The following is a 57,671-nucleotide window of genomic DNA, read 5'->3' on the forward strand; positions in this document are numbered from 1 at the left end:
CATGCTGGTGCTGGACTTGGTGTAGCCAATGGCCATGTCGCCGCATTGGTTGACGGCCAGGTCGGGGAAGATGCGGTATGCGCCGTTGCTGCCGTAAATGGCGGTCTGCACGAGGGTGGGGGTGGGGGTGGTGAGGTCCACTTCCGTCCAGCGGACGCAGTCCACGGTGCCGCCACCGGGGTTGCAACTGACGCTGTCGGTGATCCAGCCGGAGCCGTTGCGATACTCAAACTGGCGCATGCGCCAGTCGTTGGCGGTGATGGCCTGTCCACCCATTTGGGGGACGTCCACGGGATAGCCGCCGGCGCCGATGTTCAGGGTGGCGACCACGGTGGGGACGCCGCCGCTGAGGGGGTTGGGCCATTCCCAAATCCAGATGGTTTGGCCGTCGTAGTAGTCGGTGACGATGTAGTGGGTGTCGTCGGTGGGCCAGGTTCCCTGGGCGTAGCCGTGGAGGGTGAGGACCTGGGGTGTGCTACCATCGTAGCCGGTGCTGAAGGTGATGGGGGTCATGGGATTGCCGGCATACATCGCCGCCTTATCCAACGCCCAAACACGCCCTTCAAAGCCCTGGGGCACGCCGCCCTCGAACTGGTTGGAGCCGACGAAGATGGCGTTGTTGCCCACGCCGGTGTGCGGGTAGTCATGGAACGCGCCCATGATGTTTGCCGGCACGGCGTAGATGTACCACGCGCCGGTGGGGTCGCCGGTGGCGCTGACGGCGGCGCAGTAGTTGACGCCGTTGGCGTCGATGCCGATGACGAAGCGGTCCGCTTCTTCGTCATAGACGGCGGAGGGGTCGAACGTGCCGCCGCAACTGGGGTTGGCGCTGAAGAAGCTGTCCGTGGTCACGGGGCCATAGACGCTGTTGCCGGACTTGTCATAGATTTCCAGGGACAGGTTGACCACGGCGATGAGGTGGTTGGGACCGGCGGCCATTTCCGGGTCGGGGGGCACGACGCCGCCGCCGCCACAGCAATTGACGTAGTCGATGCTGTCGAAGCCAAGCAGGGGCGTGGGGCCGAAGCCTTCCTGGGCGATTTGCACGCTGTTGTTGGGCGCCATCTTCATGGCTTCCGCTTGCAGCCGGGCCGCGGCCGCCTCGCTGACGCGGGACTCGTTTTCGATGTCAATCTCGCCGCGCAGCCAGCGCTCATACTGGTTGTTCTCGACGTAGACGCCGATGGGCACGTCCAGCATGTTCACGGTGACGGGGGAGATGGGATCGTACTTTTCGGGTTGGGGGGGGTATTGGCTGATGTCGCGGTCGGCGTCGGGAGCCAGTTCGCGCAGCGCTTCCTGCCGCGCGACGGTTTCCTGCCCGGGACGAACCGCGTTGAAAATGGCAAAGATACCCAGCGCCAAAAGCAGCAAGGGTACGGCTATTCGGACGGCTTTTCTAGGTGTCATGTCTTCCTCCAACGATATGGGATGACGATGGAATCAACCAGGGAATGTCACTACTTAGCCCGTTGCTTGAATCGATCGAAGGCAACGTGGCCTTCGGCAAGCTCAGTTTTCGACAAGCTCAGTCTTCGAGAGGGTTAGTCGTTTCCATGGAACTACATCGCCAACTTGAGATTTGGGTATTTTGACTACGATGTAATACGGCGATCCGCCAAAGGAGCCGTGCAATGTGTAGGCGGAGACTGGCAACCGGTCGCATGGATAATTATGTGGCACGGATCCCAGCGCGCTTTTATTCTAACCAGTAAGGTGATCCGCGCCAATAGCCTATTGCGGCGATTTAGCAATGGGTGTGTTTCATTTTAGTTGACTGTTGCTTGCTGTAGGACAATTCGCTGAATTGTCCTCCGCCGTGAAGGGACAATTTAGGCAAATTGTCCTACGGCGCGGGCAGCCTGAGCAACCCATTTGAAACACACCCTTTAGGAAATCCCATTTTGGTGGCTGTCCGCTCATCAAAATGATTCCGCGCCGTCCCGCCCCTACGTCAAGATGGCTGCGTGGTGATTGGCGCGGAAAAGAAAAACGAGCAGCCCCAGGCGGCTGCTCGTTTTTGTTGATAGGAGGTGAGCGCCGAATGGCTCAGCGTCGCCGCGTGGTTTACTTGAACAATTCCTGGTTGACCATTGGCCAATCTCCTTCAGGAGCCAGCAGGATGTTTGCGGTCCAGACGCCGCGCGCGCCGGAGCCATCGGTGCAGGCGCGATAGCCGCCGACAACGCCGCCACCCTGGAAAGCCCCCACGGAGTAGGCGTTGCAGTTGGAGCCGTCGGTGTAGAGGAAGCGGATGCGGGCCGGATTCTGGTGGAAGCCCCACAGGCCGTTGTTGCCGGCATTGTCCATGAAGGTGCCGTCGTCATAGAATGAGAACGTCCCTGTGCCATTGTCGCCATTATTCATGGCATACTGGTAGGACATCTGCGCCAACAGGTTCGGGCCAGAGCAATTCGGGTAGGTGAAGGAGCCGATGTACGTGCCCCACTTGCCGGTGGAGGGGATGTTTTTGGAGTACTCGCCCAGGTACCAGAAAGTGGTGCCGTCGGGGTCAATGGTCATGCCGGTGTAGTCGCCCCAGCGACGCGGAGGGGAGTCGAAGGCGGTGTAGGCGATTTCGCCCGCTTTCAGTTGCGCTTCCGGTTGCAGCGTGCCCATGGGGTCGCCACTTTCGCGCCCGGTGTACCAGATGCTGGGGTACATGCTGGTGCTGGACTTGGTGTAGCCAATGGCCATGTCGCCGCACTGGTTGACGGCCAGGTCGGGGAAGATGCGATATTCGCCGTTGCTGCCGTACATGGCGGTCTGCACGAGGGTGGGGGTGGGGGTGGTGAGGTCTACTTCCGTCCAGCGGACGCAGTCCACGGTGCCGCCACCGGGGTTGCAGCTCACGCTGTCGGTGATCCAGCCGGAGCCGTTGCGATACTCAAACTGGCGCATGCGCCAGTCGTTGGCGGTGATGGCCTGTCCACCCATTTGGGGGACGTCCACGGGATAGCCGCCGGCGCCGATGTTCAGGGTGGCGACGACGGTGGGCGTGCCGCCGCTGAGGGGGTTGGGCCATTCCCAAATCCAGATGGTTTGGCCGTCGTAGTAGTCGGTGACGATGTAGTGGGTGTCGTCGGTGGGCCAGGTTCCCTGGGCGTAGCCGTGGAGGGTGAGGACCTGGGGCGTGCCGCCATCGTAGCCGGTGCTGAAGGTGATGGGGGTCATGGGATTGCCGGCATACATCGCCGCCTTATCCAACGCCCAAATACGTCCTTCAAAGCCCTGGGGCACGCCGCCGCCGAACTGGTTGGAGCCGACGAAGATGGCGTTGTTGCCCACGCCGGTGTGCGGGTAGTCATGGAACGCGCCCATGATGTTTGCCGGCACGGCGTAGATGTACCACGCGCCGGTGGGGTCGCCGGTGGCGCTGACGGCGGCGCAGTAGTTGACGCCGTTGGCGTCGATGCCGATGACGAAGCGGTCCGCCTCTTCGTCGTAGACGGCGGAGGGGTCGAACGTGCCACCGCAGCCGGGGTTGGCGCTGAAGAAGCTGTCCGTGGTCACGGGGCCATAGACGCTGTTGCCGGACTTGTCATAGATTTCCAGGGACAGGTTGACCACGGCGATGAGGTGGTTGGGACCGGCGGCCATTTCCGGGTCAGGGGGCACAACGCCGCCGCCGCCGCAGCAATTGGCGTAGTCGATGCTGTCGAAGCCAAGCAGGGGCGTGGGACCGAAGCCTTCCTGGGCGATTTGCACGCTGTTGTTGGGCGCCATCTTCATGGCTTCCGCCTGTAGCCGGGCCGCGGCCGCCTCGCTGACGCGGGACTCGTTTTCGATGTCAATCTCGCCGCGCAGCCAGCGCTCATACTGGTTGTTCTCGACGTAGACGCCGATGGGCACATCCAGCATGTTCACGGCGACGGGGGAGATGGGATCGTACTTTTCGGGTTGGGGGGGGTATTGGCTGATGTCGCGGTCGGCGTCGGGAGCCAGTTCGCGCAGCGCTTCTTGCCGCGCGACGGTTTCCTGCCCGGGACGAACCGCGTTGAGGATGAACAAGGCGCCGGCCACCAGCAACAGCAGGGGCAGGCCAATACGGGCAATTTTCTTAAACGACATCTAATTTTCTCCGATTTGGGGGAAATAACGTGGGTTCATTGGTGCCGCGTTGGGGGGTTTGCACGTCGCAGAACCCGGAGACATGAAAATAGGGCGTGAGGGGAACCATCGGGGAGGGGAGCGTCAACTTTGCCTGGGGAGCGGACGGATAATTCCAACCGTGAACGCCACAACATGATCTGTATTCTAAGTCGCTCTTTGGCGACGCGCAACAAAACCAGGTTATGCCGCTGCCGACCGCGCGTGGGCAATGGGCGTGCGCAATGTGCCGATGTTTTCGATTTCTACCTCCACGAGGTCGCCCGGTTGCAAGAATTCAGGCGGCGTGCGCGCGAAGCCGACGCCGCTGGGCGTGCCGGTGGCGATGATGTCGCCGGGCAGGAGGGTCATACCGCGTGAGAGGGTGGCGATGATGTGGGGGATGTCGAAGATCATCTGGCCGGTGTTCCCTTTTTGCTTTACCTGGCCGTTGACGCGGCATTCGATGTGAAGATGATGGGGGTCGGGCAGGGCGGCGGCGGTGACGATCCAGGGGCCAAGCGGGCAGGCGCCGTCCAGGCTTTTGCCTTTGAAGTATTGCTGGTGCTGGCGTTGCAGGTCGCGGGCGCTGAGGTCGTTGAGGCAGGTGTAGCCGAAGACGTGGGACATGGCCTGCGCGGGGGGGATGTTTTTGCCGCCGCGACCGATGATCACGGCCAGTTCCGCTTCCCAATCGATCTGCGTGGAGACCTGGGGATCGATGATGAAGGGGGTGTCCGGGTGGTTGATGGTGGTGGTGGCTTTGGTGAAGATGACGGGAAATGCCGGCACATGATCCCCCTGTCCCCACGCTGCCGCCGACTCACGCGCGTGCTCCGCGTAGTTGCGTCCCAGGCAGAAGATGTTGCGGCGCGGAAACGGCAGTGGGGCCAGCAGGCGGACCTCATGCAGTGGGCGCGCGCCCTCTTCTTGGGCCACCCATGCGGCAGCCTGCGCCATGCCCGCCGCGCCCGCCGCGATCAACGCATTCATGTCCGGCGCAATGGGGGCCAGATCAACCACGCCATCCGCCGCCGTGAGCGCGCCGATGCTGACGCGCCCGGCCCATTCATACGTCACAAGTCGCATACCGCCCTCCTGGGATTCGTGCAGAATTGGCTGGCTCTCCGGGAACTTGTGGCGTCATGTCCAAAACATAGGGCGGAGTGGAGACTGTCGTCGGAACCGTTCCGGCTGAAGCCTCCACTCCCCCCGAGACCCTAAAGAGTCAGTTAACTTTGTCGGAACCGTTCCGGCTGAAGCCTCCACTCCCCCCGAGACCCTAAAGAGTCAGTTAACTTTGGACTATCCAACAAGCAAAACCCTTCCAACGCATCCGTCATTTCCAATCTTAGATGCGGATGCGTCCCTACCGTCGGCCCACGATGCGGCCAATGCCGCGCCCGACCCAGATTTCCTCGCGGAACGTCTTGTTGCTGGCCGAGGCGACAAAATAGGTGACGCCCTGCACGGTGGGGCGCTGCTGCAATTCGTGCCAAAAATCAAGGTATTGCCGCCCTTTGATGTGCGTGGCCGTGCCCGCCTTGTTGTTGCTGGCTTCCGTCACCCAGATGGGCTTGAAGCGGAAGCGGCTGATGTAGTCGTCCAGCATGGTCAGCGTCTGGGACATGGGGAAGACGTTAGACCAGTACAGGTGGATGCCCAGGCCATCGGCGGCTTCGACGGCGGCGCGGCTGGCTTCCACAAACTGGATATGGTCTTGCTTCAAGTTGGTGACGGCACTGCCGGGGGAGAGGCCGGGATAGATGAAGCGGCGTCCGGGCAGGGCCAGGCGATATTTGCGTAGCAGTTCCAGCCACCATTGGGCGAAACTGGCGCCATCCTGCCATGCGCCGCCCAGACCTTCGGGCGTCAGGTTGGGTTCGTTGTGCAGTTCGATGACGACTTCTTTGCCGGCCAGATTGTCCAGGGCGCGGCGCGTGTCGCCGAGGGTGTCGTTGAGGAACTGGTCAGGGGAGATGGTGCGCCCGCCGAAGTCGAGGAAGGCGCGCACGATCCAGGTGGCGTCGGGGTGGGCCTGCGCCAGGCGGGCGATGCTGCTGCCGCTGTGGGCGGAAAGCACTTTGATGATGCCGGGGCGCATGGCGGTGAACTCGGCAAACTCGTTTTCGTGGAGGTCGCCCGGATCGGCACTGGCGTGCAGGCCTATGCGCGCCTGGCCGAGTGCCGGGGGATCGGGGTCAATGTCCACGGATGTGTCGGGGGGGCGGGTGGTGTCCGTGAGCAGCGGCGGGTGCTGGGGATCGAAGGGGGGTAGCAGGACCTGGTCGTCTACGCGCACGGGGGTGTATTCGCCTTGAGGCGGTCCGGTGATGATCATGCTGGCCGTGGCGGGGACGAGTCCGATGTTGGCGGCGTTGCGGCGGGGGGCGTTGCGGAGGTTGATGCCGTAGATGCCGGCAATTCCCCGGTTCCCCTCAATTGTCATAAACGCCGTGGCTGCCCAGCCCGGTGTGGTGTCCCGCACCGGCTGCGGCGGTGGGGGCGGTGGGGGCGCATCCGCGGGGAATGGTTGTGGCTGCTCAATTGCCGGCAGCGGACTGAGCAAATTGAGTACCTCCTCCTGCCGCACGACCACCGGCGTGTAAATCCCCTTCGTCAGACCTGCCAGCGTCACCGTGGCATTCCCCTTCACCAATCCCAACTTCTGGCTATTCTGGTCCGGGCGCTGGCGCAGGTTGAGGCCGAAGCGATGCGCCAACGCCTGGCGGCTGTTGCCGAAGGGCGTGAGGAATTCCGTAGCGACCCATCCCAGCAGTGCGCCTGCCGGCGGCGTCACGGGCTGCCCGGCAGGCACTTCTACCGGCGCGGCGGGCAGGTTCACGTCTCCCATGAAGTCGTCGCGCCGCACACGCACGGGCCGGTACTCTCCCTGGGCGCCGCCGAGGATGGTGACGGTGCTGCCGCCCTGGACGAGGCCGATGTTGGCGGCGGCGCGGTCGGGGGCCTGGCGCAGGTTGATGCCAAACTGCCCCACCACGGCCTGGCTGCCGCTCACGGTGAGGTAGCTGGCGAAGCCCCAGCCATCTACGGTAGCCACGGTTGGCGGCGGTGGGGGGGCGGGGGGCGGGGGCGGTGAGGTGATGCCGAGGACGGCCTGGGGGACGTTGACGGGAGTGTATTGGCCACGGTTGTCGCCGGTGATGATCAGGATTGTGCCGGCAGGAACCAGGCCCAACATTGGCGCACTCACACTCGGCTGGCCGCGCAAATTGATGCCGCCGGCAGTCACCTGCGCCAGATTATTGACGATCACCAGGCCATCCGTGTAGGCCCATCCCGCGCGGTAGGGGCCGGCCGGTTCCTGGAAGCCGATCAAGGGTAGCAGGAAGGGTGTGGGATCGATAATGTTGAAGGGCCAGTTGAGATATTGCGCGCCCGCCTGTTTTAAGGTGAGGTGCAGGTGGGAGCCAAAGCTGTTGCCCGTGTCGTTTGCCCGCCCCAGCACATCCCCCGCGCGCACTTCCTGCCCCAGGCTGACGAGCGCCTGTTGCAGGTGGGCGTAGGTGGTGAAATAGCCTTCGGCGTGGTCCACGACGACGTGGATGCCGTAGTTGTGGTCGCCGGGGTTGGTATGCACGCGGCTGACTTTGCCCGCGGCCACGGCGAAGATGCGGCTGCCCGTGGGGGCCATGATGTCCAGCCCCTCGTGGCCGGGCAGGCCAAACTGGGCGTAGTTCCGCGGATTGGCCCCGAAATACTGGTTAATGCTGCGATACTCCGTCGGCCATGCCTCAAAGCGAAATGCACACATGGGAACCGTCCTTTCTCAGTAATCGCTCAAAAACAACTTAGTGATTTGCAGACAGGTTCAATCTGTGAGATTGAACCTGTCTCCGTGAGGTTAATTCCGAAGGGTTACTTAGTGTTGAAATGCTCACCTCAGTATAAAACTGGTGTTGTTGGCGCGCAACCTTTCCCAAACCGGCTGCCGGATAAGTGTGTTGTGTGTTGAGGAGTCGCCCGTGTAAATCTGGAGAAGTGCTGCTCTTGATCGGTGGATTTAGCCTCGGCGGAACACCCGCTTTAGCCGCGTTCCGCGTTGGCTGCAAGTCCTTTAGTCAATTATTTGCCAGACGGCACACAATGTTTTACAATGTTTCATCAAAAGAAAGTGGAGGAAACATTGTAAATATGGAAGGCGGAACAAGATACATTACGATAAAAGACGCAGCAGATATGCTAGACGTAACACCAGCTACATTACGCAATTGGGACCGATCTGGCAAGCTGAAAGCTCTGCGCGATCCGCAAAACGGCTATCGGATCTATGATGTCAACAGTATTTCCGCGGTGTTGCGGAAAAAGGGGAGCGCGTATGAAGTTCCAGTACGTGATCCTCATTTTATCCAGTATTCTCAGCCAGCCTTGTTTCCAACAGATCAATTGATTGAGGATGACGGTACTGATGTTCGCTCTTTGCGTCTCCTTGTTAAACGATTAAGTCGTGCTTTTCGGGATTCAATGGGCGGTGGAATACTAGAGCGGTTTGAGGAGATTTCCAAAGTTATCTGGTGTAAATACTTTGATGAAACCCAAGCTGCGGCGTCTCCTTCCTATGGCTATCAATTTTATGTAGCCAGAACAGACTCAAATGACGAAGCCTACGCAAGGATAGCCAACTTGTATCAACAAGCAACCGAACAGAATCCAGCTTTGTTTTCAAACGGTTTGCGTCGTCTAAGTGATGACAAGGTAGCAATTGTAAAGTGTGTCGAGTTACTTCAGGATGTGCGATTACTGGACATTCCCTCGGACGTGAAAGGTATCATTTATGAGGAGCTGGTCCGCAACACGTTTGAGAAAGATGAACATCAACAATTTTTCACGCCACGCATTATTGTCGAATTTCTCGTAGCACTTGCAAATCCCCTTTATGGTTCGATCATCTGTGATCCTGCTTGCGGAAGCGGCGGATTTCTAATTGCGATCTTGACGTCTTTGCAAAGGCAGGCGGTTACGGCGGGGTGCGAACTACTAGGTTTTGAAATTGACAGGCGAATGGCCTGGATTGCCAAGCTCAACCTGCTGATGCACGGCGGTTCGGACGGAGGCGTACATTATTTGGGTAACGGCGGTTCGCTTTCATTTTCAAATGAGGTGAACGACATCGTTGAGCCAGATTCGATAGACTTAATTATCACAAATCCACCTTTTGGCAGTTCATACGCTGCGGCAAGTGATCTAACCCATTTCACACTAGGGAAAAACAAATCGTCTCGGAGGCGAGGCATTCTATTTGTTGAACGGTCCATTCGGTGGCTCAAGCCGGGCGGACGTTTAGCCGTTATTCTGGATGACAGTGTTCTCAATGGAAAGTCTAATGATGATGTTCGCACCTTTATCTTGCAGCACACGATAGTTGAAGCCGTGATTAGCCTGCCTGATGTGGCATTTATGCCTTATGCAACGGCCAAGACGTCCATTCTGCTCTTGCGCAAGAAAAGATCGCAGGAGGAAGAACAAACAAACATTTTTATGGCGGAAGTCAATCATATTGGAAAAAAGGCAAATGGCGACCCGCTTTACAGTCAAACTAGAGACTCGAATGGGAAGTTGATGTTGCTAAACGATTTACCAGATGTGCTAGAAGATTGGCAGCTATTCAAGATTGGTCGATTAGACCCTGTTTCTTCATCCCACAGTTTCGCGTGCAAACCCGATCTATTCCGAACTTCTGGTAAGCAAGGGATTCGACTCGATGTTCCGTTCCATCACCCTTCACGGAAATCGGCTGAAGAGATCTTGGGACGCTCAATTTATCCAACTCCTAAACTGGCTGAACTTGTCGTGTTACGAACAAACCAGACAATCCCGGCACAACAAGACCCTGATGAAATGTGGAATTATATTGGTTTAGCCAACATCCAGGCCGGCACAGGTGAATACTACGTATCGCAGGTAATCGGCGGCAAGATTAAGAGCAACGTTCGCCAGTTTCAACAAGGTGACATTTTGTTTTCACGCCTGCGTCCGGAATTGAGGAAGAGCGTCTTGATCACGGAAGAGGACGAGGGGTATGCTTCATCTGAGTGTCTTGTTCTAAGAACGCTCGCTTCAGCGTTACAGGACACCGATTTACAATCAAAAGTGCGAAAACTATCTCATAGCCCCATTTCGGAAGTAGAAGCTGAATATATTAGCTTCATGCTGCGTAGCGATTTGGTCTTTGGACAGCTCGTTTATCAAATTACGGGTGTAGGACGGCCAAGAGTGAGCAAAGCCGCTGTTCTCGGTGTGCGAATCCCCCTTCCACCTCTATCTATACAAAAGGAGATTGTTTCGGCTGCCAAGATGGCAAGACAGCATTATGAAGAATGTCGTCGGCGTAGTGAATTAGCCGTTCAAGAGGGCGAGCAGGCCTTGCGCTCCGCATACATTTTTGCTACTGAAAAACTATGTCCCCGCTAATTCAGGATTAGAATCGGTTGCGTGGCGATTTTTCGTCGATCAATGCGAGAAATTCGAGAAACCGCTTGACACTGTCTGATAGATCATTTGCATCTCTGCGAGAGTTGTGGATCAGCCGCCAGAACTTGCCATAGTTGCCGGGATCGGGAACGTACTCTTGTTTTCTGGGACTGAATACCAACACTTGTTCACCCTCAATCTTACCTCCAGTGATTTCAAGACGTCTGTCTCGCTCGTTGGCTAGATCTCCGGCGGGTAATACGATACTCGCAAAGATGTGCGGATACTCACCAATAATATCGCCTGAAACTTCATGATGTAGTGCAACCCACTGCCAACCAATGATGAGGAGTAGGTCTCGATCGGCATCTATCCAGGCCGTCGGTGTACCAAACCGCGCAGCTTGTTCGTCTGATTCGGCATCAACGGCTTTCATCTCTATGCGGAGAAGGGAAGTTAGCGTATCTTCACGTAGATAAAAGTCTGGATACTCGTGCGAAGTGGCAAACGTTAACAAGAATCGCTTTCCATATCTCTCTGACAGAATGGTGTGTATCTCCGTGCTGAGCGCGTATTCAAGCATCGTGCCAATTCTGGTTCGATAACTTGATAACTGACGACGGTCTGTTGGCAATGGCTCAACATCTCTTGGCTGTTTACTCAATCGCTTTGGGCTAAATCCATCGTTTATTCGAGAGACAGCGTCCGCTAACAAATCGGTCAAGTAGCTTGCAATTGCCATAATGTCCGGTGGGTATTCGGCTAATAGCTGATCAAGGCTATTCATGAAAGCGTATTCCTTTACTTGATGCCGGCATTACGATCCCCCCACAATCCCCCTGCGTTCACGAAGTTGCTGTTGGAGGGCGCGGGGCAGGGGGGGGGCCGGCACTGGACGGCCCATTGATGATGATAATTTTCCCCGGCTCAGGCGACTCCACGCCTTTCCGCATGATGAAATCTTCCTTATAACCTGAATCTCGCTTCGATGGACTCAATCCGGCCATCATCGGCAGGTCTTGCAGGAGAGCGAGAGGCTGCGCATGATGGTCAGCCATCAGCCTTTTCCGCCCAGGTGGCAATATAGGTCGGGCTGAATTTGTTTAGTGGCGTGGCCTCGTCATCCCAATAATCTTCGTACAAATCGCGCAGGATGAAACCGGCGGCGATTTGCCCGCCAATTTGCGCTTCCAGCGAATGGCTGAACTCCAGAGGACGCCCACTCTCCGCCAGAGCCGCCCGCCCGTCATCCGACAGGCTTTCTGGCTCCCGATACGGCAACGGAAACGTGACGACCAAATCCTCAGCCGTTTTTGCCGCGTCGTGGTCAAAGAGAAAGAAACCTGGATTCATGAAACCGGCGAGCAAGCGTCCGCCTGGCTGCAACACGCGGTAGCACGCGCGCCATACCGGTTTTACGTCGGGAACGAAGACGTTGGAGACGGGGTGAAAGATCAGGTCAAACGCGTTGGCCGCAAATGCGGACAGGTCGGCCATATCGCCCCGCAGGCAGCGAATGTTGAGGCCATCACGCGCGGCCACAAACTGGTCCTTTGCCAACTGCTCATCGGAAAGATCGTAGCTCACGACCTGCGCGCCCGCCGCCGCCAGCACGGGGGCCTGCTGCCCCCCGCCGGACGCCAGACAGAGGACGCGCTTGCCTTGCAGGTCGCCAAACCAGTGCCGGGGAACGGGGCGATTAGGCGTCAGAATCACCTCCCACCGTCCCGCCAGAGCCTCTTTTATGACTTCGGCGTCTACGGGACGCGCCCACGGGCTGCCTCCCCTGGATTCCCGATTCCACGCCTCTCGATTGTGCTGAAGGATGTTCATGATGTTCTGTTATCCTTCCGCCGCGCTTTAGACACCCATCCTGGCCCCGATTCCGTTCTTTGCCCCAGAAACATGCTTAATTGCGCCGCATGTTCCTGGACGTGCCGCATGTTGTAGAGCAACAATTCGGCAACGCTCATGTCCGGCCAATCTGATCTGACCTGTTGCGGGACGAATGGGTCTGTTAACGTTTCCAGCCGGGTCTGGCACTTGTCGCGCCCGTATTCCAGATAGGTTTGTAGTTCAAGTTTTGTAAACACCCGTTCCGGGAGCAAATCTGGCTCGAACTCGGAAAGCGTGAAAGGCGCGGGCGGCGCAAACCCTTCAGCGGCGTCAGACAAATAAAAGTCAAGCCAGAAGAGGGTATGGTAGCCAATGTACCAGAATTCGGCGAACTGCGGCGGGGATGTGTCGTAGAGGCGCGCTTGCCAGAGGTTGTCCGGGCAGGCGCGCAGGGCATTGTCCAGCATGTCAATGGCGGCCCCAAACTGTCGCCATATGCTTGTTTTCCAGGTCATTTCTATCATCAGTCATCCTTCGAGAATAATCTTCCCGGAAGCTTCGTCACGGATGATGGCCCTGGAGAGCAGCTTCCGGGAAGATGAGGCTGAATGGTTACGGTTCGTTCAGGTCCGTTTCATGACGACCATGGTCACGTCGTCGAACTGGGGCGTGCCGCCGGCGTGGTCGGTGATTCCCTGCGTGATGGCCTCGATAATGCCGGCAGCATCTCTCTCCCGCGCCCCCTTCACCGCCAAACATAGCCGCTCCGTTCCATACTCATCATAATCTTCATTCATCGCCTCCGTCACCCCATCTGTATAAAACACAACCACATCTCCCGGCGAGAGGCGCGTCTGTTTTTCCTTGATCTTCACCTCTTCCAACACGCCCAACGCCATCCCGGTGGGACTTAGCAGCATTTCTCGCCCGTCCTTCCGCAGCCACAAGGGCGGATTGTGCCCCGCATTGGCGTAGGTTAATGTTTCCGTGGGCGGATCCCAGACCGCATAAAAGACCGTCACAAACAGGTCCGTCTGCGTGTCATTAAACAGAAGCTCGTTGACCCGCTCCAGCGTTTCCGCCGGACTGACGCGATTGTGCGAAACCGCGCGCAAAATTGTGCGGCTCACGGCCATGAACAAGGCTGCCGGCATGCCCTTGTCCGCCACATCGGCAACGACGATGCCCCAACGCCCGTTGTTCAGGCGCATAAAGTCGTAGAAGTCGCCGCTGACATCCCGCGCCGCCTGCCAGTAGCTGGCAATCTGGCAGCCAGGGATCTCCGGGCTGCCGGGCGGGATAAGGCTGGCCTGGATGGCGTGAGCCACGCGCAGTTCTTGCGCCAGTTTGTCCCGCTCCGCCGCCTCCCGATAGAGCTGATCGTTGACCACGGCAATGGATGCTTGATGGGCAATGCCGGCAAGAATGCTCAAGCGACGTCCCGAAAGAGCGCGATGACCGGAGATGTAGCCATTGAGTGGCGGACCGACGACCAATGCCCCCACGAGGCGGTTACGCGCGTGCAGCGGGAACGCGGCAGCCGTTGATGACTTCAGAGCCGTTTGTAGCCACGGTGGCAGCGAGAGCGTGTAGTACGTAGCGGAGGGGCCGAATAGTCCTGACTCTTTGGCTTCCAGGGGGGCTATTTCCTTGCTGGGAATCTCGAAGGTCTCCAGCAGACCACGCGCCATGTCGCTCAGGCCGTGACTGGGACCGGCGTGGAACGCGGATTTTTCTTCGTCCCACACAAGCACGATGCAGGATTCCACACCAATGAGCATGGGCACGAAGCGAACAATCGTGGAGAGAATATCCTGCAAATCAATCAAGCTGTTGACGGCTTCCGCTACTTGCAGCAGCGCCGTGTTCACCCATGCTTCTTCCTGCTGCGCGATGCTCAATTGCGCGTTATCGATGGCCTGGGCCACCTGATTGCTAAAGTTCTGTAGCAGTTCCTGCGCGGCGCTGCGCCCTGGAGGCGGTTTGACGATCATCACGCCGCGCATCTCCGCTTTGGCCAGTAAGGGATAGAGCGTGAGCGGCGCGCACGCGGCCTGCCAGGGTGGGGCTTGCTCCGTCGTCAGCGATTCCATGCCCACGTGGACGGCATCGAGCGGGGGCCAATCGCCAACGGATAGCCGCATCTCCGCAAAGCGGGTGTGCGCTTCCGGATGGTCGGCATAAATGCGTCCCGGCGTGTAGGTCGCGTCGTCGCTGTCCCACAAGAGAATGGCGCACATGTCCACGCCCACGAGTAAGGTCGTCAGGCGCGTGATGCTGTCCAGCAGGTCGTCCAGGTCCTCACTGCGGCTGATGGCTTCCGCCATTTGCAATTGCGCCGTAGTCAGCCAGGCCTGTTCGCGCTGGCGGTTAAACTGGCGCGCTTTGTGGATGGCGATGGCGACCTGGGCTGCCAATGCTTCCAGCACGGTTTGCTCCTGGCCGGAAAAGGCGTTAAGGGTGGGGCTGTGTACGTCCAGCACGCCCAGAACTTCTTTGTCCACGATGAGGGGGATGACGATTTCGGAGTGCGTATAGGCGGCGATGGGGTCAATGTCCGGCAGCCCCAGTTGGGCGATATATCGGCCATCTTCCTGCACGTCGCGGGCGTTGATGGTGCGGCGCATTTGAATGGCGCTGCCGATCAATCCCTCCCCTTCGCGGAGGCAAATGTCACCGGAAACGAGGCTGTTGGCGCTGCTGGCTTCGATGACGATTTCCCCCGTGCTTCCGTTGAGGCCAAATATGTTGACGGGATGGAAGCCAAACTGCCGGTGGGTGAGGAGAACGACACGCTGGAAGATTTCGTCCAGGTCCTGCACGGCGTTGACTTGCCGCGCGATCTGGCCGACGAGTTCCAGTTGGGCGGCGCGGGTGCGTTCGCGCTGGTAGAGGTCGGCGTTGGCGATGGCGCTGGCGGCCTGGTTGGCAATGATGCCCAGGCGCTGCAAATCGCTCTGGTGGTAACGGTTAGGGGCGCTGCTTTGCGAGGCGAGGACGCCGATGACGGTTTCGCCGCTGATCATGGGGATGAAGAGGGCGGAGCGGGGGGGATGATCGCTGACGTAGAGGGGGCGTGCCGGCAATTCATCCATCTCTTTGGCGAAGTCGGAGATCAAGAGCGGCTCGCGCGCCTGCCGCACCCAGCCCACCAGTCCCCCATTGGACCCCAAATCGAACGTGCGCGGGATCTGTTTCTGGCCTTCAATATACCAGATTTTGATGGCATACTGGTTGTCCTGAAACAGCCCTACCTGAAAGGTGCGGTTTTCTATGACCTTCCCGGCCTCGTGGTAAATCAACTCACAGAGGGCTTCTACGTCCAGTTCCGCGGCGACGATGGCGCTGCTGGCTTCCCGCAACGCTTCCAGTTGGCTGACACGCTGCATCAACTGCTGCCGAGAGCGGTAGCGCCAGTAAAGGACAATGGCGCTGGCAACGAGGCTGCCCAACAGCAAAGCAAATGAAATAGACGGCCACGTCAGGCCGCCCGTTTGTGCTTCTATAGAGAACAACATGCCCTCATTCGCTCGTCGTTAGTCGGCGTTAGCTGATGCGACCCCTGGCAGGTGCGCGGCACATTTACGGTTTCTCCTCCCAGGCTATCGTGGCCTTTTCCAACGTGGGGAAGATTTGAAATACTTTGTCGAAGCCGACCATCTCGAAGATTTCCCGCACGTGCTCGTTGAGGCCGCATAGGACCAGGTTTCCCCCTTGCTGGCGGGCCATGCGCCAGGCTGTGACCAGGGTGCGCAGGCCGCCGCTGTTGATGTAGCTCGTTTGCGACAGGTCAACGACAAGGCGGCTGCGCTGCTGGTCCAGCAGGTCACGCAAGACGTTTTCCAACGCCATGCTTTGCTCTTGCGCCAGGCGGCCTTGCACGCCGACGACCCAGGTATCTTGCGCGGATGCTTGCTGCCAGATGGTCATGCTTATTCCTGGGGCGGTGGGGTTGGTTTTGCCGGCAATCGCCGTACCATCGTCACCGTATTTCCATTCTCATCAAAGCGGAAGCTGACGTTGTCCATCACCTGACGCATAATGTGTAGTCCCAGGCCGCCAATCTGAATCTGTTCCATCATATCTGGGGCAAAAGGGATGTTTGGTTCAGGAACTGCATTCGGATCAAATGGCTCCCCCTTATCTTTCAGCGTGATCACAAAATTTTCGGGGCCAATTTCCCAACTGACGTGAATCTCGCCATTTCCATCCCCATCGTAAGCATGTTCAATGATGTTTGTACACGCCTCGTCGCAGGCGAGATTCACCTGAAAGGCGGCATCCGCATCGAAACCTGCTTCAGTGGCTCCTTCGAGAACAAAATCGCAGATGTCGCCGATGCGTTCGTAACGTCCGGGGAAGGTGGTGCTGCGTTTGCGACTCATCGCTTAAAAAATGGGCGCGTCCGCTCTTGTGAGCAGACGCGGGATACAGGAGGTGATTGGTCGGGCTGCGCTTGCCTAGAAACTACCGACGGCCTCAACCGCCTTCTCGTAACTGCGGAAGAGTTCGGACAATCCAGACAGCCCCAATACTTCGGTGACGCGCTCGGAGGGGGCAAGCAAGACCAGGTTGCCGTCGCTCTTGCCTTTTTTGCATTCACGCAGACCAGAGACGAGGATGCGCAGACCCGCGCTGCTGATGTAATTGACGCCGTTGAGGTCCAAAACGAGCATGAAGCGGTTTTGAGCGAACAATTCTTGCAAGGCGTTGTCCAGATCGCCATAGTTGCTGCTGTCAATGCGTCCGGATACGGTGACGACATCGACGCGCTTGAGGTTTTGGACGGAAATAGCAAGATCGGACATTTTGTTCCTCCTGTTGTAGCTGGTTACTGTCTTCGTTGTCTGACTGTTGACGGCATAACGCGCTTGCCTGTCAGGTGTAGGCTATTGGTTTGCGGATTGCCTGATCCCCCACAGCACTGCTCCCGCATTATACCACACGGCGCACAGGCGGCTACACAGCCACGACGAAAAGGGGTATGATGGGCGTCATGGACTTGTCGGTGGCGTTGAAGGCGGAGGCGAGGCGGTTGGGGTTTAGTATGGTGGGGATTATGCCGGCACAATCCGCCCGCCGCCTCTCCGCATACCTCAACTGGATCGCCCAGGAATATCACGGCCTCATGGGGTACATGGCCCGCCCCGACCGCGTACTCCGTCGTCAGGACCTCAACGTCATTCTCCCTGGCGTGCGTAGCATCGTTTGCGTCGGGTTGGACTACGAAACCATCAAGCTCCCTCCCCACATTGCCCATGACCCCGCCCGTGGCCGCATCTCCAATTACGCCTGGGGCGCGGATTACCACGACCTGATGACGCCGCGACTGCACGCTCTGGCCGACTGGCTCTCATGGGCGACGTCCGATCCCGTCTCGCAAAAGGTGTACGTGGATACGGGGGCGATTCTGGAGCGCGACCACGGCGAGCAGGCGGGTTTGGGTTTCGTGGGCAAGAATACGATGCTCATTGGGCCACGGCGTGGCTCCTGGTTTTTCCTGGGCGAACTGTTGACGACGGCTGCTTTGCCGCCCGACCCGGCTCCTCGGTTCATGCCCTCCTGCGGCGCATGCCATCGCTGCCTGGACGCCTGTCCCACGAATGCTTTCCCGCAACCTTACGTTTTGGACGCGCGCCGCTGTATTTCTTATTTGACGATTGAGCTGAAGGGGTGGATTCCGCGTGAGTTTCGGCCTTTGATGGGCAACTGGGTTTATGGCTGTGACGTATGCCAGCTTGTTTGTCCCTTCAATCGCTTTGCGCCGGAGTCGGTGGAATCTGCTTTTCGGCCTGGGAGCGTGGAGGAGGCGGCTCCCCGGTTGTCCACGCTGCTGGCGCTGGATGAGGGGATGTTTCAGCGGCGGTTTGCAGGTTCGCCGGTGCGGCGGATTGGTCGGGCGCGATTGGTGCGGAATGCTTGCGTGAATGCCGGCAATTACGCCAGCGTCGAATTACTAGATCAATTGCTGTCCTTGTTGGCCGATCCCGAATTTCTCGTGCGCGGTCACGCTGCCTGGGCATTGGGCCGCATTGGACATGAAAAAGCGCGGCAGGGATTGGCTGCCGCGCTGGATCAGGAGATAAACGTCGAAGTGCGCGCCGAAATCGGCGACGCTTTGGCCTGTAGAGCAGGAACAGACGCCGTAAGATGATGACGACGAACCCGTTGCCTGAGCCTGTCGAAGGCAATACGGGGCTGACACGGGCTTCGACAAGCTCAGCCCTCGGGAGAGTTAGCAGTCACGAAAAGTGAAAGAATCGTTTCTCGTTGACTGTTCTAGTGGATCAGATAGGGCAAGCCGGTGAGAATGATGCGCCAACTGTAAGTATCATTCTGGCCGCCCTTGTAACGAGCCATCAGCCGTCCGCCATAAAACGGAGTACAAATGTCCAGGTTATTATCCGGGTCTACCTGGCAAATGGGGTCATTCGTTAAGTCAGGGATGGGCACGATGAAGTCTGGCGTTACCCAGTGGTTGTTACACTCGTTGTCATAGCTGTTGCCCCCGTCGAAGCAACGTCCGTCAGGGTCGTTTGCTTCCCCATATGTGATATGGTAGTCGGCAAAGGGGATACTGTCGAAGTAGAAATCAATCGGCGGCTTGGCCCCCGCGTCCGGATCAAACATGCTCACGTAAATCGTTTCTCCGGCGAATTCTGGCCCGACGTAAATCAAGGGGATGGAAACCCGGTTATTGTAGTTGGAGTTCATGGGCAAACGCCCCATGCCAAAGACCGTGGCGCCTTTGGAGTTGTGTATGCCTGGTTCGTTGACGATCTGCACGTTGCGCACGTTGACGTTGGCGGAAACGTTTCCCGTGTAATTGGGCGGTCCGGCCCATACTTCAAAACCATTTTCCGATGCGCCCCAGATCGTCTGCACATCCAGGTAGATGTAGCGGCTGCCTGTTGTCTCGTCCGTGAGAATGTTGTTGTAGACGTTCAGGTCAATTTCAAAGCCGTTGCCCGGATTTGGCGGGCTGTATAGGGGTTGCTCTGGTGCGCCAGGGATGTAACAGCGGCCTGTTGCTCCTTCCCGTTCCGGGTTGCCCCCGTCCCCTGTTCCGGGGACGGAGTAGCCGCCGTTGTTGCTGCCGCAGTCGGTGGGGACGGCGGCTAACTGGTCGTAGATGGCGCGCCCGCCAGGCGCCGTCCACTGCATGTCTGTGTGGTGGTCGGCGAAGGCGGTGTTATTCACTTTGTCGTAGTCCTGGGCGGGATCGTCGGTTTGCCCCGTGTATTGGGCCAGGGGAATGCGTTCGATGGTTCCATCCGGGCGGCGCGCGTAGTAGAAGAGAGAGTAGAGGGTGCGTGTATTGTATTCGACGTCGTAGGAGCCGGGCTGCCCGCAGTTTCCATTGCCCGGAGGTGATCCTGAGCCGCGGTTTTCGTCAATACGGACAAACCACCACAGGTTGATTTGTTCGGGCAAAACGTCGGGCAGATTGACCTCATTGGTGTTGATCAGGCAGGCGCTCTGTCGGCTGGTGTTGCCGCATTGTCGTTGTTCGACGGGTGGCATGCCGGCATTAATCGCCACATCCGTGTGTGCAACAGCATGACTATTTTGTGACTGATTGATGGAATCCGGATCGAACAACTCCACCCGCAAGATATTACTGGGATAATCCGGCGGAATCATGATGCGGTAATGATAAACCCCCTGCTGCACGCCCCACTGCGGATTGTGGTCCGGCGCGGGGGAGACAGGGTCGCCATATCCCGTGCAAATGTGTGGTCCGAATACGGATTGGTTGGACGTCGTCAGCGCGCCATCCTCGACGCGGCGGCTGGCGTAAATATCCGCCAGCGGGAAATAGGCCGCTGTGGCCGAACGGGTAAGATTGACGTGGTCTCGTCCCAGGACGCGCAAGAAGTAGAGATCCACCGGCCAGGTCACGGTGATCACGTAGGTCTGGACGCCGATGAGGTCCGGCGGGGGGGCGTCGCTGAAAAACGTGCCGTAAGTGACGTCGGCGGGGACGCCGTTGCTGTGCAGATATTGCAGGGCGCGCGTGTTGGCGGAGCCAATGCCGCCCGGCCCGACGACTTCCGTCGCCCCGGCCAGGGCCGCTGCGTCCACAGCGGCGGTCAGTTGGGCGCGGCGGGCAAAGACGAAGCCGACGTCCACCGCCAGCCCGACAAACCCCACCAAACCAATGATCATCAAAGCCACCAGCACCAGACTCTGTCCACGCTGGCTGTCCGCGGAGGTTTCGTGCGCTGTTATTTTTCTTTCCATTGTCATTTCACCGTTCGCAAAAAGTCGTATCCGGTCCCACAAGACGGCCAGGCAATCCGCGGCGACGACGCGCTTTCAAAACGCCTGTTTCATCACGGCGCTATGGTCTGGCCGCAGGAGGCGTCGTGGCGGATAAATTGCAGGAGCAGCCAGGAGTTACCCGGATTCGCGGGATCGAAATGGAAGCCGGCTACCTGGAAAATGGCAAACCCATCGATCTTCAGTGCCTGGCCATTGTTGAATCCTTCATGCCAGATGATCAGTCGCATACTGCGGTCGGCGTCAATATCACTGCTTATGGTGCTGATGATGCTGCTCGCGGACCAGATATCGTTGCCGGTATTGATGGCCGACCAGTCGCCGATGTGCATTTGAACGTCGTCGTTCTCGTAATAGTCATGAAACTGCAAGTGGTTGTCGCCCGGCCACTGCAGGCTGGCGGCGAGTGTGGCTGCGTTATCGGGGGTGGTTTGCAGCCATTGCAGCCAGGAGAAATCGCCGGGTCCATAGCCAAAATCCAGCTTGTATACGTACCCTTCGTTCGCTTCGTCGAGCGGAACGTCTCCTACGTTGTTGATGAACTGGGCGAGAACCGGCGGTGGATTGGGATAGTCGAATTCGTCTTCGTCCGGGTAGCTGGCGGGCGTGAGGCTGCGGATGTTTGCTTCAATGCCAATGGGAAAGACCCCCGTGCAGCCGTTGGTGGTTTCAATGTCTAGCCCGGTGCGGCGCATCACGTGCAACTGGCGGATGGTTTTGGCGCTGTTGACGAGGTCGAAGAGACTATCCAGACCGAGAATGAACTTGGTATCGTAGAGGACGAGCATCCCGATGAATTTTAATTCGGCGGCTTGGCCTGGGTTGATGATGATTTCCGATCCGTTGAATTCTTGTTGGAGGCGATAAAGCACTTCCGCCTGGAGCGTGCCGCTGAGGATGCTGGTGAGGGTGGTGGTGTAGCGGGCGGTTTGCATGGCTCCGTAAACGTGGTCAGCCTGGAAGCTCACGAAGCCGTCGCCGTCCCCGTTGACTTCGCCGCGGATGGCCCACATATCCCAACGTTCGGGGGAGAGGTCCATCGTGTCGGTGACGGCGTTGAGGGCGACGAGTACCATGCCTTCGTCTTCGCCACCGTTGGCGCCGAAGCGGGCGGCGGCGCGGGAGGCGGTGCTGACGCGGTTTTGGGTGATGACGAGGTTGCTGAATTCGACAATGCCGGCAATAAACAACACCAAAATCGGCATAATCAGAGCGGCTTCCACCAGGCTCTGACCACGTTCACCTCTTGAGGTCCATAATCTGCTGCATTTCATTATTAGCCTGCTCTTCCAATCACGGAATCTGTTCCACTTCCAGCACGGCGCCATCCGCCGCATTGACCAACATAGTTAGCGAGTGACCCGTCCGCTGCGCGATCAAAGAAACAAACCACTCCACGCGCTGCGCCGTCGGGTTGTACGTTAACGTAATCGTCAGCGTCGCCGCCCCTTCTTGCCGCAAAAACTCGTTGCCGCCTCCGTTGAACAGCGCCTGAATCACGTCATCGCTGTCAATGCGCCAATTTTCCACTGGCAGCGGCGTGAGCATGCCGTAGGCTTCTTGCTGGTTGGACAGCGTGGCTGCCTGATTGGCGACGGACACAATCGACACCAGGTTCGCGTCTGGCGCGTAAAAAGTGAAACCCCAGGCAACCTGGCCGGAAAGAATCTCGCCCAGGCTGCTGCCGGGGGGCCAGGTGGCGGATGTGCTTAACAAGACGGCATCGGCGCGCCAGGCAGTGGCCCGGCTCTGCGCCACGGCGTACCCCATCTGCGCCGTGTAGCCGGGCGTGTTCCGTTCCTGGACAATGCTGCCCTCGGCGACAATGGGTGCGGAGGTCGGCAGGGCGCTGACGACGCCGATGCTACTCAGGGCCGGACGGAACCAGAGGAGGAGCGCCGTGACGCCAATGACGGCAATGATGGCGACGAGGAGTGTGCCTAACAAGACTTCGGAACGACGCATAGGAGAGGGCTTAATTGCTCCTGGCCACGAAGGGCAGGAAGACGGGGGCGTTTACGTCGGCGGGTGGGAGGGCGCGCATATGAAATATCTGGCGGCTGCCGGTGCTATTGGTTTCGTAGACCAGATGCAGATGGTCCTCGGAAGCGGCCAGGACGGGATAGAGGGAGCGGGCGCTGGCGAGGGTGACTTCATCACGCAGCGCGCCCCACCCATCGCAACTGTTGACGCCCCAGATGAGTTCGTTTTCATTGAGCGGCGGCGGCGCGGAGGGCTGGGTTCCGTGGAAGTAGACGAAGGTGCAGGGGCCAATTTGTAGCATACTGGAGATAAGAATCGTGGGGTCGGTGGTGTTGACGCCGACGACCTGACCGGAAATGATGCCGGCATTGTCCCAGTTGTTTGCGTCCAGGCATTGCCCCGTGCATTCCGTCAGGTAAATCCACTGCTGGTTGTCCGAGTTGCGCCGCGTGAACGTGACCATGACGGAATTGCCGTTGACCAGCACTTGCGGTCGTCGTGCTTTCGTCAGGCTGCCAGAGATCAGAATCGGATTGCTCCAGGAGACGGTGCTGCCGGCAGGCGTGCCTTCGGCATAGTAGACGCGGAACTCATCCAGGAGGTTGTCTTCCCAGACCATATGCAGCTTGCCCGTGGGGCCAATCGAAAGACTAGGGTAGCTGGCATTGTAGGGAGATGGGGGGATGGTGTTCGCCGTCCAACTGCTGCCGCCGTTGGTCGAACGTTTATGGTATATCCTGGGCGTGCTGGCACTTCCTTCCGCCCAGACTGCGTCGAGTGTGTTGCTGCCACTGGAGACAAGCTGGGGATGGAGCGCGCCGGGTGAGTCCTCCGGTTCGGAGAGATAGGTTGGCTCGCCGGGCCAGTTAGATTTCTTCGAGTATGCCAGGGCGAGGTTTTCCACCCACACGGCGTGGGCGGCGTTGTTGGCGTCGTAGGTGAGGGTGACGTAGAGGGAGGTGGTGCCGCCGCTCTGGTAGATGGGTGCAGGGGGGGACCATGTCTGCCCATCGTCGTTGGAGAGGCTATAGTAGGGGTCGGGTTGTTTGTCGCCGATGGCGGTGTTGTAGCGATTGAAGACCGTCATGAGCTGGCCGTTGGGGGCGACGCGGATGACGGCGCGGTCGGCGCCGAGGTTGGCGTTGAGGGAGACGAGATTGCCTGGCGGGGCGGTTTCCCAGGTGGGGGCATTGTTGGCGGTGGTGGGGGTGGCTTGTGCCGGCATTTCTCCTCCCAACCACAGCACTCCCGCCAGCAACAATAGCAAACCGGCGCGCACCGTCCATCGTGACATCACGGGCATACTCCTAACTGCTGATCTCGCATCCAAATATCCGCCAACGGCGTGGACGGCGGCACGACGATACTCGTACGCAATCCCTGGAACCAGATATTGTCAATTTGTTGGCATGCCACCAGCGTATACGTGCCATCGGCCAGATTCAGGAACTCATAAATACCATCTTCATCCGTCAGCGTCGTGCCCATGACCAGCCCCGTGGAGGCGTTAATCAACTTCACCACCGCGCGATACTGCACAAACCAGTCGCTCAACCGCGCCTTGACCACGCCGCTGATCGAATTCGTGCCGATAATGGGGGCTGGCGTCGGCGTGGGCGAGGGACCGGGGACCACGTTCGTGATCACCGTGGGACCGACGATATTGTTAAACTCATCTCCTTCGCTGATTTCCTCCAGCGAGTCCACCATGCTATAAACATAATGCTCGGACAGGTTGCCGGAGAAACCGTCATAGGTGCGCAGATAGAGCGTGCGTCCCTGGCCGCCCGGCAGGGCGCTAATGCCCATGTAGCCCACGCTGTATGTCAGCGGAATGGTGTTGCTGAACACCAGCGGCGGGTCAAAATAGAGGTCTACAAAGAACTGATCGTTAATGTCAATGTTGCCGGTATTGCTGATGGAAACGCTGAAATCCAGCGGGCGGTATTCGACGATAGGTGGCGTGCTGATTAACACGGGTGGCCCCACGAACACCAGGTCGGCCGGCGCGGGTGTGCTGGTGGGGGTGGCCGTGGCCGGCGTGGGGGTTATGTTCGGGCAGGGAACCAGGTAATCGACGACATCTTGCGGCCCGTTCAACGTGATGGCCTTGACCTGATGCAGACCGTTGCTTACGTTGGGGAACGACCACGTCTGTGGTGGCAGCGAGCCGCCATGCCCGGCGGGGATGATGGTTTGCAGGTCGTTATCAAAGAACAGGTTCACATCTAGCGAATTGGGCCAGCCAAAGCCAAATACTGTGAACTGCACCGCCGGTCCCGTGCCGCAATCAGAGGAAAGGGCAATGTATGGATTGACGGGCGTGGGCGAAGGGGTGGCCGTGGGCGTGAGGGTGGGGGTGGGGGAGGTGGTGGGGATGGTCGTCGGCGTGGGGGTTGGGGTGGAGGTGGCCCCGATGACGATGGCCGTGTCCTCCGTGCCGTTGGAGGATTGCACCAGGATGACGTGTCCCAGGATCAGCGTTTGCGAGAGGTTGTTGGGGAAGAAGTCCGTGAAGCCGTGGCAGGCGTGACCCGCCAGTTCCACCAATACGTCGGAGCCGAGGGTGTCGCCGGTGTTCAGATCGATGACGGTGACGACCTCGTCAATTTCGCCGGTGACGTTGGCGAAGTCCGTGCCGGCAATTAAATCGCCCTCAAATCGCGTGGCGCAAACCTGGGCCGGCGGGGGCGTATTCGTCGCCGTGCCGGTCGGCGTGGGACCCGGTGTATCCGTGGCCGTGGCCGTCGGACTGGGGCTGGGTGTTGGCGTAGGGCCGGATGTGGGAATGATGGGCACGGGCGGAGGCAACCCTTGGCCCTGGTCGGAATTACCCAGCGAACCAAACGGCTCATTATTGATAACCGACTGCCCTTTTACGGGAATCGAATCGATGATGCCGCTGAGGACGGGCGCGATCAACGGCACGCGATAGGTAACGCGCACCACGAGGGGGAGACCGGGACCGCCGGCATTATCCGGGTAGAACTGCGTGGTGTCCGTCAGCGGCACGCCCAGCACCTCAATGTTGTAGTAATACTCATCTTCGTAGAGCGCTCCGGCGTCTTCGTTCAGGCGCAGCCCGGCCAGGTTGTTATGCGTGACGGCTTTGATGGAGGCCACGCGCGGGTTATGCTCAAACTGGAAGGCGGGGTCGAATTGACCGGTGCTGCCGTAGCGCGCGCCATCACGTGCCGCATTTTGTACCGTGTTCCATGCCCACAAAATGCGTCCGCTTTCAATAATCACAAAAGCCAACATGAGGAGCACGATGATTACGAGCGAAAACTCCACCAGCGTTTGACCGCGTTCTGTTTTTCTGTGGTTGCTCATCATCAATAGACCTGATTTGCGGATGAATACGAATAATGCCTGGATTCCCTTGCGGGTGCGACGGTCCGCGTGCCGTGGTCAGGCGCAAGAAACCGCTGATCTGGCGGAAAAGTGGCGAAATCAGGGGCAAGATGCCGGCATTGGCGGCGTCCGATGAATGTCAAAAAATACAGTATCTGTTCACTACCATCGTCCCGAAAACTGTTTTGACGCTAACTGAGTAACTTCTCGATATTTCGGGGAAACCGCGGCCTGCGCTTGTCGAAGGCCGTTGGTTTCGACAGGCTCAACCAACTTCGCCCCACTTCATTGAGAAGATACCTAATTGACTTGAAAAGCAAGACACGCCTGGCTTGAAATCGAGCTTTCGGGAAGGTTGGGTGGTCCATGCACCCCTGAGGCTTAATTAAGTACAGCCGGTGACGATGTGCCTCGCTATTGTACTGACAATTAGTAAGCAGGATACCTTGCTGGGAGCGGCAATCGTAGGTAAATGGTCCTTGCGCCTAAACGGCACGGTATTCACCGCTCAGTATAGGCGTGGGCTTACACTGTGAGTGTGCTTTGCGTTACAATCAGTTGCCCGGTAGGACCATGAGCCTATTCCCTGTGGTATGACGGCAAAGGTGCTACAATGGAAATGAATGCCACATTCAGCGAGATAATGAGGTTGGATGACAACACCGATGTTTTTCGCCGCCCAGCACGAAGGGCATGACCCCACACCACTGCGGCAGCCGGGCACGCATAGCGAGAGCTACTACTGTGAGGTTCCGCGGCGCGCTCGCCTGTTGCGGGATGCGCTGCTGGCCGCGCGCCTGGTGACGGAGTGCGTGCCCGCGGATGGCGGTCTGGAACCGCTGCTGCGCGTGCATGATGCCCGGATGCTCGCTCTCCTGCAAGCGGCCTACGAACGATTTGCCGTGGAAGCCGGCGCGCCGCGCGTGGTCATTCCCGACACGTACAGCGTGGGTGAGCGCCCACGCCATTGGCCGCGCACGATTTACGGCCAGCTTGGTTGGTACTGTTTTGATACGTCGGCTCCGATTTTTGCCGGCACATGGCCGGCCATTTACTGGAGTGCCCAAACGGCCCTGGCTGCCGCCGCCAGTGTACGCGATGGGCAGCCGGTGGCTTATGCGCTATGTCGCCCCCCCGGTCATCATGCTCACGCGGATCGTTTTGGCGGATTTTGTTACGTGAATAATGCCGGCGTCGCCGCCGACTGGTTGGCGCGTCAGGGCCAGCGAGTCGCCATCGTGGACGTAGACTACCACCACGGCAACGGCACACAAGCCATTTTCTATGACCGCGCCGACGTGCTGTTTTGCTCCCTGCACGCCGATCCCTACGACGAGTACCCCTACTACTGGGGGCACGCCGACGAAACCGGCGTGGGAGCCGGACGCGGCAGCAACCTCAACCTGCCCCTCCCGCTGGGGTGCGACGAACGCGCCTACCTCCCGGCCCTGCGCCTCGCCCTGGACAGGGTGGCCCAATTCCAACCCGACACCCTGCTTATTTCCCTCGGCCTGGACACCGCCATCGGCGATCCCACCGGTACCTTTCGCCTGGAAGCCGACTCGTTCCGGCAAATAGGCGCGGCCTTTGCCGACCTGCGCCTGCCCACGGTCGTCATCCAGGAGGGGGGGTATCGCCTGGACACCCTCGGCGCGCACGCCGTAGCCTTTTTCCACGGCCTGCTACACCCCGAACCATCAACTATCAACCACCAACCACCAGCTATCCACCATCCACTGCCCACGAATTCCGAAGGACTTGCCCATGAGTACCGACAATAGACCGCGACAGGCCCCTGTGATTGACCTTGCTCTGGCCCGTCGGCTCAAAGAAGCCGGGCTGGTCTGGACGCCTTCCTGGCACGATTTCTTCGCCATCCCGGATAGCGGCCTGGATGACCGCGTCTTCGTCCTTAGCGACATGACGATTGACGTGCAGATTCAACAGGGATGGCCCGCCCTCACCTTCAACGGCGCGGTGGAGTGGTCGCTGGACTATGTGCTACAGGCGGACGCGCTCTGGCTGCCCACGGAGTCCCAACTGCGCCACCTGCTGCAAGTGCGCCTGGCGGACGCGCCGCAGCCCGCCGTCACCCTTCTTTGCCACCCCGACCGGTTTGAATGCCGTCTGGCGCTGTTGGCTGGCGGGCGCGCTTTCACGGCGCTGGAAGCTGTTGACGCTTATGGTCTGGCGCTTCTTTTCTTGCTGGAAGGAGGCGGTGCGTGAATCAATCCGGGCCATTGGCCGTGACGGCGCGACAGGTACGCTGGTTTCGCTTTCGTCGCTCCGGGCTGGCGCGCCCGCTGCCATCCGCGGAGGCGGTGGTGGCGGGATTGGTGGGGGTGCAGGCGCAGATATTGCCGGCATCCGCCCTCGCCCTCTGGCACCGCACCCCCCAACTCGATCATGCCGCGTTTGACCAAATGCTGCACAAAACCCGCACCCTGGTCAAACTGTGGAGCTTCCGTAGCACCCTGCACCTGCATTGCAGTGATGAATGGCCCCTCATTTATGCTGCCACCTGGCAAAAAGGCATGACCTACTATGAGCGGCGCATGATCAAAAATGGGGGCAACGTCGCCGAATTTCACGAAGGCATCCGCCGCGTGACGGACTTGCTGCGCCAGCGCCAAACCATGACGCGCACCGACTTGCGCGCCGCCGACATTGGTCTCAGCGATACCATGCTCTCTTCCTGGGGCGGCATCTTCAGCGAGCTGGTACACCGTGGTTTAGCCTGTCATGCCGGCCAAAACGGGGGCGAGGCCGTATTCGCCTGGCGCGAACATTGATAGCGTGTCACTTTAGATTCTGATTGTGTATTCACCATGCTGTTATGTATAATGGCTTCCTGTAGAAAGGAGCGCAATAATGCTTGAGAATGTACACATCACGAATTTTCGGCTGTTCAAGGATTTCTCGATTGGCGATTTGGCGCGTGTGAACCTGATCGTTGGCAAGAACAATGCCGGCAAAAGCAGTTTGCTCGAAGCCGTTTTCTTGCTGGTCAGTCAGGACTCGTTTGATGTGCTTTTTCAAATACTGGAAATGCGTGGCGAAATTTCGTTTGTGGGAAGCTCGCGCCGTCGTGCCTATGAGGTCGCGCACATCTTTTCTGGACATGCGCTCCAGGATGGGGCCTCAATTCGCCTGGTGAACTGGAAGATTTTGTGCGCTTTTTAGTGCCGCAAATGGACCCGCTTGCACCTTTTGCTAATAACGTTCTGGATGAACTCGAAGCTAGAGAGCTAAATCTGTATGCAAAACAGCGTAGCAAAGCATTTATCCATACGTGGCTTGCCTGGCAGAAAACACCAGGCCTCCCCATGGGAAGGGCGATCACGGCCAAAGCACTCTCAGACGATTCTCCGTTAGTCCTCGATTTTGTCGCCTGGCTAAACCACCTTTTGGTTTCGCCCTCCTGAAGCTCTCTTGTTTCCGGTATTCACTCTTCGTCGATTTGCACACTATGGTATGTCCCTGTTGTCAAAAGAAAGAAGTCAATAATCTAAACGGTATGTTCAATGAGGAGCGGGCACAGCGAGTGGCCCGTGACTACTTGCGGAATGGCCTGGACCCGCGTGCCGGCAAATTGGCGGCACTGGTTGCCACGCACGGACACGAATCGGAGAGCCTGTTGGACGTCGGTTGCGGCACGGGCGGACTGCACCAGGAACTGCTGCGGCGCAATGTGGTGCGGCAGGCCGTGGCCGTTGATGCGTCGGCGGCTTCCCTGGCGGCGGCGCGTGCTAATGCGGAAACGCTGCGCCTGACGGAATCCGTCAACTATTTCCAGCGAGATTTCGCGCAGGAGCCAGAGGCGTTTGCGGCCGCGGATGTAGTCGTTATGGACCGGGTGATTTGTTGCTACCCCTATCTGCAAACGCTGCTGGGCGCGGCGGCGAGGCGGGCGCGCCATCTTATGGTCATCAGCTTCCCCTATGATGATTGGTGGGTGCGCTGGCCTTTTCGCGCCCTGGACGCGGCCCTCACCTTGATTGGCAGCGGTTATCACCCGTTCCTCCATCCGCTGCCGCAGGTGTTGGCCGTGGCGGAGGAGGCCGGCTTGCGCCCGATTCACCAGGACCACTACCGCATCTGGCGCATTATCGCCTTTGCCCGCGACTAGCAAGCCATCGGAGATGCCGGCCGCTGTTTTTGGGGGGCGCGGAAAAACGCGGATTCCGGCTCTTTTGGCCGTGGAAACCCGCGTTCTATCCTTATTCCAACAAGCTGGTAGATGACGAGGTGCGACGCATATCCAGGTGTGCGTCGCACCTCTTGGCTCAGGGGGTGGGGAGGCTGCCGCCGATGTCGGCGGCATTGAATTTCAGCACGCGGTTGTTGGCGCTGTCCACGACGTACACATTGTTTTGCGCGTCCACGGCAATGCCTTGCGGCAGGCCAAACTGCAACAGATCCGTGCCGAACGCACCGAACCGCCCCAGATATTGCCCGCCGGCGTTGAAGATGAGGATACGATACCCTTCGGGGTCGGTTACATAGAGGCGACCGCCGCTGTCCACGGCCAGGTAGGGCTTGTTAACGATGGATTGCCCTTTCCAGGCGCTGATTTTCCACTCCGATAACGGAACCAGGTCCGCGGAGAAGCGCTGTATGCGGCTGTTCCACGTATCGGCCAGGAAGATGTCGCCGGTTGGCCCCAGCGCCAGTCCCACGGGTTCGTGCATTTGTCCCAGCAGGCTGCCCAGGGAACCAACCGATTGCAGGAAATTGCCGTCCTGGTCAAACAGTTGCAGCCGATGATTGCCCGTGTCCGTGACCAGCAGGCGGTTGTCGGGCAGGAGGATGATGTCACGCGGGCCGTAGAAGAGGCCGCCACCGCTCTGTCCTTCGGCGGGGGAGCCGCTGGCCCCAAAGGTGAGGACGACTTGCCCGTCCCGCGTAAACTTCTGAATGCGGTAGTTCCAGGTATCGGCCACGAAAACGAATTCGTCGTTGACGGCGATGCCCCAGGGGTCGTTGAATTGGCCCGGCTGGTCGCCCGCCTGCCCCCAACTGGTGACAAATGATCCATCTGGATTGAAGACGGCGACACGGCTGTTGCCGGCATCCAGCACATAAACCATCCCATTACCGGCCACAGCCACATTATGCGGCCCCATCAACTGCCCCGGACCCGACCCCGTCGTGCCAATCGACAGACTGGCAACCGGCGTCAATTCCCCTTCCGCGTAAGGATTGGGGGGCGGTTCATACGCCGCCGCCGCCGCCCCATAGTCCCACAAATCCGCGTACACGTCCTTGCGGATATACAGGCGCAGCGGGCGACGCAGCGGCCATTGACCCGCCGTGTAGCTGCCGCCGAAAACCTCGCCGTATTGCGTGTAGTCGCGTAGCCAGAAGATGTCCCACAGCGCCTGGCGCACGGCGGGCTTGCCCAGTCCGCGCCGCTGATCCGCCGGAGTCAGATTGTCGCCAATAAGGGCATTCCACCCCAGCTTGCGATACTCCTCCATCGGCCACCAGAGGAAAATGTGGCTCGTCATCTCATAATCTTCGCCTACCAGCGGCTCAACTTTACTATAGTTCGTGTCGCCGACGAGGATTACGGGCGCGTCCAGGATATTGCTGCCCGGATTCTCTCCGTAATAGATGCGGTTGGGATAGTCCCGCAGATACCAGAGGTAGGGCCAGGAGCTAACATTGTCAAAGGCCACCTTCATGCTCTTGTCCCCATTCAAGCGCAGAGATAGCTCGTCGATCTGCTGCATGACGATGTCTTTGGTGGAAGGCGCGCCATGAGCGTAAACGAGGAATTCATTGGTGTAATCGGCGTTGGGGAAGTTTGCCATGTAGGTGAAGCGAATGGTGACGGCGCCGAGGATGATGAGCAGGGTGATCAGGGGGATGCGCTGGCGAATGGCGGCCTCCCCGTTGGGAGCCTCGCTACGCGCCGCCGCCAGCCGCCAGACGTACACCATGCCGCCGAACATGAGGAAGCTGCCCAGCAGTCGGCCCACCGCGGCCAGATTGGCCTGCTCTTGTTGGCCGAATGGGACTTTGCCCAGCAGCAAAGGGCCAAAAGCGAGGAATGCCGCTCCCACGAGGGCGACGCTGACGCCGATCAGGAGGAAGGCGTGGCGGTTCCACAGGTCGCGCAGGTGAAAATCGGCAAATCGCTGCTGCAAGTACCAGCCGCCGGCCAGGGCCATGGGGATGACGAAGTGGGTGCTGAGCCAGGGCATTTTTTCCCCGGCCACAGTGTAGATGACGAAGGTGAGGAGGAACCACCAGAAGAGGAAGGGGACGAAATCCACGAAGGTGGTGGCGCTGACGTGGCCGTACTCGCCGTCCTGTAACTGGTATTTGGCGCGAATCTGGCCGCGACGGACGAGAAACCAGTAGACCAGGCCCACGACGACGATGACGAGGAAGGTGATCAACAATGGCGTCCAACTGGTGGGGACGTCGGCGCGGATGCGGAGAGGATCGGGCAGAGGTTGCCCCGCGCCTTCGGCCTGCGCATTAGCCAGGGCGATGGCCTGGGCGACTTTGCCGCGGTAGACGAGGAGGTTGACGATGCTGCCGGCAAAAAGCCCACCCGTGAGTATGCCCAACCAGTAACCGGCTATCTGGTGCAGACGATGCCGCCTGGTCCAATACGCGGCTGCCAGTAGCGTGAGCAGCAGCGGCAGAAACTCATAAAACGGCATGGCGAAGAAGTAGTAGAACCAGGGCTGGCCGCCGCGCGCCACGCCTTGCTGCTCCAACCAGTACCCCAGCGAACCGATCATGCCGCTGGTCCAGCCGCCGGGATTGGTGAAGACGGAGGTGTACAGGATAAGGAAGATGCTGTGGAAGACGGCGGCGGCGATGAGCCAGCGTCGTCTGTTCCACCAGAGACCGACGAGAATGGCGACGATGAGGGTGAAGACGAGGAAGATGCCGGAGCGCACCAGGCCGGAGGTGAAGAAGGCGTTGTAGCAGGAGCCATCCGTGATGCGGGCGAAGAAGAGTTGTAGTGAGGAGAGGTTTTCGCTGCCCGGCGGGTAGCATTGGTTGAAGCTGTAGTCGCGGGGATTCCAGCCGGCGAGGGTGGTGAGCAGCGGGGAAACGGTGGGGAGGACGAGGGTGGAGAAGAGGAGGATGAGGTCGAATTCGGGATAGTCGTCTAACCGCGGGCGCAGTTTGGATACCCCAATGAGGATGGCGGCGGCGAAAGCGCCAATGCCGGCAATTTCCAACCAGCGAAACACTATCCCATTGCCACCCGCCGTTCCCGTGTCCGCCGCGGGCTGGGCCTCATTTGGATTCGCCGCAAAGCCGCTGCTGCTCTCCGTCGGCACGGCCTGACTCGCCACCTCGCGCCCGGTTATGTATTTGCCGCCAAAGCCCGCACCCAAGAGGAGAATGGCCACGCCCAATAAAATCGCCGCCTGCGATAGTTTGGGCAAAGCGTCACGGAACCAATCACTCGTCCAGAGCAAGACGGCCAGGCGCATCACCAGAAAACTGCCAAAAATAGCCACGTAGATAAACGAGACTTCCTTTGTGCAGAACATCAAGGCCACGCCGGCGGCAAACCAATACAGGTATTTCTCTTGCCGTTGGCGCATGTAATACCACATGGCGATGACGACGATCATGGCCCAGATGATGATGTAGATGTCGTGACGAATGTAGCGGGAATAGTAGGTGATGTAGGGAGAGATGAGGAAGAGGAAACTGGCGAATAGCGCGCCTTTTCGTCCGATCCAATCGCGCAGGAAATAGGGGATGAAGACGAGGAGGACGCCGAGGAGGGCCACGGGCACGCGGGCGGTGAAGTCATTGGCCGCGCCAAAGAGCCAGTAGGAAAAGGCGGTGGCGTGGAACAGAAAGGGGCCGTGCATCAGCGGCGTGTGTTCGTAGCCGTCGCCAATGTAGTATTGATAGGAGTACTGCGTATGCAGACTTTCGTCGTGACTCATAACGCGGTCGCCCAACCCCCAGAAACGGGTGATGAAGGCGAGCGCGATGAACAACAAGTAGAGGGCTTTTTCCCAATCGATGACCAGGGCCGCCGTCCAGAGGCGGCTTTGCGGCGATGGCCGGTCAGTTGCGGGGGCCACCGGTTGGGGGGCGGCGGGCGGAGGTGTAATCAATTCGGTCATAGGCGTTTGCTCTGTTCGTGGTTTCAAAAATGTGCCTGATGAGCTTCACGACAACCTTCCCGAAAGCTCGATTTCAGGTCAGAAAGTGTCTCATGTATGGCGCGCTTGCGCGACGGATCACTCGCTGCCGGTGAGGATGGGCAGGGCGGCGATGGGCGTGGCGGCGACGGTGGGCGTTTCGGCGGGGTCGATCTGGTTGGCCGTCTTCGTGGCGGTGGCGGTGATGGTGGGTTGCTCCGTGGCCGTGGCGATGACGTAGGGGCCGGGGGCGGGCCAGAGGGTGTTGTGCTTGTCGCCCAGAGGGCGCAGGTAGAGCGTGCCGGCAAAAATCATCACCAACAAACCAATCGTCACCCATCCTTTGTGCCAGACATGGTGCAAAACGGCGGGCCGGCGGCGGGCCGGTGGCGTGGGCTGCCACTGCGCCAGCCGCAGTGGATGCGGGGCGGGCAGCGCCGCCAGGGTGTCGTGCAGACGCCGGCTGAGGGCGCGTTCACTGTCCAGTTGCTGCCGGCATAAACCGCACCCCGCCGCATGTTGTTCGACAAGGAGCCGCTCAGATGCCGGCAGCAGCCCCAAAACATAATCTGAAATCAAGTTGAAAACGTGTGCTTGTTCCATCGTCAACACCGAATCACCATTCATCTACGCAAACATTGCCTTACTCATGCGCCAGGATGTCCCGCAACGCCTTATGCGCCAGCCGCATCCGCGACTCCACCGTTTTCGCCGAAATATCCAGAATCTCGCCAATCTCCGCGTAAGCCAACCCCTCGTAATAGCGCAGCACCGCCGTCTCCCGCAACTTCGGCGACAACTGCTTCAATGCCTGCCACACCTCCCGCTGCTGCTCCGACAGCGCCGCCCGCTCCACGGGGTCCGGCGCGGTATCATCGCTCACGTCATCCCCCACAAGCTGCTGCAAGGAAAACGTCGGCAGCCATTTGCGCCGCCGCTTATTGCGGCAGCGGCTGATGGCAATGCGATACAGCCATGTCTTGAAAGCGGATTTTTGCGGTTGGTACGTTTCCAGACGGCGAAAAGCGTACTCAAACGCATCTTGCAGCACCTCTTCCGCATCTTCGCGGTGTTGCAACAGGCTGTAGCAAAGACGGTAGATTTCGCCCGCGTACAGGCGGTAGAGGGCGGCGTAGGCGCTTTCCTCACCCTCCAGGCAGCGGGCGATTAACGTTCTCGTATGGTCGGGGAGCGCGTCCGCGGTAGGCGTCCCGCTCAAGGGCGGCCACAGCAGCGCCTCGGATGACGATAATTGACTCATTATGCTCCAGTCGAAATCTGAATAATGCCCGTATCTACGAACGCTCTTTGGAGATTGGACCGAAGAGAGAATTGGTCCAATCTGGCCTGGCAGTTACCCAATGATTTATTATTACGATGGTCGTAGAATGTGTCGGCCATTTTAGCGGAAAAGGTCCGTCCGCAGCCAGACGATGACGCGGGTTTCGTTGATGGGCACGGGCAGCAGCGCCCCATTCGCGTGCGTGACTGCGTCGCGGAACAATAAACCACGCGCCGCGCCGAGGGCATCAAACGCCATTGGCGTGTCTGGGCGCAGCAGGCCAAAATCGGACCCCACGTAGTCGCTGCCAAAGGATTGCTCCCCGTTTGCCGGGGTGATGATGACGTCGTTGGTGGCTTCCGACGGCGTGGCGTCGCTCACTTGCAGGCGCGCGAAATCGCGCAAATACCAGCGCAGCACGGGCGAATCGACGGCGGAGAAGATGTTCAGGCCGTCACCAGATTGTCGCGTCTGGCGGGAGAACTCTTCGATGGTGCGCACCAGCAGTGGCAGTTCGTCGTCGCTGGCTTCCGCCACCCAACGGGTGCGCGTGTCGTTGGCGGCGGTCTGGTTGAGCCACCAACTGGTTCCCCAGGTGAAGATGACGAGGAAGGCGAGCAGGCCGAGGGCGGTTCCCTGCCGCGCCAGCACATGGTCCCATACCCAAAGGTAGGCGATGGTGGCGAGGCCAAAGACGGCGAGGATGGTGGCGATCCACAAGTTGTAATAGTCGATGTTGTCGGGGGTGGCGTAGCGGATGACTTCCAGATGGCGCGCCAGGCTGGCGATGACGCCGGCGGCGATGAGGAGCAGGAACAGGGCCACGCCCCATTTCTGCGCGCCGGTGTCTGTGCCGGTCCATTCGCTCACTTGCCGCAGGATGTTGTCAATCAACGTGCCGGTGAGTAGGCTGGCGGGAAGCGCAAGCAGGAGGATGTTGTCCATGTTGCCGGGTTGCAGGAGGACGACGAGCAGTGCCCCGACGAACCAGTAGGCGAGAAATGCCGGCATGGCCTCTCCCCGCCACAGTCCCCAAAACACACCCAGCAGGCCAAAGATAAAGAGAAGGGGTTCGTATCGGACGAAAACGAGGATCGGGTCTGCCCAATGACTGAGGCCGGCGGGGAAGCCGAACCGACCCAGCCATTGTCCAAGAATGTTGCCCAGGCTGCCAATGCCGGCAGGATACCACGAGAAGAACGTCCCCAACGCCAGCGCCACCCCCATCGTGATTAATATCCCGTTGCGGATGATGCGCTGCTCCGGGAAGGGCGTTTCCGTGACCAGCGCCGGGCCGAGCGTGGCCTGGGCCACCCAGGCGAGCAGGATGCCCACCAGCGCCGAGTAGAACAGGGGCGCGCTCACCAATCCCAGCCCCAGTGCGACCCACAGGCCATAAAACCAGTGCCGTTGCGCGAATTCCAGAAAACGGAGGCGGCTGAGGACGAGGAACATGCCGGCAAAGAGCGCGATGGTCGCGCCGTCGGCGGAACGGGCGGCGAAGGTGTGCAGCGGGGAGACGGCCAGCGCCAGGCTGGCAATTAGCGCGCCCCACACGCCGATGCGCCGCCGCAGCAGCCAGGGCAGACCAACGAGCGCGAGACCGAATAATGCCGGCACAAACCGGGCCGTAACATCAGACGCGCCCGTGAACGCCATCAGCAGCGTCGTCAGGCTGTAGTAGGCGGGGCTGGCGGGCAACATCGGACTGTTCACCCCTGGCTGCCATCGCTGCCACGCCGCCAGCGCCTCCCGCGCCTCAACCGGAGCCAGCGGGATGCGGTCCAGGTTGGCGAAACGGGCCAGCGCGCCCAGCAGCAGCAAGATGACCAGGGCCACCTGCGCCAGATTCAGCCGCACGACGAGGGGCGGCGGCGGCGCGACACGTTCCGCGTCCATGACCACGGCTGGCGACGAGGCTGCCGCCGCCATCGGGGGTTTTCGGTCTTTATGCTGTGATTGTTTCATTGCGGTTGCCAACGGTAAATGGTCACGCTACTGTTTTGAAAAGCTATTTCCAGATGCGCGAACTTATCCAGCCCTTGTTCGCCGTACTTGCTGCGCTCCAGGCCGCCCACGTAAATGTAATCCACGCCGTATCGGTTCAGCAATGCTTCCGCCGCGGGCCAATTCGTATCCGTATAAATCTGGTCCACTAGCGGCTTGCGGTCGCTCGGTTCCGTGGTGCTGTTGCCGCGCCATTGCCCTTCGTGGCCGGGCCAACCCAACACCGTGGGCAGCCCGGTATTGGCCGAAATGCGCCCGCCTTCGGTGTAGGAGCCATCTACGGCTTCCAGGATGGTGGGCATGGCCTGCACGTTTTGCCGCAGCCACATGATGGCTTCGTATTCGTCCGGGTTGAAGCGTTCCTTGTAGGCCAGCCCGTTCAACGTGGGCGTGCTGCCATATTCAGCGGCGCGGGAAAGGTAGGCGCGATATGGGAAGGTGAGCGCCACGGCCAGCAGCAGGCCGTATCCAACGGTGACGACGATGCCGCCGACCCTGGCGCGCCGCAGCAGGGTGGCGATGGCATACAGGGCGGCCACGCCGAACATGACCCACGCCTGGTAGTAGAATTTGAAGATGGTGTTCAGCCGCTGGCCGAAGTTGTCGCGCAGGTAGACGAATTCTGGCCCCAGGGTGAGCAGCGCGCCGGTGAGGATGAGGAGGAGGACGAAGGGCAGGACGCGGCTGGCGGTGGGGGTGGGTTTTTCCGGCTGCTGATGGTTGACTAGCCCCATGACGACGAGGCCGATGATGGCTGCCAGGAAGAGGGTGAGCCAGGGGACGGCAACGCGCGCGGAGAGGATGGCGGGCAGCAGGGCGAATAGGGCGGAGAATCCCCAGGAGAGCCGCTGCCCGACGGTGACGTCCGCGCCGAGGGGGAGTAAGGGGATGTTTAGGTCGCGTCCCAGGTTGGTGAGCCGCCCGGCGCCATCCGGGCTGATGCCGAAGAGCCAGATGAAGAGCAGTAGGAGAAGGAGGAGTCCGGTGATGGTGATGCCGGCACTAATCAATCCCGTTTTCCAGCCACGCAGCCGCGCCTGGGCAGCCAGCACCAGCAGTAGCGCCGTGATGCTGAAAAGCGGCATGAGGAAGATGATGAGGAATTGGGCCAGGCGCGTGGGTTGCATGAGGAAGGGGAGGAGGAACGGGGGGCCGGCCTGGGAGCGGAAGCCAAGATAGAAGGGGAGGTAGAGGAGAATTGCCGGCACGGCCAACATCAACCCCATCAACAGCCCCTGCGCCAGCAACCTGCCCTGCCAGCGCCCCCGCCGCCGCCAGCGGGCCAACACATACGCGCCAAGAACGACGAACAGGTGAATCAGCACGTCCCACGTGTTCAGGAAAGAGAGTCCGCCCAGGACCAGCACCGTCAGCCCCCATAGCGGCGCGCCCACGGCCTGGATTTCTCCGCGCGCGGTCGCCCAGACGGTGGGTGCGTCCAATCCCGGAGAAGGCGGGTTTTCCTCCTCCGTCAGCTTTAGCCACCACGCCAGCGCCACTGCCAGACTGAGGAAGGCAAATGGCAGCGCCAGCACGTGCGGGTGCATGTCGCCGAGGATGAAGCTGAAGCCGGGGAATTCGGCGATTGGCTCCAGCCCCTGTTCGACTTCCCCGGTGAGTCGCGTTTCGTTGATCACGCGGGAAGAGCGCCACCACCACCACGCCGGACTGTCGTAGCGAGGGCTGTTGGTGGCGGGGCCATTGAGGTCGCGCACGTCCAGCCACTGCCAAAAGTTGGCGGAGCCGAGGTTGTTGCCATGAAGGGTTTCGAGGAGGATTTCCATATTGCCGGCAATTGGCAAAGCCAGCGCCGCCGTCAAACCCAAAGCCCATGCCAGCCGCCGTCCCCCCTCGCTGCGCACCAGGTTGTACACCAACCCGAACGCGCCCGTGGCCGTGCCCGCCAGCAGCCAGGCAATGCCCAAATTGAACGCCACCGGCGACGCCACGCCCGCCAGCCGCGCGATCACGGACGTCATCACATAGCCAAAATAGTAATAGCTGATGGCAAAATTGGAGAGCCAGGGGTCCAACGGCGGGAAGGATGGGCTGCGATTGACGGAATTGAGAAAGGCGAACTCCATCGGCTTTTCCGTGGCGGCGATGCTGGGGTGGTGCGCCCGCACCCACACCCAAAGGGCAAACGTGGCCGCGAAAACGACCTCCGTGAGCAATACCTGCCTCCGATTTTCGCGTAGCCACTGGCGCAGGCCCCCATCGCCGCGCCGATAAATGCCAAAGGAGATGGCCGCCAGCGCCAGCAAGGCCAGGATGATGCTGCCCGTGCTGTTGCTGAGGAAGCCCAACGAGCCGAACAACCAGAAGATGTAGCTGATGATGAGCAGCCCCAGCATTTTCACGAAGGCGTAGCCGCGGTCGGGCAGGCGGGCAAGGACAACGTAGGCCAGTGGTGTGGCCGCCGCCCCTAACATCATCAGTACCAGCCACCAGCGAAATGCAGCGAGAAAATCACTCATAAGGTTACGAAGGATGAAGGACGAGGTTGGCGTCAGCCGCGCACGCGGTAGATGCTGACGCCGCTGTTACGGTAGACTTCTTCTAGCAGCCCGTCGCGGGCCATTTGCGCGAACTTGTCTATCCCGGCGCTATTGTAGTAGGCCCATTCCAGGGGGCCGGCGTAGACGTATTGCACGCCGTATTGATCTAAGATGCGCATCGCTTCGTTGGCGTCCGTGGTGTTGTACAGCAGGTTCACGTCGGCGATGCGTTTGCTGACGACGGTTCCCGGTAGGACGGTTCTTTGTTGTCGTTGATGCCAGTCCCAGCCGACAATTGCCGGCAATCCTGTATACATTGCCACCCGGTTCGCCGCTGCCCGGTAGGGGTTGTCGCTGTGCGCCTCGGCAATCACGGGCGAGCCATCAACATGGCGCATCATCCACTGAATCGCCTCATAATCATACCGCAGGGGAATCGTTTGCCCCATGTCGCCATACTCCGTCACCGTCATGAAGGCCATACCGTCCAGTGTGTGCGGCGCATCTGGGTTCATGCGAATTTGCCATTTTGCCTTCGTCGCCAGCACCGGGTAGAGCAAGGCCATCGCCACGAGGATGCCGAGGCTGGTTTGCCAGGCGAGGCGGCGTGTCTGGCCCCATGCTGCGCGCAACGCCGGCCACGCCCAGGCCACGGCCGCCCCGCTGACCACGCTCAAAATCAGCCACACTTGCAGGTAGAATTTGAACACGGTGTTCATGCGGCCAATGTCTCCTTGCAGGACGACGAATTCCACGGCCAGGGTGAGGAAGAAAGCGGCGGAAATGAGGATGAGGACGACGCGGCGCTCCGGCGATAGGTCAGGTCGCAATCCTAATAAGCCCGCCACGGCCACCAGCGACAACACCAGCGGGGCCACCCAGTAGCCGCGCAGCAGCAGGACCAGAATGAGCAGCAAATAGAGGGCAACTGCTCCGATCACAACCCGGCTCAACGGTTCCCACCGTCGCAGTCCTTCTTCCGTCCATGTCTGCGTCCAGGCGCGGAACTCGCGCGCCAGGTGGGTGACGAGGATGAACAGAAACAGGCCATAAATGAACAGGTAGTTGCTCAGGTGCGTGTGTGACCCTTGCCACAGTGTGACGGAGGCGTAGCCGACGCCGTAGTTTTGCGCGTAGGGGAGGAAGGTGATCACGGCGATGCCCACCAGCGCCGCGGTTTGCAGCGCCGCCTCGCCCAAGGCCACCAGACTCAGGCCGCCGCGACGGCGAATGCCGGCAAACAGCACAGCCAAACTACCGATCACCAGATAAGTAGGCCAGTCCCACGTATTCGTGGCGCGCAACACGCCAATCGCCAGCCCGCCTACCAGCCACTGCCCCACACGCTGCCAGCCGCGCCGCCGGTCGTCCGCTTCCTCCAGCGCCAGCGCCACCGCCCAACCCAACGCCAGCAGCATCAGGGGCATACTGATCATGTGCGCGTGCAGGTCGCCGTAGAGGAACGTAAAGAAGGGGAATTCGGTGATAGGGGCGGTTTCGCCTTCATTGATGTTGATGGCGCGGGTAGCGGTCCAGAACCAGTCGCCGGGGTAAATGGCGGGTGCTTTGCCGCCAATGAGGATGTCCGCGCCACCGTCCAGCACGCGCACCAGGTAATCGACCGTGCCAATGCCGGTCTCCACGGTGCTGTCGCTGGTGCGATACCAGGCATCCGCCAGCACTTTGACTTCCGCCAGGTTGCCGAGGAAGACGCACAAGAGCAGGGCGACCAGCCCGGCCATGACGGCGCGGGAGCGGAGTCGGGTCTGTACTCGCTGCCAGAGTGAGCCGACGGTTTCCCGGGCGCGTTCGCGGTAGGCGACGAGGTTGGCGGCGATGGTGAATGCGCCCATGCCGGTGAAGCTGAAGAGGGTGGGGAGGATGAGGTTGTAGGCGATTGCCGGCATTATCCCCAACAACTTCGTCAGCGCCCCCACATACACAAAACCATAGTAATAATAGTTAATGTACCCCCCGCTCAACCACGGATCGTAGGGCGGAAACGTCGTGCTTTTCATCACCGCCGTGAAATACGAGAGGTCCATAGGCTTCTCGCCACCCCAAATCACATCCCACACATCCGGGTTGCCCAGGCGGATGCCGATGAAAAGCAGATACAGGCCCAGGCTGACCGCCTCCATCAGCACAACGTAGCCGAGGTGGGCGCGCAGAAATTCGAGAATCTCCTGGCGGCGGCGCAGGAAAATGAACAGATTTAGTCCTACCAGCAGCGCCACGCCCACCAGCAACGTGCCGCGCGTGTTCCCCGCCAGTTTTAGGCTCGCCAGAATCCAGCCAAAATATGAGACCAGCAGCAGCGAAAGGATGCGGCTGAGGGCATAGCCCCGGTCGGCAAACCCGCGAAACAGCACAAAAGTCATGGGGAACGTGAGCAACCCCAACCCTACCACGGCCAACCACCAGATCACGGCTGCCGCCGCCGGGCTGCGCTCCAGCAGCCCGTCCAGGTGGAAAATGGCGCGGAACGTACCATTTGCTTGCTGCGTCGCTTCATCTTGCGGCGTGAGCATGAGGCCATTGGGGGCGCGCGTCGCCTGCCCCGGCGTCATGAAGATGACCTGGCTCAGGTCCACGTTGTTGAGTACGGCGGCGGTTTGCGCGGGGTCGTAATCGTCCTGCTTCACGAACACCCATACCGGTGGATGGTCGTAGACGCTGAACGCCTCTTCCGCCGCCAGATCGCCCGGCGGCGGCCAACCCGCCGGCGGCTGCTTACCCCAACCCACCTGCCCGGTAATGTCACTGACGTGCAGCGGGCCAATCGTGAAGTCCGCCTGGTATTGCTGGACCAACTCAAAACCCAGGTCGCCGTTGAACAGCCCCTCGTAATAGCGCATCGTTAGCGGGTAGGAGAGGGGCAGCCGCGCCGTACTCCAGATGGCGCGCTGGCTGGTGAGTAGGATCACGTCGGATTCGTTCAGCCACGCCAGCATTTGGTCGCGCTTTTCCGGGCTGTCCAGGTTGGTGATGGGGACCTGCCCGCCGGTGATGCCCACGAAGTATTGGCTGTACGGGTCGCGCCCGTGCAGGCGCACGGGCAGGGCATCGTCCCAGGTTTCATTGGCGATGACGCTGGTTCCCATGCGGATGGCGCCGCCGGGCCGTCCCTCGACGATGACGAGGTAGGGCGTGTTTGCCTGTAAGATGGCGGGAGCCAACGGCACGGTGATGGCCTGCCGTTCCTGCCCCAGGGTGAATGTTGCTTCCGCTTCCGCCAGTGGTTGGCTCTGGTTGTCGCCGCTGACCAGGCGCACGGCCAGCGCCGCGCTGTCGCTGCCACCTTCCGCGGCGCTGAGGTAGTTGAAGCGCACGCCGGTGACGGTGGCTGCGTTCGAGACCAGGGAGTCGGGCAGGGTGAAGGAGAGATTGAGCGGTAGGCTCTCCGGCATCAGGTCGTACCCTTTGAGGGGGAGCTGGATTTCGCCGGGCTGCCCATCCACTTCGTACACCAGTGACGCACCGCTGCGCAAGTTTTGATACATCCACTCGGATGCGGCGACGCGCGTTACCGGTTGGTGGTAAATCTGCACGAAGGCGTAGGCCCAGAGGAGGCTGGGGACGAAGGCGATCATGGCGAGGAGGGCAACGCCGAGGCGGTAGAGGGGGCGGCGGTTAGGGGCGGCGCCGGCCTTGCGCCAGAGTTCTACGAGTGCCCACCCCGCCAGCAGTAGGAGGAAGGGGTAGAGGGGGAGGAAGTAGCGGATGGATTTGACCCAGCGGGTAGCCATGAAGAGGAAGTAGAGGCCGATCCAGGCGACGGGGAGGGCGTGCGCCAGCCAGTCCGGTTTGCCGCGAATGATGCGCCACAAGGCCCAAAGGAAGCCGATCCAGGCGAGAATGCCGGCACTCAACCCCATCCCATACAGCACCATATTGCTCAACGGAAAGACGATGGGCGCGCGGTCCGTCCATTGCAGCGCCGGTGGGAAGCTGGCATCCGGGCTTTGCAGCCGCTGGATTTCTTCCATGTTGCTGCGCCAGGCGGGGTTGAAACCCACCAGCGTCTTGGCGACGATGGTCAGCAGGCCGGGTTCCGTGCCTGTTTCTTGCAACGCAATAGACCGGACCATGGCCGGGTCCTGGAAGGCGTAGGGCTGCGCCAGGCGGAACACGAGCAGCGACATCAGGGCGGCCAGGGCCACGCCGATGATGGCCCGCTGCACATCCGTGTAGCCGGCTTCGCTGGAGAGATAGCGAAGCCCCTGGTAGCCGGCAGCCTGGCCGCGGCGCGCCAGCCAGACGATGGCGGCGACGCCCGCGAGCATTGCCACGGGCGCGACATTGATGCGCGAGGCCACGACCAGCCCCAACCCCAGGCCAAACAGGAGCCACCAGCGCTTCTTCTCCCCGGCGGCGGCGGCGCGCACGGCCGTGTACATGGTCATGGTGGTGAGCGCGGCGGCCCAGTTGTCCATGGTGAAGAAGTGGGATTGCTGGATGGGCATGACGGCCACGGCCAGGAAGAGTGCGCCTAGCAACCCGACGCGCCAGTCGTAGAGGCGGCGGCCAATGAGGAAGATGAAGGCCACGGAGAGCAGGTCCACGAGGCCGCTGAGGGCGCGCCCGACGAGGTGAATGCCGTCGTAGGCGGTGAAGGAGTAGTGGCAGAGGGTGTCGAACAGGTCGCAGAACTTGACCGCCCATTCGGCGACGAGGCGGGTGGCCGTCATGGGGAAGTTACCGTAGACGTAGAAGGTCTGGCCGGCATTATATGGATTGAGCGGCGATTCCGAGGTGCGCAGGTAGGTCAGTGGATCCGTGCTGTGCAGTTGGGTTCCGACGATGGTGAGGAACCGCTCATCGGGGTGCAGATGGTTGTCGCCATCCCAGTTGAGGCCGGTGAAGCGGAAATAGGCGGCAAGGATGAGGATGAGTAGCAGGGGGACGAGGGCGATTTGCTCCCAGCTCCAGCGGCGCGGCGGAGGCGTTGGAGGAGTGTCCGTCGTTGCCGTTTGGTCGTTTGGTTCCTCAGGGAGGAGCGTTTGCGGGGAGAGGGCGTCCTGTTCTGGATCGGGCATGGGTCAAGTGAGTCGTGAAAGGGTGGTTTGAGAGTTGGTTTTCCGGTTGCGGCCGCGGCGGCCGGTTTTCCGCTGTTATTTATACACGGTGCTGCCGGCAAAAGCGCAAACTGCGCATGATGATAACCGAGAATGGTCGCCCGGTCGCGGGCGGCTATGAATTCTAACGAATTTATGCGGAAAGGAAAACCGCGCGGCCGGCGAAAAAGGGGTTTCGCGGGCTGGTGACAAAAATCGCCGTTTTGTTACAATCGCATTCCCTAACGGACCCATGCGTGCCGGCATTCGCAATCGACGACCGTCAACTGTCAATTGCCAACCATCAACTGTCAAATGACAACATCTTCCCGGAAGTTGCCGCCCAGGGCCATCATCTGTGACTAAGTTTCCGGGAAGATCATTCTCAGTCCCCCATGTATGTTCATAAGGAGTAAGTTGTGTTCAAGAAACCCCTGAGTATCGTTGCGTTTCTCTTATTGGCGGGCGCGTTTGTGTTGCTGCTTATCGGCAGCGGCGCGGCGCAGGCGGCCTCCACGCTGTCGGCGGGCGATCTGGCTGTCGTTGGCTTCAATTATGATGATCCGGATGAGTTCGCTTTTGTGCTGCTGGTGGACGTGGATGCCGGCACGGAAATAAAGTTCACGGATAATGGTTGGAAAGCGGACAACACCTTCCGCACCGGCGAAGGCATCCTGACGCTCACCGCCAACGTCCCCGTGGCTGCCGGAACCGTCGTGGATATGGTCGCGCCGTTTGCCGGCACGAGCGACTGGTCTACCTCTCTCTCCGGCAGCCTCGCCTTCTCCACCGGCGGCGACCAGATTCTCGTCTACCAGGGCACGGAAGCCAGCCCCACCTTCATCTACGCTCTGAACAGCGAAGGAACCGGTTGGCAGCCGGATGCGACCAATTCCAACACCTCCGCCCTGCCGCTCGGTCTTTCCAACGGCTACACGGCGGTGGCCTTGAACGAGGTGGACAACGCCGTGTACGCGGGGCCGACGGAGGGGACCGTTGTGACGCTGCTGGGCGTGATCGGCAGTACGGTGAACTGGTCGGGGGATGATGGGGTGCGGCAGATAATGCCGGCAGGTCCCTTCACCATTCTCCCCCCCGGCGGCCCCACCCCTACGCCCACGACGCCCCCGCCTTCCTGCGCCACCATTCCCGAAATTCAGGGATCGGGCAACGCTTCCCCGTGCGAAAACCAGTATGTGAGCAACATTGAAGGCTGCATCACAGGCGTCACCAATACCGGCTTTTACTTCCAGGATGAAACAGGCGACGGCGATCCGGCCACGTCCGATGGTATTTATGTCTACCAATACAGCACCTGGACCAATCCGGGCAACTGGGCGATTGGCGACCGGGCCCGTGTCTCCGGTCAGATCATCGAGTATTACGATACGACCGAATTCCAGTCCGGCAATAGCGTGACCATCATTGGCAGTTGCACCCCGCCTGCCGCCGTCACCGTGCCCCCCTACACCGATCCCAACATGAATGCGATGACCTTGTACGAACAGTATGAGGGGATGCGCGTGCAGATGACGTTTGACGGCTGGGTTGTGGGCGCGACCAAGCGTTTTATTTCCGACTTCCCCGCGGGCGACCCGGAAATCGCCTTCGTGGATTTCGGCAGCGCCATACCCGCTTACAGCCGCGTTTTTGAGATGGATTATGCCGGCTACCAGGGCATCAATTACATCAGCGGCGGGTTGGATCAGGATTTGCCCGACCTGGATTTTGGCGATGAAATTGCCGGCACGAACGTCACCGGTGTCTTGGGGTATCAATTCGACAAATACACGCTCCTCGTGGACGTGGCCCCCACGCTGAATACCGTGGACAACGCAGACGTCACGCCGACCAACCCGGACTTGAATGCCCTGGCGCAGGAGTTCGACGTTTGCTCCTTCAACGTCGAGAACCTGTTCGACTACATCAACGACGGTCAGGGTGACTGGGGTGATTGGGCGCCCGGTTGGCCCAACAGTGGTTCGCCCGAAGGTCAGGCGTTGTACGCGACCAAACTGGCGGATACGGCCAGCGTGATCGTCAACGGCATGAAGTCCTGCCAGGTGATAGGCGTGCAGGAAATGGAGGGCAAGCAGCAGGTGTATAACGATCTGGCGGCGGCGGTGGCCGCGCTGACGCCCGGCTACGGTTGGACCGGTGTCTACGTCGAATCGGGCGACGCGCGCGACATCTCGCAGGGCTTCCTCTATCGCAGCGATGTGACCCTGGTGGGTAGCGTCACGCCGGTGAGCGGCGCGCCATACACGTCCTGGGTGGCGGATGGCGTGTTGGACTTCGTGCGTGTTCCGGCGGCGGCGTTGTTCCGTTTCCATGCCGGCACGCCCTTCCAGACTGACATTCATATCTATACCGCGCACTTCAAATCGAAGCGCTCCAGCAATTCTTGCGCCACGCCCGATTGCACGGACGTGCGCGAGAAGGAAGCGGCGGATATGCGCGACATCCTGGCGCATCACCAGGGAGCGGGGGAGCAGGCGATTGGCGGCGGCGACCTGAATGATACGTTTGGCTCTTCGCCGATTGCCATTTTGGAAGCCTCCCCGGACGTGACGACGTTGTATGCGAATCTGCCGGCATCCGCCCGCTGGAGTTACGTGTTCAATGGCGAGAGCGAAGTGCTGGACCACATGTATGCCACAAACAACCTGGTCGGACCGGCGCTGCCATCGCTGCTCTGGCAGTTCAGTTTCAACCCAATCCACGTCCACGCCGACTTCCCCAGCAATGAACGCTCATCCGACCATGATCCGCTGCGTGCGATTTTTGGGGTGCCGGATTTGAGTGATATGCCGGCATTCGGCACAGCCTGGCACAGCTATGATGGCCTGCAACTGGGGGCCACCTGGGACGGCGATGCGAACGACGCTGCCGGCAGCGACAACGCCACGGACGATGGCATTGCCATCCAGGCCACCTACTGGCATCCCTACCAGACCGTGAACGTGGCCGTGAACGTGATGGGCGGCGGCGGTTGGCTGGCCGGCTGGTTCGACTGGAACCTGAACGGCGCGTTCGACCCCGGCGAGATGGGCATCAACAGTGCCGTGAACGCCGGCGCGAACACCGTTGCCGTCACCATTCCCGGCACGGCCCAGATCGGCCTTGGCGCCGTCTCCGTGCTGCCCGCCCGTTTCCGTCTCTACAACAGCCCCACCGACCCCACGGCCATGACAACCGGCGGTGTCGTCGGCGGCGAAGTCGAAGATTACAACTTCAATATTCCCGCTTCCGGCGCGCCCATGCTCAACCTCAGCTACACCTACCAGATGAACAATGGCACGTCCGGCTCCGGCTTCGCCACCTTGTTGGCCGGGCAGACTTTCGTGGACAATGGCACAGGCGGTAACTGGACCTTCCTCAGTAACCCGGCGCGCATCTACCTGCAATACAGCGGTGGCGCCAACTGCGCCGCCCGCGTCCTCGGTTACTTCACCGGTCCCACGACGCTGCAAGGCTATCGACTCTGCCAGGACGGTTCCGGCGCGGTCGGCATTTGGAATGCCACCCGCGTCCTCAGTCCGCAATAAGTGACAAGGGCGCATCCGTACTAAAGATTGGTGATGACGGATGCGCTGGACTGGTGGAAATGGCCGTTGCGCGCGCTAAATTGGTCCAATCTCCAGAGAGCGCTTGAAAAATAAACGGGTAATCGCGAATAGCCCCCTCCCCCCCCCCCGCGGGGGAAGGGGGTTGGGGGATGGGGGGGCTTGCTTAAACCTCCAGACGCGATTACTGGAGCTGTTTCTTAAAGTTCAACAAGCTTCCGGGAAGGGGGTCACTCGCGCAAATCTTCCCGGAAGCTCCGGACTTCCGGGAAGGTGGCCGCTCCAACGGCACAAAAGAAATTGCATCCGGGGCGCACCTGACTATAATGACAGGCAGTCAGGCCGTGATTTTCTGCGGCCATGACGACTTGTTGACGCCAATAGTGAGAGCCGCCTGTCACCATGTTGCTAATGACGCACACTGTACACAGGTGATTCCACCCACTAGCACAAAGAAAGAGTGAATCGAATGGACAATGCAACAGCAGCCCGCATCCTGGTAATTGAAGACGAAGACCGTATCCGCCAGTTTTTGCAACGTGGCTTGACTTATGAAGGGTATCGCGTGGACGCGGCGGCGGATGGGCGCATTGGCTTGGAATTGGCCCGTGATACGCCCCCTGATCTGGTGCTGTTGGACATCATGCTGCCCGGCATTGATGGATTTGAAGTATGCCGACGGCTGCGCGCCGTAAGCAAGGTGCCGATTCTGATGCTCACGGCGAAGGAGTCGATTGAGGATCGGGTGACGGGGCTGGACGCGGGCGCGGATGATTATCTGACAAAGCCGTTTTCGTTTGATGAGTTGCTGGCGCGGGTGCGGGCGCTGTTGCGGCGGGCGCAGCCGGCGAAGCCGCAGGTGTACCGTTTTGCCGACCTGGAATTGGATACGGGGACGCGGCAGGGGCGTCGTGCCGGCAAAACCTTCGACCTCACCGCCAAAGAATACGAACTCCTGGAACTCTTCATGCGTCATCCTCGCCAGGTGCTCACCCGCGACGTCATCTTCGACCGCGTCTGGAACTACGACTTTGGTGGCGAAAGCAACATCATCGAGGTCTACGTCCGCTACCTGCGCCAGAAAACAGAACAAGACGATCTCTCCCGCCTGATACACACCGTCCGTGGCATTGGTTACGTCCTGCGCGAAGAATAACGGGCGCGCCGTTGGCGGGACACTTTGGGTCTACTCATCCTGCCCTTATCTTTTCTCGGTAGAATTCTCCCAGATTTGATTCCGCCTTTGGAGAAACCTTTGTCCATTCGCTTGCGCCTCACCCTCGTCTATACTTTCATCCTCAGCGTCATCATTATCTCCTTTGGCGGCGCTGTCTACATCATTTCCCGCGAGACGCTGTTGGCGGAGGTCGATCAGAGCTTGCAGGAAATAGCCGCGGCGGTGCGCGACCGTAGCCAGGCGGTGACACTGCGTGACCTGCCGATTGTCGTTCTCTCCACCGATGGACTGGATATGTTCCAGTCCGCCTCCTATTTCGTCACGATTGTCGATGAGAATGGACGCTACGTCGACAGTTCGACCAGCCTACGCGGCTACAATCAACTCCTCGATCCTTCCGGTTTGCACCAGGAACCCTATTACAGCATGGTCATGCGCCATAACAGCACGCTGCGCGTCCTTACCGTGCCGCTGGCCGTGACCACCCCCGCGGGAGCCGACATCATCGGCTACGTCCAGGTCGCCACCCTGATCGACGATTACTTGCTGGCGATGCAGCGCCTGCGCCTGACGCTGTTGTTCACGGGAATTGCCGCTATCACCCTTTCGTTGTTTGTAGGCGTCTATGCGTCGCACGGGTATTTGAAGCCGCTGGATGACATTGCGGCTGTTGCGCTGCAAATAACGCGGGCGGACGATCTGGGGCGGCGGCTGCCGGATACGGGGCGGGAAGATGAGATCGGCCACATGACGATGGCCCTGAATATGACGCTGGACCGCCTGGAGAAGTTGTTTCGCTCACAGCAGCGCTTCCTGGCGGATGTGTCGCATGAGTTGCGCACGCCCCTGACGGCGCTGCAAGGGAACGTGGATTTAATGCGCCGCATGGGGGAGGCGGACGAGGAATCGCTGGCAGCCATGCAGGAGGAACTGGCGCGGATGACGCGCCTGGTGGGGGATTTGCTGTTTCTGGCGCGTGCGGACGCCGGCGGCCTGCCGATTCAACGCCAGCCGGTTGATTTTGACACCGTTTTCCTGGATGTGTATCGGCAGGCGCAGCATTTGACGGACAGCGTGCGGATTGAGTTGGTGGAAGTGGATCAGGTGCGCCTGTTGGGGGATGGGGATCGTTTGCGTCAACTCTTGCTCAATCTGGTGGACAATGCGATCAAGTACACGCCCGCGGGGGGCAAAGTGAGTCTGGCGCTGTGCAAGGAAGACGGCATGGCGCGCGTTGAGGTGACGGATACGGGTGTGGGAATTCCGCCAGAACATCTGCCCTTGATTTTTGATCGGTTCTACCGGGTGGATGAGGCGCGCACGCGGATTCAGGGGGGATCAGGATTGGGTTTGTCGATTTCGCATTGGATTGCCCAGGCGCACGGGGGGCGGATTACGGTGACGAGCGAGGTGGGGAAGGGGACGACGTTTGTGTTGTGGCTGCCGGTGCTGCCGGAGGCGCGGCGCGTGATGCCGGCATCTACCACCGAAACGGGCGCGGCGCGGCGGGTATTGGCGGCCATCAGCAGCAACCGCCACGATCTCCCCTGACTGCAATTATCGCCGCAGCAAGATGTAGACGCCAATCAGCACCAGGAATAGGGCGCTGAGAATGCCGGCATCAAACCACCCAAAATTGTTCAGCAGCAGAAAAGCCCCCAACAACATCAGCAGACCCCCTATCAGTAGCGGACGCCCTTCGGACTGACTGAGCCGCTCCACGCTTTCGCTCACCGTCTGCCCCAATGTAGACAGGTTTTGCCGAGCGTATGCGCGCGGTGGCGTGTCCAGGTGCGTCTCGCGCGGCATAATCACCGTCAGCGCCAGGTACAGGAGCGGGCCGAGGCCGCTGGCGGGGATCAGGAGCAAAAACGCAATACGCACCAGCAGCGGGTCAATTTTCATGTAAGCGGCAATGCCACCGCAGACGCCGGCGATGATTTTGTCTGTTTCACTGCGTACAAGTCGATTTTCGGTCATAATGTCGTCAAAAGTGGGTGATTGATTGTTGATGTGGATGGTGACTATTCACGACGACCTTCCCGGAAGTTGTTTTGATGCCAAACGATCTGGATAATGAGGCGTTTGGGGCTTGAAATCGAGCTTCCGGGCAGATCGCCTGGACCATATACCCCAGAGGCAGGATAGTCACTGTGTACGTGCCTATACGACGCTAGATCGTGAAAGTTGCGCCTCAATTGCATCCCCAAATCGTGAGAAGGGTCTCATAATGGTCCACACCCGCCATCATGGGTGTGCTTGGGGGTGGCTGGTTGTGTTATACTGCGCCGCTGATCGGATACGGCGAATGTGCGTCGCCGTTGCACTGTGCGTGTGGAAATTACACACTGCGACAATTTCAATACGACCCGGACTGGCGCAGTCTTCCTACTGTTCCGGTCTCTCTGGAATCAATGCCGGCATCCTGGAAAGAAAACCTCGCCACTTTCATGCAATACCCTCCCATGCGCTTCTTGCTGCCCTGGGCCGTGCGTTTGTTGGCCCCGCGACAGCGCGTGGGTGTGGCGTTGGTTGTGCGCAACGATGCCGGCAATGTCCTCATGCTACGACACGTTTTTCACCCCCACGTCCCCTGGGGACTCCCCGGCGGCTGGCTGAAACGGAACGAAGACCCCGTTATCGGCGCGCTGCGCGAACTGCGCGAAGAAACGGGTCTCCACGCCGTGGTTGGCCCCGTGGTCCATGTGAGTTATGATCCCAAACCGCCGCATATTGGCCTTGCCTATCTCGCCTACGCGAATGGCGCAGAGGCCCTCAACGCGCCGTTGCGCCTGAGCGGCGAGATCCTGGAAGCCGCCTGGTTTCCGCCCCGCGCGTTGCCGCAACCGCTGCTCCCGTTTGTGGCCGCCGCCATCGCCGCGGCTGTGCGGGAAGACGTGTCTCCAGCTTAGGACTGACGATGAAATAAAGTGCGGAATCGCATCGTCAGTTTGCAGGAACGGCAAGGAAACCACTTCGTTGTCTTAAAATTCCGTTCCTTAAAGCTGCACAACGAATAGGATTGCATGACGTATGAACCGACGTTCATCGCCCGGATTGGGACAGTGGCTGACCGTCTCCTTGATGGTCGTGTTCATCATTTTTCTGTTTTTCAAGTTGTATCAGTACACGCAGTTTCAGGCATTTATGCCGGCAGGAATGACCATTGCCGGCGTAGACGTAGGCGGACTCACGCGCGAACAGGCCAGCGACCTGCTCACCGAACGCTACCTGCGCGCCCCCGTCACTGTTTACCACCTCGATACGGCCATCCAGATCGATCCCGTCGATGCCGAATTCCAGCTTGACCTGCCCACCATGCTCAGCGAAGCGGATTTTGAGCGCAGCCAGCAAGATTTCTGGTCCGGCTTCTGGGGCTTTCTCTGGGGGCGTCCCGTCAATGTGAACATGGTAGAACTGCGTGCCACGCACAACCGCGACGCGCTGCGGGACGTGGTGCAACTGATTGCCAGCTCGCTCGATCAGCCGGCACAGCCGCCGCAGCCCGTGCCCACTTCCATGAGCTTCCAGTATGGCGCGTCGGGTACGAAGACGGACATCGAAACCAGTCTGCCGGCCATTGAAAATGCCTTTTATCGCGCCGTGGACCGTGAGGCGACGTTGGTTGTGGACCCGATTGAGGCGCAGCGCCCGGACATTCAACTGCTCGCTCGCCTCATGGTGAACCATTTGCAAGGTTTCAACGGCGTTGCCAGCGTTTTCATCATGGATTTGCAAACGGGCGAGGAGATTTCCTACCAGCCAGATGTGGCCGTCTCTGGCATGGATATGCTCAAACTGCCCATTACGCTGGAAGCGTATCGCTTGCTGGACCCACCCTTGACGCTATCGCAGACCAGTCTCATTTCCAATACGCTGATGCAGCCGGGCAACACGGCGGCAAACCAATTGTTAACGGTTGTTGCCGGCAAAAACGATCCGTTTGCCGGCGCGGACATCGTCACAGAGGATTTGCAGCGATTGGGGCTGGTGGATACCTTCATGGTCGCGCCCTATGATGAAGCGCCACGCCCCACACTGCGCACGCGCCAGACACCCGCCAACCAAAACGCGGAACCGACCGCGAACCCCGATCCCGCGATGCAAACGACGGCGGAAGATATGGCTACGCTGCTGGCAATGCTCTACTACTGCGCCGAGGGTAATGGTGGGGCGCTACGGGCGATGTTTGCCGCCGATTTGACGCAGGGGAAATGTCAGGCGATTATCGACGTGATGACGCGCAACCGCATCGGTAGTCTGATTGAGGAGGGTGTGCCGCCCGATGTGCCCGTGGCGCACCGGCACGGTTGGATCAATGACACGCATGGAGATGCCGGCATCGTCTACTCCCCCAACGGCGCATACGTCATCGTCGTCTTTATGTACAAACCTGACTGGCTCGAATGGGAAATCAGCTCGCCCCTTATCGCCGAACTCTCCCGCGCCACCTACAATTACTTCAACTTCGACAACCCCTTCCTCGGCGGTTGAGTGGAGGCGAAGGCTTTTTCCGTATGTAAACGATCCCATTCCGTACCGAAAAAGCCTCAAGTCAATCCCAAAAACCACGCCTCTTCTGGATCATTATTTTTCTGGAATGGCCTAAATCGAAACGCTCGCTGTTTGATGGATGATTCGCATGAGAAGACAAACCTCCATTAGCACAATCCTCCTGCGCATTCTCCTGCTGCTCGTTTTTCTCGCGGGCGTTGGCTACGCCGGCTATCAGGCGTTCCAGTACTGGCAGGTGCGTGATTTGCTGCCGGTGGGGATGACGATTGCCGGCATCGACGTGGGTGGACTCACCCTCAATGAAGCCGCTGAACGAGTCAACGCCGCCTACACCGCCCCCATCTACCTCACCCATCTGGACGAACAGGTAGAAATTGATCCCGCCCGCGCCGGATTCCAATTCGACCTGGATGGCATGATGCAGGAAGCGCAAGCGATGCAGCAGACGCAAACCTTCTGGCAAGGCTTTGCCGCCTACCTGCTCCAGCGCCCCGTTGCGCCGGAAGCTGTCGAACTGAAGGCCAGCAGCGATACCAACACCCTGCGCGACATTTTGCAAATCGTCGCCGACTTGCTGGACCAACCGGCGCAAGCGCCAGGGATGAACACGGAGACCTTCACCTTCGTCCCGGGCAAGACGGGTTACACCACGGACATTGATGCCAGCCTGCCGGCAGTGCAACAGGTGCTGTTTCAGCCGGACAACCGCGTCGCCACGCTGGTCGTTCACGATCAACCGCCGGAGGCGCCCGGCATGGACATGCTCAAGCGCGCCGTGCAGGCGGAGTTGAACAGTTTCGCCGGCGTGGGCAGCGTATTTGTGATGGACCTGGAAACGGGCGAAGAGTTTGGCATCAACGCGGACACCGCCCTGTCCGGCCTCAGCATCCTCAAAGTGGGCATTTTCGTGGATGCGTTTCGCGCTTTGAATGGGCCGCCCGATGAATATGTGCGGAGCCTCCTGGAAGATACGGCGATTCATTCTAGCGACTACGGAGCTAACCTGCTGCTGCACGTGGCCGCGGGCGAGAATAACACGTACAAAGGCGCGGATGTGTTTACGGAATCGATGCACGAGTTGGGATTGGTGAACACGTTCATGGCTGTGCCTTATGACGCGGCGGTGGTGGCTACGCGCCCCAGCACCTACGTCACGCCGGCCAATTCCGCGGGCGAACTGCCCATGCAGCCCGATCCGGCGCGCCAGTCCACGGCGGAGGATATGGGCACGCTGATGTCCATGATTTACTATTGCAGCAAGGGGGGCGGCACGCTGCTGGCGGTCTATCCCGACCAGATTACGCCGGGGGAATGCCAGGAGATTATTGATCTGATGGAGCAAAATCTGGAGGGGAACCTGATTCGCTTTGGTGTGCCCGATGGTGTGCCTGTTTCGCATAAGCATGGGTGGGATAGTGTGACGCATGGCGATGCCGGCATTGTCTACTCCCCCGGCGGCGATTATGTCATCGTCGAATACCTGCACCAATCAGGCGACTGGCTGCCCATTGAGTACAGCTTCCCCGTCCTGCGCGAGATTTCCCGCATCGTCTACAACTATTTCAACCCCGACCAACCCTTCGCCGGGCGTCCCTCCACCCTGGGTGATGACCTTTCTCCTACCCCCGAACCCACCCTGGAGCCGACACCGGAACCCACGCCGGAAAGTGGAAACTGAGAGAAATGATCAATTGTTGAATGGGCGAATTGTCGTATGGCTAACGAGTCGCCACTCAGTTATCATTATTCAGTAGCCGCGCCAGCGTCGGCAGTGCCTCCACATCGTACATTAGCCAGCGCGCCAACTCATCATGGGGCCAATTCTGCCGCCATTGCCGGTACGTCTGCATGGGCAGGTTGTGGAAGAATAGCGCCACGACCACGGGGACGCGATACGTCAATGGTTCGCCGTAGTAGACGCCGGTCAGCACCCCCGGCAAGGAGCCACCCTTATACCCCATTGTCCAGAACACGTCCTGGTTCACAGCGAAGATCATGGGCCACTCCAGATAGTGCCGCACCAGGATATTCATGTAGCCGGTCGTTAGTTGATTTTGGGCAATCCGACTCATCAAGTTCGCGTAGTCACGGGCTGAAGCACGTGCGCCCAGAGACTCGGTGAATAGCCGCTGTGTCTGGACGGACGGTCGGCGATTGCTGCGTCGCCAGGCGATTTCCGCGGCGCGAAAACTGGGGTCCAGGGCGAAGGCGTCGGTCAGGCGCATCACGTCCGCGCCATAGGCGTCCAGGTCGGCGGCGTATTGCTTGATGGCATCCGGGTCGCTGCCGGCACGCAAATGATTCGCCATCACCAAAAACTGACCAATAAACGGGCAGGGCGCACCCTGGCTGCCCAATCCCATCTCCTGGGCGGTGGCTTCGAGGCGCGCCTGCCCCAGCCGCTGATGCAGATAATCCGCCGCCGCGTTGGAGCTGTGTTGTATCATCATCCACGGCACTTCTTCCAGGGGCGTGCGGGGGGGATCGGCGGCAATCAGGTCTCGCGTGCCGGCATCTTCCAGGGCATACGTGTGCGCGTTCAGGTCCGTTCCCGGCAGATAATACTGCTCCAGATCACGCAGTGGAACCCACTCCGTGGGATCAAGCTCCCCCGCGTTCACCGCCTCCGCATAAGCCAACAAGTCGATTAACTTGGCAACGGAAGCCAGCGGCATCGGCGTATCCGCATTCAAGTAGATGCCGTATGGCTCCTGCCCCACGCGGAAAGCCACCAGCCCCACGTCCTCCGGGTTCTCCAGAATATAGCGCACGGCAGCCCGCGCCGTCTCCGGCACGTCGTCGAGAAGTTGGTTTGGGTTGAGGCTGGTGGTGGTCGGCGGCGTGTTGGGCGGCTGCAAGGGCAGCGTTGTGCCACAGGGGGAGGAGAGCAGGGGCAGCGGCGTGGGCGAGGCCGTGGGCAGGGGGCTGGGAGAAGGCGCGGGCTTTTCCGTTGGCGCGGGCGTTGATTCTATTGCAGCCGTTGGGGTAACGGTTGCCGGCAAATGGCTTGTCGGGGACGCGCCGGCGATAGGGACGGGCGATGGCGGGGGAGTCGGACGACACGCCGCCAGCACCCATAGGCATGCCCACAACCAGAAGTAGTGCGCTCCTTTCCCCATATCCTTCATTTCGATTTGTCGCCGCCAGGCGTTACCCAAATCAATCGTACTCCCGTGGCTGGCGCGCCAACACCTGGCGCGCCAACACCTGGCGCGTCACCTGGCGCGCTGCCTCTTCCTGCTGTGCGCGTGGATGTTGTCGTTGCTGCCCTTCGACAATGAAGCGGCACGCCTCCTCCACGGAATCCGTCACGAACATCAGGTCGAGATCCGCGGCGGCGATCTTCCCTTCCTGGAGCATCGTCTGGCGCAGCCACGTCAGTAGCCCCTGCCAATAGCCGCTGCCGAACAGCACCACCGGAAAGTGACGAATCTTGCCCGTCTGGATTAGTGTCAGG

At 59.9% G+C, this 57,671-nt stretch carries 39 protein-coding genes (2 of these 39 only partly in view); 14 read left to right on the forward strand and 25 right to left on the reverse strand.

Annotated elements, in window-relative coordinates; all coding sequences use genetic code 11:
- From H6650_08320 to H6650_08335, 4 genes are all read right to left on the reverse strand, one after another.
- Positions 1-1,410, reverse strand: the 5' portion of a protein-coding gene (locus H6650_08320) for a hypothetical protein (protein ID MCB8952003.1). The gene continues 639 nt to the left of window position 1, outside the view; only the first 1,410 of its 2,049 coding nucleotides appear in the window; it begins with the start codon at positions 1,408-1,410; its stop codon lies off the left edge, out of view.
- A 657-nt stretch (positions 1,411-2,067) separates the two neighbouring features.
- A complete protein-coding gene (locus H6650_08325; protein MCB8952004.1) occupies positions 2,068-4,071 on the reverse strand; it encodes a hypothetical protein in 2,004 nt (667 codons plus the stop codon).
- Positions 4,072-4,293: 222 nt separating this feature from the next.
- A complete protein-coding gene (locus H6650_08330) occupies positions 4,294-5,178 on the reverse strand; it encodes a fumarylacetoacetate hydrolase family protein (GenBank protein MCB8952005.1) in 885 nt (294 codons plus the stop codon).
- A 280-nt stretch (positions 5,179-5,458) separates the two neighbouring features.
- Positions 5,459-7,864 carry a peptidoglycan DD-metalloendopeptidase family protein gene (locus tag H6650_08335; GenBank protein ID MCB8952006.1) on the reverse strand — a complete coding sequence of 802 codons (2,406 nt, stop codon included), beginning with the start codon at positions 7,862-7,864 and terminating at the stop codon, positions 5,459-5,461.
- Positions 7,865-8,091: 227 nt separating this feature from the next.
- Here H6650_08335 and H6650_08340 point away from each other — a divergent pair, with 227 nt between their 5' ends.
- A complete protein-coding gene (locus tag H6650_08340; GenBank protein MCB8952007.1) occupies positions 8,092-10,521 on the forward strand; it encodes an N-6 DNA methylase in 2,430 nt (809 codons plus the stop codon).
- Between the two features lie 7 nt (positions 10,522-10,528).
- Here H6650_08340 and H6650_08345 read toward each other — a convergent pair whose 3' ends face one another.
- The 7 genes from H6650_08345 to H6650_08375 all read right to left on the reverse strand — a co-directional run bounded on the left by H6650_08345 (position 10,529) and on the right by H6650_08375 (position 17,165).
- Positions 10,529-11,308 (reverse strand): hypothetical protein, encoded by a 780-nt coding sequence (locus H6650_08345; protein MCB8952008.1) that lies wholly within the window; start codon positions 11,306-11,308, stop codon positions 10,529-10,531.
- Between the two features lie 263 nt (positions 11,309-11,571).
- Entirely contained in the window at positions 11,572-12,354 is a 783-nt protein-coding gene (locus H6650_08350; GenBank protein MCB8952009.1) for a class I SAM-dependent methyltransferase, read from the reverse strand.
- The gene (locus tag H6650_08355) at positions 12,351-12,872 is read right to left on the reverse strand and encodes a DinB family protein (GenBank protein MCB8952010.1); all 522 of its coding nucleotides are present in this window, start codon (positions 12,870-12,872) and stop codon (positions 12,351-12,353) included. The genes H6650_08350 and H6650_08355 overlap by 4 nt, the downstream gene beginning before the upstream one ends.
- Before the next feature lie 108 nt (positions 12,873-12,980).
- On the reverse strand, positions 12,981-15,875 hold the full coding sequence (locus H6650_08360) for a SpoIIE family protein phosphatase (protein ID MCB8952011.1): 2,895 nt from the start codon (positions 15,873-15,875) through the stop codon (positions 12,981-12,983).
- Between the two features lie 64 nt (positions 15,876-15,939).
- Positions 15,940-16,287, reverse strand: coding sequence for an STAS domain-containing protein (locus tag H6650_08365; protein MCB8952012.1), 348 nt, complete (start codon positions 16,285-16,287; stop codon positions 15,940-15,942).
- A 2-nt stretch (positions 16,288-16,289) separates the two neighbouring features.
- Positions 16,290-16,742, reverse strand: coding sequence for an ATP-binding protein (locus tag H6650_08370; protein ID MCB8952013.1), 453 nt, complete (start codon positions 16,740-16,742; stop codon positions 16,290-16,292).
- 75 nt (positions 16,743-16,817) lie between these two features.
- The gene (locus tag H6650_08375; GenBank protein ID MCB8952014.1) at positions 16,818-17,165 is read right to left on the reverse strand and encodes an STAS domain-containing protein; all 348 of its coding nucleotides are present in this window, start codon (positions 17,163-17,165) and stop codon (positions 16,818-16,820) included.
- Positions 17,166-17,341: 176 nt separating this feature from the next.
- Between H6650_08375 and queG the strand changes: the two genes are divergently transcribed.
- A complete protein-coding gene (queG, locus tag H6650_08380) occupies positions 17,342-18,511 on the forward strand; it encodes a tRNA epoxyqueuosine(34) reductase QueG (GenBank protein MCB8952015.1) in 1,170 nt (389 codons plus the stop codon).
- Positions 18,512-18,636: 125 nt separating this feature from the next.
- Here queG and H6650_08385 read toward each other — a convergent pair whose 3' ends face one another.
- The 5 genes from H6650_08385 to H6650_08405 form a co-directional block, all read right to left on the reverse strand.
- Positions 18,637-20,601 (reverse strand): hypothetical protein, encoded by a 1,965-nt coding sequence (locus tag H6650_08385; GenBank protein ID MCB8952016.1) that lies wholly within the window; start codon positions 20,599-20,601, stop codon positions 18,637-18,639.
- A 92-nt stretch (positions 20,602-20,693) separates the two neighbouring features.
- Entirely contained in the window at positions 20,694-21,845 is a 1,152-nt protein-coding gene (locus tag H6650_08390) for a pilus assembly protein (GenBank protein ID MCB8952017.1), read from the reverse strand.
- 88 nt (positions 21,846-21,933) lie between these two features.
- Complete coding sequence (locus tag H6650_08395) at positions 21,934-22,605, reverse strand: hypothetical protein (protein ID MCB8952018.1); 672 nt, start codon at positions 22,603-22,605, stop codon at positions 21,934-21,936.
- A 10-nt stretch (positions 22,606-22,615) separates the two neighbouring features.
- Positions 22,616-23,920 carry an exo-alpha-sialidase gene (locus H6650_08400; GenBank protein ID MCB8952019.1) on the reverse strand — a complete coding sequence of 435 codons (1,305 nt, stop codon included), beginning with the start codon at positions 23,918-23,920 and terminating at the stop codon, positions 22,616-22,618.
- Positions 23,917-25,959, reverse strand: a complete 2,043-nt coding sequence (locus H6650_08405) for a pilus assembly protein (GenBank protein MCB8952020.1) — start codon at positions 25,957-25,959, stop codon at positions 23,917-23,919. The genes H6650_08400 and H6650_08405 overlap by 4 nt, the downstream gene beginning before the upstream one ends.
- A gap of 671 nt (positions 25,960-26,630) precedes the next feature.
- Here H6650_08405 and H6650_08410 point away from each other — a divergent pair.
- The 6 genes from H6650_08410 to H6650_08435 all read left to right on the forward strand — a co-directional run bounded on the left by H6650_08410 (position 26,631) and on the right by H6650_08435 (position 30,106).
- On the forward strand, positions 26,631-27,758 hold the full coding sequence (locus H6650_08410; GenBank protein ID MCB8952021.1) for a histone deacetylase family protein: 1,128 nt from the start codon (positions 26,631-26,633) through the stop codon (positions 27,756-27,758).
- Positions 27,742-28,203: a pilus assembly protein CpaE gene (locus tag H6650_08415; GenBank protein MCB8952022.1), complete on the forward strand. Its 462-nt coding sequence runs from the start codon at positions 27,742-27,744 to the stop codon at positions 28,201-28,203. Before H6650_08410 ends, H6650_08415 begins: the two co-directional genes overlap by 17 nt.
- Positions 28,200-28,769 carry a winged helix DNA-binding domain-containing protein gene (locus tag H6650_08420; GenBank protein MCB8952023.1) on the forward strand — a complete coding sequence of 190 codons (570 nt, stop codon included), beginning with the start codon at positions 28,200-28,202 and terminating at the stop codon, positions 28,767-28,769. The genes H6650_08415 and H6650_08420 overlap by 4 nt, the downstream gene beginning before the upstream one ends.
- Before the next feature lie 79 nt (positions 28,770-28,848).
- Positions 28,849-29,160 (forward strand): AAA family ATPase, encoded by a 312-nt coding sequence (locus H6650_08425; protein ID MCB8952024.1) that lies wholly within the window; start codon positions 28,849-28,851, stop codon positions 29,158-29,160.
- Positions 29,148-29,402: a hypothetical protein gene (locus H6650_08430; protein MCB8952025.1), complete on the forward strand. Its 255-nt coding sequence runs from the start codon at positions 29,148-29,150 to the stop codon at positions 29,400-29,402. The genes H6650_08425 and H6650_08430 overlap by 13 nt, the downstream gene beginning before the upstream one ends.
- 92 nt (positions 29,403-29,494) lie before the next feature.
- Complete coding sequence (locus tag H6650_08435; GenBank protein ID MCB8952026.1) at positions 29,495-30,106, forward strand: methyltransferase domain-containing protein; 612 nt, start codon at positions 29,495-29,497, stop codon at positions 30,104-30,106.
- A gap of 157 nt (positions 30,107-30,263) precedes the next feature.
- Here H6650_08435 and H6650_08440 read toward each other — a convergent pair whose 3' ends face one another.
- The 6 genes from H6650_08440 to H6650_08465 form a co-directional block, all read right to left on the reverse strand.
- Entirely contained in the window at positions 30,264-34,094 is a 3,831-nt protein-coding gene (locus tag H6650_08440; protein ID MCB8952027.1) for a TIGR03663 family protein, read from the reverse strand.
- 117 nt (positions 34,095-34,211) lie between these two features.
- On the reverse strand, positions 34,212-34,715 hold the full coding sequence (locus H6650_08445) for a zf-HC2 domain-containing protein (GenBank protein ID MCB8952028.1): 504 nt from the start codon (positions 34,713-34,715) through the stop codon (positions 34,212-34,214).
- A gap of 40 nt (positions 34,716-34,755) precedes the next feature.
- Positions 34,756-35,373, reverse strand: coding sequence for an RNA polymerase sigma factor (locus H6650_08450; protein MCB8952029.1), 618 nt, complete (start codon positions 35,371-35,373; stop codon positions 34,756-34,758).
- Positions 35,374-35,514: 141 nt separating this feature from the next.
- Positions 35,515-37,362, reverse strand: coding sequence for a glycosyltransferase family 39 protein (locus tag H6650_08455; GenBank protein ID MCB8952030.1), 1,848 nt, complete (start codon positions 37,360-37,362; stop codon positions 35,515-35,517).
- Entirely contained in the window at positions 37,359-39,878 is a 2,520-nt protein-coding gene (locus H6650_08460; protein ID MCB8952031.1) for a hypothetical protein, read from the reverse strand. Before H6650_08460 ends, H6650_08455 begins: the two co-directional genes overlap by 4 nt.
- Positions 39,879-39,910: 32 nt before the next feature.
- A complete protein-coding gene (locus H6650_08465) occupies positions 39,911-44,938 on the reverse strand; it encodes a glycosyltransferase family 39 protein (GenBank protein ID MCB8952032.1) in 5,028 nt (1,675 codons plus the stop codon).
- Between the two features lie 437 nt (positions 44,939-45,375).
- Here H6650_08465 and H6650_08470 point away from each other — a divergent pair, with 437 nt between their 5' ends.
- From H6650_08470 to H6650_08480, 3 genes are all read left to right on the forward strand, one after another.
- The gene (locus H6650_08470) at positions 45,376-48,504 is read left to right on the forward strand and encodes a hypothetical protein (protein ID MCB8952033.1); all 3,129 of its coding nucleotides are present in this window, start codon (positions 45,376-45,378) and stop codon (positions 48,502-48,504) included.
- A gap of 487 nt (positions 48,505-48,991) precedes the next feature.
- Positions 48,992-49,678 carry a response regulator transcription factor gene (locus H6650_08475; protein ID MCB8952034.1) on the forward strand — a complete coding sequence of 229 codons (687 nt, stop codon included), beginning with the start codon at positions 48,992-48,994 and terminating at the stop codon, positions 49,676-49,678.
- A 99-nt stretch (positions 49,679-49,777) separates the two neighbouring features.
- Positions 49,778-51,250: a HAMP domain-containing protein gene (locus H6650_08480; GenBank protein ID MCB8952035.1), complete on the forward strand. Its 1,473-nt coding sequence runs from the start codon at positions 49,778-49,780 to the stop codon at positions 51,248-51,250.
- Positions 51,251-51,256: 6 nt separating this feature from the next.
- On the opposite strand, the gene H6650_08485 is transcribed toward H6650_08480, so the two are convergent.
- Positions 51,257-51,679 (reverse strand): PspC domain-containing protein, encoded by a 423-nt coding sequence (locus H6650_08485; protein MCB8952036.1) that lies wholly within the window; start codon positions 51,677-51,679, stop codon positions 51,257-51,259.
- A gap of 434 nt (positions 51,680-52,113) precedes the next feature.
- Between H6650_08485 and H6650_08490 the strand changes: the two genes are divergently transcribed.
- The 3 genes from H6650_08490 (at position 52,114) to H6650_08500 (ending at position 55,892) form a co-directional block, all read left to right on the forward strand.
- On the forward strand, positions 52,114-52,611 hold the full coding sequence (locus H6650_08490) for an NUDIX hydrolase (protein ID MCB8952037.1): 498 nt from the start codon (positions 52,114-52,116) through the stop codon (positions 52,609-52,611).
- A 121-nt stretch (positions 52,612-52,732) separates the two neighbouring features.
- On the forward strand, positions 52,733-54,193 hold the full coding sequence (locus H6650_08495) for a serine hydrolase (GenBank protein ID MCB8952038.1): 1,461 nt from the start codon (positions 52,733-52,735) through the stop codon (positions 54,191-54,193).
- 148 nt (positions 54,194-54,341) lie between these two features.
- Entirely contained in the window at positions 54,342-55,892 is a 1,551-nt protein-coding gene (locus tag H6650_08500) for a serine hydrolase (GenBank protein ID MCB8952039.1), read from the forward strand.
- A 55-nt stretch (positions 55,893-55,947) separates the two neighbouring features.
- Here H6650_08500 and H6650_08505 read toward each other — a convergent pair whose 3' ends face one another.
- The gene (locus H6650_08505) at positions 55,948-57,372 is read right to left on the reverse strand and encodes a serine hydrolase (GenBank protein MCB8952040.1); all 1,425 of its coding nucleotides are present in this window, start codon (positions 57,370-57,372) and stop codon (positions 55,948-55,950) included.
- A gap of 1 nt (position 57,373) precedes the next feature.
- On the reverse strand, positions 57,374-57,671 hold the final stretch of the coding sequence (locus H6650_08510; protein MCB8952041.1) for a TIGR00730 family Rossman fold protein. Its footprint extends 497 nt past the window's final position; 298 of the gene's 795 nt are visible here — the last part of the coding sequence; its start codon lies off the right edge, out of view; it ends in the stop codon at positions 57,374-57,376.

The organism is Ardenticatenales bacterium (assembly GCA_020634515.1).
GTDB lineage: Bacteria > Chloroflexota > Anaerolineae > Promineifilales > Promineifilaceae > JAGVTM01.

Coding starts and splice junctions, on each gene's coding strand:
- H6650_08465 (MCB8952032.1), bottom strand. CDS start 44,938: ATGCCCGATCCAGAACAGGACGCCCTCTCCCCGCAAACGCTCCTCCCT.
- H6650_08365 (MCB8952012.1), bottom strand. CDS start 16,287: ATGACCATCTGGCAGCAAGCATCCGCGCAAGATACCTGGGTCGTCGGC.
- H6650_08375 (MCB8952014.1), bottom strand. CDS start 17,165: ATGTCCGATCTTGCTATTTCCGTCCAAAACCTCAAGCGCGTCGATGTC.
- H6650_08425 (MCB8952024.1), top strand. CDS start 28,849: ATGCTTGAGAATGTACACATCACGAATTTTCGGCTGTTCAAGGATTTC.
- H6650_08350 (MCB8952009.1), bottom strand. CDS start 12,354: ATGAACATCCTTCAGCACAATCGAGAGGCGTGGAATCGGGAATCCAGG.
- H6650_08460 (MCB8952031.1), bottom strand. CDS start 39,878: ATGAGTGATTTTCTCGCTGCATTTCGCTGGTGGCTGGTACTGATGATG.
- H6650_08325 (MCB8952004.1), bottom strand. CDS start 4,071: ATGTCGTTTAAGAAAATTGCCCGTATTGGCCTGCCCCTGCTGTTGCTG.
- H6650_08335 (MCB8952006.1), bottom strand. CDS start 7,864: ATGTGTGCATTTCGCTTTGAGGCATGGCCGACGGAGTATCGCAGCATT.
- H6650_08435 (MCB8952026.1), top strand. CDS start 29,495: ATGTTCAATGAGGAGCGGGCACAGCGAGTGGCCCGTGACTACTTGCGG.
- H6650_08450 (MCB8952029.1), bottom strand. CDS start 35,373: ATGAGTCAATTATCGTCATCCGAGGCGCTGCTGTGGCCGCCCTTGAGC.
- H6650_08485 (MCB8952036.1), bottom strand. CDS start 51,679: ATGACCGAAAATCGACTTGTACGCAGTGAAACAGACAAAATCATCGCC.
- H6650_08355 (MCB8952010.1), bottom strand. CDS start 12,872: ATGACCTGGAAAACAAGCATATGGCGACAGTTTGGGGCCGCCATTGAC.
- H6650_08440 (MCB8952027.1), bottom strand. CDS start 34,094: ATGACCGAATTGATTACACCTCCGCCCGCCGCCCCCCAACCGGTGGCC.
- queG (MCB8952015.1), top strand. CDS start 17,342: ATGATGGGCGTCATGGACTTGTCGGTGGCGTTGAAGGCGGAGGCGAGG.
- H6650_08455 (MCB8952030.1), bottom strand. CDS start 37,362: ATGAAACAATCACAGCATAAAGACCGAAAACCCCCGATGGCGGCGGCA.
- H6650_08475 (MCB8952034.1), top strand. CDS start 48,992: ATGGACAATGCAACAGCAGCCCGCATCCTGGTAATTGAAGACGAAGAC.
- H6650_08390 (MCB8952017.1), bottom strand. CDS start 21,845: ATGCCGATTTTGGTGTTGTTTATTGCCGGCATTGTCGAATTCAGCAAC.
- H6650_08445 (MCB8952028.1), bottom strand. CDS start 34,715: ATGGAACAAGCACACGTTTTCAACTTGATTTCAGATTATGTTTTGGGG.
- H6650_08410 (MCB8952021.1), top strand. CDS start 26,631: ATGACAACACCGATGTTTTTCGCCGCCCAGCACGAAGGGCATGACCCC.
- H6650_08360 (MCB8952011.1), bottom strand. CDS start 15,875: ATGTTGTTCTCTATAGAAGCACAAACGGGCGGCCTGACGTGGCCGTCT.
- H6650_08385 (MCB8952016.1), bottom strand. CDS start 20,601: ATGGAAAGAAAAATAACAGCGCACGAAACCTCCGCGGACAGCCAGCGT.
- H6650_08415 (MCB8952022.1), top strand. CDS start 27,742: ATGAGTACCGACAATAGACCGCGACAGGCCCCTGTGATTGACCTTGCT.
- H6650_08345 (MCB8952008.1), bottom strand. CDS start 11,308: ATGAATAGCCTTGATCAGCTATTAGCCGAATACCCACCGGACATTATG.
- H6650_08370 (MCB8952013.1), bottom strand. CDS start 16,742: ATGAGTCGCAAACGCAGCACCACCTTCCCCGGACGTTACGAACGCATC.
- H6650_08490 (MCB8952037.1), top strand. CDS start 52,114: ATGCCGGCATCCTGGAAAGAAAACCTCGCCACTTTCATGCAATACCCT.
- H6650_08405 (MCB8952020.1), bottom strand. CDS start 25,959: ATGATGAGCAACCACAGAAAAACAGAACGCGGTCAAACGCTGGTGGAG.
- H6650_08395 (MCB8952018.1), bottom strand. CDS start 22,605: ATGCGTCGTTCCGAAGTCTTGTTAGGCACACTCCTCGTCGCCATCATT.
- H6650_08500 (MCB8952039.1), top strand. CDS start 54,342: ATGAGAAGACAAACCTCCATTAGCACAATCCTCCTGCGCATTCTCCTG.
- H6650_08330 (MCB8952005.1), bottom strand. CDS start 5,178: ATGCGACTTGTGACGTATGAATGGGCCGGGCGCGTCAGCATCGGCGCG.
- H6650_08495 (MCB8952038.1), top strand. CDS start 52,733: ATGAACCGACGTTCATCGCCCGGATTGGGACAGTGGCTGACCGTCTCC.